This window comes from Ignavibacteria bacterium (assembly GCA_015709655.1).
Taxonomy (GTDB): Bacteria; Bacteroidota; Ignavibacteria; order Kapaibacteriales; family Kapaibacteriaceae; genus OLB6.
This window is the reverse complement of record CP054181.1, coordinates 2,595,219-2,652,889: the sequence shown is the minus strand read 5'-3', so window position 1 is coordinate 2,652,889 and position 57,671 is coordinate 2,595,219. Positions and strand designations below refer to the sequence as shown.

55 protein-coding genes (2 of these 55 cut by a window edge) are annotated in these 57,671 nt (G+C 46.9%); 21 read left to right on the top strand and 34 right to left on the bottom strand.

The window, feature by feature from the left end:
* From HRU79_10730 to HRU79_10685, 10 genes are all read right to left on the bottom strand, one after another.
* Positions 1–492: the beginning of a hypothetical protein gene (locus tag HRU79_10730; protein ID QOJ27093.1), read on the bottom strand. The gene continues 906 nt to the left of window position 1, outside the view; 492 of the gene's 1,398 nt are visible here — the first part of the coding sequence; it begins with the start codon at positions 490–492; its stop codon lies beyond the left edge, outside the window.
* Between the two features lie 965 nt (positions 493–1,457).
* Positions 1,458–1,769 (bottom strand): hypothetical protein, encoded by a 312-nt coding sequence (locus tag HRU79_10725; protein QOJ27092.1) that lies wholly within the window; start codon positions 1,767–1,769, stop codon positions 1,458–1,460.
* Positions 1,770–2,088: 319 nt separating this feature from the next.
* The gene (locus tag HRU79_10720) at positions 2,089–2,856 is read right to left on the bottom strand and encodes a dienelactone hydrolase family protein (GenBank protein QOJ27091.1); all 768 of its coding nucleotides are present in this window, start codon (positions 2,854–2,856) and stop codon (positions 2,089–2,091) included.
* Positions 2,844–4,448, bottom strand: a complete 1,605-nt coding sequence (locus HRU79_10715) for a dehydrogenase (GenBank protein ID QOJ27090.1) — start codon at positions 4,446–4,448, stop codon at positions 2,844–2,846. The genes HRU79_10720 and HRU79_10715 overlap by 13 nt, the downstream gene beginning before the upstream one ends.
* 272 nt (positions 4,449–4,720) lie before the next feature.
* A complete protein-coding gene (locus tag HRU79_10710) occupies positions 4,721–4,885 on the bottom strand; it encodes a hypothetical protein (GenBank protein QOJ27089.1) in 165 nt (54 codons plus the stop codon).
* Between the two features lie 428 nt (positions 4,886–5,313).
* On the bottom strand, positions 5,314–5,739 hold the full coding sequence (locus tag HRU79_10705) for a hypothetical protein (GenBank protein QOJ27088.1): 426 nt from the start codon (positions 5,737–5,739) through the stop codon (positions 5,314–5,316).
* A 540-nt stretch (positions 5,740–6,279) separates the two neighbouring features.
* On the bottom strand, positions 6,280–6,642 hold the full coding sequence (locus HRU79_10700; GenBank protein QOJ27087.1) for a hypothetical protein: 363 nt from the start codon (positions 6,640–6,642) through the stop codon (positions 6,280–6,282).
* Between the two features lie 235 nt (positions 6,643–6,877).
* Positions 6,878–7,078 (bottom strand): hypothetical protein, encoded by a 201-nt coding sequence (locus tag HRU79_10695; GenBank protein QOJ27086.1) that lies wholly within the window; start codon positions 7,076–7,078, stop codon positions 6,878–6,880.
* A gap of 160 nt (positions 7,079–7,238) precedes the next feature.
* Positions 7,239–8,144 (bottom strand): IS3 family transposase, encoded by a 906-nt coding sequence (locus HRU79_10690; GenBank protein ID QOJ27085.1) that lies wholly within the window; start codon positions 8,142–8,144, stop codon positions 7,239–7,241.
* The gene (locus HRU79_10685) at positions 8,141–8,437 is read right to left on the bottom strand and encodes a transposase (GenBank protein QOJ27084.1); all 297 of its coding nucleotides are present in this window, start codon (positions 8,435–8,437) and stop codon (positions 8,141–8,143) included. Before HRU79_10685 ends, HRU79_10690 begins: the two co-directional genes overlap by 4 nt.
* Before the next feature lie 397 nt (positions 8,438–8,834).
* On the opposite strand from HRU79_10685, the gene HRU79_10680 reads away from it, so the two are divergent.
* The 3 genes from HRU79_10680 to HRU79_10670 all read left to right on the top strand — a co-directional run bounded on the left by HRU79_10680 (position 8,835) and on the right by HRU79_10670 (position 10,067).
* On the top strand, positions 8,835–9,107 hold the full coding sequence (locus HRU79_10680; protein QOJ27083.1) for a hypothetical protein: 273 nt from the start codon (positions 8,835–8,837) through the stop codon (positions 9,105–9,107).
* Between the two features lie 387 nt (positions 9,108–9,494).
* Positions 9,495–9,803, top strand: a complete 309-nt coding sequence (locus HRU79_10675) for a hypothetical protein (GenBank protein ID QOJ27082.1) — start codon at positions 9,495–9,497, stop codon at positions 9,801–9,803.
* 36 nt (positions 9,804–9,839) lie between these two features.
* On the top strand, positions 9,840–10,067 hold the full coding sequence (locus HRU79_10670; protein QOJ27081.1) for a hypothetical protein: 228 nt from the start codon (positions 9,840–9,842) through the stop codon (positions 10,065–10,067).
* Between the two features lie 123 nt (positions 10,068–10,190).
* On the opposite strand, the gene HRU79_10665 is transcribed toward HRU79_10670, so the two are convergent.
* From HRU79_10665 to HRU79_10655, 3 genes are all read right to left on the bottom strand, one after another.
* Positions 10,191–11,699: a hypothetical protein gene (locus HRU79_10665; GenBank protein ID QOJ27080.1), complete on the bottom strand. Its 1,509-nt coding sequence runs from the start codon at positions 11,697–11,699 to the stop codon at positions 10,191–10,193.
* Positions 11,700–11,780: 81 nt separating this feature from the next.
* Positions 11,781–12,254 (bottom strand): hypothetical protein, encoded by a 474-nt coding sequence (locus HRU79_10660; protein QOJ27079.1) that lies wholly within the window; start codon positions 12,252–12,254, stop codon positions 11,781–11,783.
* A gap of 14 nt (positions 12,255–12,268) precedes the next feature.
* Positions 12,269–12,721, bottom strand: a complete 453-nt coding sequence (locus HRU79_10655; GenBank protein ID QOJ27078.1) for a hypothetical protein — start codon at positions 12,719–12,721, stop codon at positions 12,269–12,271.
* 238 nt (positions 12,722–12,959) lie between these two features.
* Between HRU79_10655 and HRU79_10650 the strand changes: the two genes are divergently transcribed.
* Positions 12,960–13,241, top strand: a complete 282-nt coding sequence (locus HRU79_10650) for a hypothetical protein (protein QOJ27077.1) — start codon at positions 12,960–12,962, stop codon at positions 13,239–13,241.
* A gap of 5 nt (positions 13,242–13,246) precedes the next feature.
* On the opposite strand, the gene HRU79_10645 is transcribed toward HRU79_10650, so the two are convergent.
* Genes HRU79_10645 through HRU79_10630 form a run of 4 tightly spaced genes read right to left on the bottom strand, consistent with a single transcriptional unit; the run spans position 13,247 to position 16,393 of the window.
* Positions 13,247–13,636, bottom strand: a complete 390-nt coding sequence (locus tag HRU79_10645; GenBank protein ID QOJ27076.1) for a hypothetical protein — start codon at positions 13,634–13,636, stop codon at positions 13,247–13,249.
* Positions 13,629–14,330, bottom strand: a complete 702-nt coding sequence (locus tag HRU79_10640) for a DnaJ domain-containing protein (protein ID QOJ27075.1) — start codon at positions 14,328–14,330, stop codon at positions 13,629–13,631. The genes HRU79_10645 and HRU79_10640 overlap by 8 nt, the downstream gene beginning before the upstream one ends.
* A 48-nt stretch (positions 14,331–14,378) precedes the next feature.
* On the bottom strand, positions 14,379–15,065 hold the full coding sequence (locus HRU79_10635) for a hypothetical protein (GenBank protein ID QOJ27074.1): 687 nt from the start codon (positions 15,063–15,065) through the stop codon (positions 14,379–14,381).
* Complete coding sequence (locus tag HRU79_10630; GenBank protein QOJ27073.1) at positions 15,059–16,393, bottom strand: hypothetical protein; 1,335 nt, start codon at positions 16,391–16,393, stop codon at positions 15,059–15,061. The genes HRU79_10635 and HRU79_10630 overlap by 7 nt, the downstream gene beginning before the upstream one ends.
* Positions 16,394–16,625: 232 nt before the next feature.
* Here HRU79_10630 and HRU79_10625 point away from each other — a divergent pair, with 232 nt between their 5' ends.
* The 8 genes from HRU79_10625 to HRU79_10590 all read left to right on the top strand — a co-directional run bounded on the left by HRU79_10625 (position 16,626) and on the right by HRU79_10590 (position 25,506).
* Entirely contained in the window at positions 16,626–18,428 is a 1,803-nt protein-coding gene (locus HRU79_10625; GenBank protein ID QOJ27072.1) for a VWA domain-containing protein, read from the top strand.
* Positions 18,429–18,448: 20 nt separating this feature from the next.
* Positions 18,449–20,350 (top strand): hypothetical protein, encoded by a 1,902-nt coding sequence (locus tag HRU79_10620; protein ID QOJ27071.1) that lies wholly within the window; start codon positions 18,449–18,451, stop codon positions 20,348–20,350.
* A 47-nt stretch (positions 20,351–20,397) separates the two neighbouring features.
* A complete protein-coding gene (locus tag HRU79_10615) occupies positions 20,398–20,553 on the top strand; it encodes a hypothetical protein (GenBank protein QOJ27070.1) in 156 nt (51 codons plus the stop codon).
* Between the two features lie 72 nt (positions 20,554–20,625).
* The gene (locus tag HRU79_10610) at positions 20,626–21,036 is read left to right on the top strand and encodes a ComF family protein (protein ID QOJ27069.1); all 411 of its coding nucleotides are present in this window, start codon (positions 20,626–20,628) and stop codon (positions 21,034–21,036) included.
* The gene (locus HRU79_10605; GenBank protein ID QOJ27068.1) at positions 21,033–21,899 is read left to right on the top strand and encodes a DNA-processing protein DprA; all 867 of its coding nucleotides are present in this window, start codon (positions 21,033–21,035) and stop codon (positions 21,897–21,899) included. The genes HRU79_10610 and HRU79_10605 overlap by 4 nt, the downstream gene beginning before the upstream one ends.
* A gap of 80 nt (positions 21,900–21,979) precedes the next feature.
* A complete protein-coding gene (locus HRU79_10600) occupies positions 21,980–22,264 on the top strand; it encodes a hypothetical protein (protein ID QOJ27067.1) in 285 nt (94 codons plus the stop codon).
* 708 nt (positions 22,265–22,972) lie between these two features.
* Complete coding sequence (locus HRU79_10595; protein ID QOJ27066.1) at positions 22,973–24,802, top strand: hypothetical protein; 1,830 nt, start codon at positions 22,973–22,975, stop codon at positions 24,800–24,802.
* A gap of 5 nt (positions 24,803–24,807) precedes the next feature.
* Positions 24,808–25,506 (top strand): response regulator transcription factor, encoded by a 699-nt coding sequence (locus HRU79_10590; protein ID QOJ27065.1) that lies wholly within the window; start codon positions 24,808–24,810, stop codon positions 25,504–25,506.
* Positions 25,507–25,544: 38 nt separating this feature from the next.
* Here the strand turns inward: HRU79_10590 and HRU79_10585 are convergent, their stop codons facing one another.
* The 8 genes from HRU79_10585 to HRU79_10550 form a co-directional block, all read right to left on the bottom strand.
* Positions 25,545–27,557 (bottom strand): tetratricopeptide repeat protein, encoded by a 2,013-nt coding sequence (locus HRU79_10585; protein ID QOJ27064.1) that lies wholly within the window; start codon positions 27,555–27,557, stop codon positions 25,545–25,547.
* Positions 27,558–27,574: 17 nt separating this feature from the next.
* Positions 27,575–28,087, bottom strand: a complete 513-nt coding sequence (locus HRU79_10580) for a hypothetical protein (protein ID QOJ27063.1) — start codon at positions 28,085–28,087, stop codon at positions 27,575–27,577.
* Positions 28,084–29,607 (bottom strand): tetratricopeptide repeat protein, encoded by a 1,524-nt coding sequence (locus HRU79_10575; protein QOJ27062.1) that lies wholly within the window; start codon positions 29,605–29,607, stop codon positions 28,084–28,086. Before HRU79_10575 ends, HRU79_10580 begins: the two co-directional genes overlap by 4 nt.
* A complete protein-coding gene (locus tag HRU79_10570; protein QOJ27061.1) occupies positions 29,604–30,824 on the bottom strand; it encodes an adenylate/guanylate cyclase domain-containing protein in 1,221 nt (406 codons plus the stop codon). Before HRU79_10570 ends, HRU79_10575 begins: the two co-directional genes overlap by 4 nt.
* A gap of 126 nt (positions 30,825–30,950) precedes the next feature.
* Positions 30,951–31,262, bottom strand: a complete 312-nt coding sequence (locus HRU79_10565; protein ID QOJ27060.1) for a hypothetical protein — start codon at positions 31,260–31,262, stop codon at positions 30,951–30,953.
* 212 nt (positions 31,263–31,474) lie between these two features.
* A complete protein-coding gene (locus HRU79_10560; protein ID QOJ27059.1) occupies positions 31,475–32,314 on the bottom strand; it encodes an adenylate/guanylate cyclase domain-containing protein in 840 nt (279 codons plus the stop codon).
* Between the two features lie 106 nt (positions 32,315–32,420).
* The gene (locus HRU79_10555) at positions 32,421–33,647 is read right to left on the bottom strand and encodes a tetratricopeptide repeat protein (GenBank protein ID QOJ27058.1); all 1,227 of its coding nucleotides are present in this window, start codon (positions 33,645–33,647) and stop codon (positions 32,421–32,423) included.
* 239 nt (positions 33,648–33,886) lie between these two features.
* Entirely contained in the window at positions 33,887–35,827 is a 1,941-nt protein-coding gene (locus tag HRU79_10550; protein ID QOJ27057.1) for a tetratricopeptide repeat protein, read from the bottom strand.
* Positions 35,828–36,081: 254 nt separating this feature from the next.
* Between HRU79_10550 and nadA the strand changes: the two genes are divergently transcribed.
* Both nadA and nadB read left to right on the top strand, forming a co-directional pair.
* Positions 36,082–37,071: a quinolinate synthase NadA gene (gene nadA, locus HRU79_10545; protein ID QOJ27056.1), complete on the top strand. Its 990-nt coding sequence runs from the start codon at positions 36,082–36,084 to the stop codon at positions 37,069–37,071.
* Positions 37,068–38,624, top strand: coding sequence for an L-aspartate oxidase (gene nadB / locus HRU79_10540; protein ID QOJ27055.1), 1,557 nt, complete (start codon positions 37,068–37,070; stop codon positions 38,622–38,624). The genes nadA and nadB overlap by 4 nt, the downstream gene beginning before the upstream one ends.
* A 30-nt stretch (positions 38,625–38,654) precedes the next feature.
* Here the strand turns inward: nadB and HRU79_10535 are convergent, their stop codons facing one another.
* From HRU79_10535 to HRU79_10495, 9 genes are all read right to left on the bottom strand, one after another.
* Positions 38,655–39,380 carry a Crp/Fnr family transcriptional regulator gene (locus HRU79_10535; GenBank protein QOJ27054.1) on the bottom strand — a complete coding sequence of 242 codons (726 nt, stop codon included), beginning with the start codon at positions 39,378–39,380 and terminating at the stop codon, positions 38,655–38,657.
* A 158-nt stretch (positions 39,381–39,538) separates the two neighbouring features.
* A complete protein-coding gene (locus tag HRU79_10530) occupies positions 39,539–40,093 on the bottom strand; it encodes a hemerythrin domain-containing protein (GenBank protein QOJ27053.1) in 555 nt (184 codons plus the stop codon).
* A 44-nt stretch (positions 40,094–40,137) separates the two neighbouring features.
* Positions 40,138–41,178 (bottom strand): 2-oxoacid:ferredoxin oxidoreductase subunit beta, encoded by a 1,041-nt coding sequence (locus tag HRU79_10525; GenBank protein ID QOJ27052.1) that lies wholly within the window; start codon positions 41,176–41,178, stop codon positions 40,138–40,140.
* Complete coding sequence (locus HRU79_10520) at positions 41,171–43,078, bottom strand: 2-oxoacid:acceptor oxidoreductase subunit alpha (protein ID QOJ27051.1); 1,908 nt, start codon at positions 43,076–43,078, stop codon at positions 41,171–41,173. The genes HRU79_10525 and HRU79_10520 overlap by 8 nt, the downstream gene beginning before the upstream one ends.
* A gap of 373 nt (positions 43,079–43,451) precedes the next feature.
* A complete protein-coding gene (locus tag HRU79_10515) occupies positions 43,452–44,384 on the bottom strand; it encodes an FAD binding domain-containing protein (protein ID QOJ27050.1) in 933 nt (310 codons plus the stop codon).
* Positions 44,385–44,390: 6 nt separating this feature from the next.
* Positions 44,391–47,180: a molybdopterin-dependent oxidoreductase gene (locus HRU79_10510; GenBank protein QOJ27049.1), complete on the bottom strand. Its 2,790-nt coding sequence runs from the start codon at positions 47,178–47,180 to the stop codon at positions 44,391–44,393.
* Positions 47,181–47,283: 103 nt separating this feature from the next.
* Complete coding sequence (locus HRU79_10505) at positions 47,284–48,021, bottom strand: SDR family oxidoreductase (protein QOJ27048.1); 738 nt, start codon at positions 48,019–48,021, stop codon at positions 47,284–47,286.
* A gap of 38 nt (positions 48,022–48,059) precedes the next feature.
* Positions 48,060–48,854, bottom strand: a complete 795-nt coding sequence (locus tag HRU79_10500) for an XdhC family protein (protein QOJ27047.1) — start codon at positions 48,852–48,854, stop codon at positions 48,060–48,062.
* A gap of 26 nt (positions 48,855–48,880) precedes the next feature.
* Positions 48,881–49,480 carry an NTP transferase domain-containing protein gene (locus tag HRU79_10495; GenBank protein ID QOJ27046.1) on the bottom strand — a complete coding sequence of 200 codons (600 nt, stop codon included), beginning with the start codon at positions 49,478–49,480 and terminating at the stop codon, positions 48,881–48,883.
* Between the two features lie 72 nt (positions 49,481–49,552).
* Here HRU79_10495 and bcrC point away from each other — a divergent pair, with 72 nt between their 5' ends.
* From bcrC to HRU79_10460, 7 genes are all read left to right on the top strand, one after another.
* Complete coding sequence (gene bcrC / locus HRU79_10490) at positions 49,553–50,761, top strand: benzoyl-CoA reductase subunit C (GenBank protein QOJ27045.1); 1,209 nt, start codon at positions 49,553–49,555, stop codon at positions 50,759–50,761.
* Positions 50,762–50,792: 31 nt separating this feature from the next.
* A complete protein-coding gene (gene bcrB, locus HRU79_10485; GenBank protein ID QOJ27044.1) occupies positions 50,793–52,094 on the top strand; it encodes a benzoyl-CoA reductase subunit B in 1,302 nt (433 codons plus the stop codon).
* Positions 52,095–52,124: 30 nt separating this feature from the next.
* On the top strand, positions 52,125–53,546 hold the full coding sequence (locus HRU79_10480) for a benzoyl-CoA reductase subunit A (GenBank protein QOJ27043.1): 1,422 nt from the start codon (positions 52,125–52,127) through the stop codon (positions 53,544–53,546).
* Positions 53,547–53,801: 255 nt separating this feature from the next.
* Positions 53,802–54,923, top strand: a complete 1,122-nt coding sequence (locus HRU79_10475; GenBank protein QOJ27042.1) for a saccharopine dehydrogenase NADP-binding domain-containing protein — start codon at positions 53,802–53,804, stop codon at positions 54,921–54,923.
* An 18-nt stretch (positions 54,924–54,941) separates the two neighbouring features.
* On the top strand, positions 54,942–55,781 hold the full coding sequence (bcrD, locus tag HRU79_10470; protein ID QOJ27041.1) for a benzoyl-CoA reductase subunit D: 840 nt from the start codon (positions 54,942–54,944) through the stop codon (positions 55,779–55,781).
* Complete coding sequence (locus HRU79_10465; protein ID QOJ27040.1) at positions 55,781–57,523, top strand: AMP-binding protein; 1,743 nt, start codon at positions 55,781–55,783, stop codon at positions 57,521–57,523. The genes bcrD and HRU79_10465 overlap by 1 nt, the downstream gene beginning before the upstream one ends.
* Before the next feature lie 6 nt (positions 57,524–57,529).
* Positions 57,530–57,671, top strand: partial view of a 2-hydroxyacyl-CoA dehydratase gene (locus HRU79_10460; protein QOJ27039.1) — the start only. The gene runs 1,076 nt beyond the window's last position; 142 of the gene's 1,218 nt are visible here — the first part of the coding sequence; it begins with the start codon at positions 57,530–57,532; its stop codon lies off the right edge, out of view.

Sequence of the window (57,671 nt, the reverse complement as noted above, 5' to 3'; positions counted from 1 at the left end):
TATACTCCCAATTCTTAGATGGGCTGGTTTAGGCAGTTGCAATAACGAAGAATCACTTGTTCTTCCGTTTTTAAAGGTATATCTGTACAAATCGCTGGCATGCTCAAGATCTGCTACAAGGCACTCTCCAACGCCCTCGCCAGTCATTCGGACTCCCGCAATCGCGGCAAATCTGATTTTCGAATCTTGTGGCGCCCATGACCAGTTTGTTGTATATGACGACTCATCGATTCCACACAAACTCATATTAAAGTAATCGATCATCAGCACAATTTCACGTCCCACTTTTGTTTGGAAGGTTGAATGCTTGTTTGGGGGAATTGAGTCCAGCACTCTCATTATTGTTGGTTCTACCCGCACCGACTCATCTATAGCCGCTCGTACAGCAGCCATCTGAAACAACAGCAAAACCAGGATGGTTACTGCACGTGCCGGGGGCTTCGTGGCACAGCACCTAATACAGCGCCTAATATTAACAACGTGAAAGCTCATAATTCTGATGAGTATTTATGAATCTGTACTTATTATTCTTGAGGGCACATTGGTTGACATGTTGTTGAGAGAACGATTCCGGATTGAGGCGGACTGATTAATGAACCATGATCGCATTGGAGTGGTAGTACCGGGCCAGAATGAGTAAGAACTCGTGTTTGAACTGTATTTGTTTCGGTGTCGAAGCAATGTTCAAGAGTTGTTGTGCAACAGAAATGGGTGCAAAATGCCAGTTTGAAGAATGGGTCGAGAAGAATGACTGGTTGGGTGGAGGTGTAAGAACTCTGTACAAGTTTGACACAAGATCCTTGTACAAACTCCTGAGTTACAAAGGTTGCAGGGCACGGATACATGCTTGGGGGCTTACCCGGACGGTTTACAAAATAATACTCACTAACAACAGGTATTAGGCTGTTGAACATTCCAAGAATAAAATCTTGATTCACCGGGCCTGGATATCCTGATGGATACATCTCTGATTTTAAACCTGCGCAACCTGGGTCATTGATATCAATCGGAGCCCAGCCAGTTATGCTGAGCCGATGAATTACTTCCCATCCCACCACGCAGAACCACGCTCTATAAGTAACCAGTAACTGGCAATTCGGGTAATTCGGATGAGTCAGAATAACCTGTCCAGGCCCTACATTGCCAGGTAGCTCCTCACCTAGCTCTTCCATGCACTCCGGTGCCCCGATGCAAAACCAATTCTCCTGGCTTGCTACAAATTGAGCACAGAGTGGAAAAATCAGCACTAAAAAAATGCAACTCTTCATTCGACATCTCCTAGAACAATCTATGGTGCACATCGATACACAGACAATATAGGAAAAAAAAATAATAAAACAACTATTGGTCTAATTCTTTTTTTTTACATGCGTTCGTCAACTATTTGGGATTGAAAAATCCGTTGTCTGCTTTGCCAAAACTATATTACGGGGTAACAGTACACTGTTATTGGTTTGCTAGTCAGAGAGTACTGCAGAAAGCAATTTCCTAATCTGGATACTATCACTTTCGATGTCAGCATGCAGGGGCTCTAGTACAGCTCGCATCGTCGCTACCGGGTTTCTCTTGAAGTCCTTCACAGGAATAACCACCGTCAGAAACATCGGGTCATTCACCATCACCACTACATGCTGCTTCTCAACGATGGCGTAGGTTGCATACCTTGCAGCAAGCAGACCATCCTCGTGGGCCTGGCCTTCAACAAGTACCGTGGTATCCCACTTCCTTGCCCTTTCCAGCAATTTTTTTGTCGCATAAATCAGCGCCATCAACAACACTCCATGTTTGAATGGGTTCAAACTACGGTGGCACGAATCTAAAGTGGCCACGCACTGTGAAGTACGCGTCTGGCAAAGCCCCCTGCCTATCTCTCGGATGCCAGTAGTACTGGGGCTTTATCAATATCGCCTTCTGGTAATGATTAAGGTGAGCGTTGGATTTCAGCTTTATAGTCTCAGCAGGTCTTCATGGGTATACGTTTGCTTCATTCGTACCATGTTACCCAGCTTTGATGGTAGGCAGCGGTTTTTGATTTCTGGCCAGGCGACTAAGGGGCTAATACATAACTCACTCATCCGCATGGGGAGTTCAATTTTTATAAGCCACGTATAAGCTGCTTTTGTTGATATCAACATCTCTGTTAACTATTCTGTCTTCGTCTTTTAGAGAGTGTTTAAACAACCATTCATACGTTGCCGGTAGATAGAACAAACGGGCCAGGATAGAGTGATTTACACCCTTCCATCTTTCATAAATCAATCGGTTTGTTTCTCCACATGATTTCATTGCCTCAACCACGCGGTCAGATTGCTCAATTCCAACTGCTCTATCGGCTGTTCCATGAATAATCCATAGAGGAACTTCATTTAAGCCACAAAAATCTTTTAATGTCCCACCACCACAGAATGCCATTGCAGCAGCGACTTTCTCAGGATAAGTTCCAACGAAGTTAATCGTCCCATATCCTCCCATGCTCATTCCTAAAACGTACACCCGATTGGTATCAACATCATAATTTTCGATGGTCCAATTCATAATATTTAGAATACGTTCAGGATTCCATCCGTTATTGGTTTGTGGACTCAGAACATAGGCATCAATTTGTCGCCCCATCTCAATTGCATTGATAGTTCCGTATTTCTTTACTTGATATAAATTGTTGCCAAATAAACTTTTTCCATGAAGGAAAATGATTAATGGTTTCTTCTCCGGTTCATCTGCCAAAGTATCATCCTTTGGTTCATATAACCAGAAGTTATATCCATTTTCAACTGTGTTCCTAAAGGCGGTTAGTTTGGCTTGAGCCTTTACCACAAACGGTAAAACAAATAACGCTAAAACAACTAGTTTTTGCATTCTATACGTAACTTAAAAATACCTGTACCTCGCGAACCAATGATAACTTTATTGTCTATGATGATTGGCGAAGCTTCAAAATTAAGGCCTATTTTTCGGTTTATCAAAATTTCGCCTGTTTTTCCGTCAAACACATAGGCACGACCCTGAGTGTCACCGGTGAAAATAAACATTTCGCCTCTTTCATTGTACAGTGCCACAGGTGACGACCAAGCGTACCATTTTAAGGGGATACGGTAAATTACTTGCCCTGTTGATTTACTTATTGCCACAAAATCTCCAGTGCCGAATGGTCTGTTCGTCACAATATTTGTAAAAATCATCTCACTACAATTTCCTCCTCCGAGTAAAGGGGTAGAATACATCCCGCCATCGAATGATTTCTCTCCAAGTACACTCTTAGTGCAGGCGAATTCTTGCTTCCAGATGAGCTCACCAGTAAGTGCATTCAGTTTAATGAATCGGGAATATCCCGGCGAAGGCATTTTGTCTACTTCGCAGCCGCTGTATAGATAGGCATTTCCTTCCTCGTCTTCTTCGAGCAATATTGTACCATCAGTATCATCCTGGTTTTGATATAACCAAACAGGTTGCATATTGTTCAAATTAAAGCAAAGAATATTTCCATGATTGTCTGCCGTGTAGCCATAATTTCTATAGACAACCGTAGAAGATTCAATGCCCGGAGCACTCTGAGCGCCAACTTTATACTGGAGTTTTGAATGAAGTTTCAAACCAACAGTATCCCGGGAGAATTTATAAATCGTTCCATTTTCACCTGCCCAAAATACAAATTTACCAGTAGCTATCGGAGATGAATCAAAGGCATTCCAACCTCTCCAAATATCCGGTTCCCTCTGTAAATGTTGAATAACTCTATTTTGAAACACATTAATTACAACAGGATTGAAAGGTGTTGTTCGAGGAATTCCCTGGCCTACATAAAGATTTCCATTCATCGTTGGGTCCAACATGGCTGTTCCTTTAACCGGGTTATTGACAAGTACTTTCATTCGCTTTTGTTTCCCTGTCTCATAATCCAGGAAATAGACATATCCACAAAGTGAAGAAATAATAATTTCCTTACCTTTAAAAGTAGAATCGGGTTGGCGTTTCAACCGACGTTTTACTTCCGGGTCATCCCAGTTGATATAGAGTGGCTGGCCAGTCCATCCGTTCCCTCCTCCCCAAACGCCTGACTTCGTTTGTACGGTGTCATAATCAGTTTTAAATGACCAATCAACTTTAATTTCCGAAGGCCGCCCTTTAATCGCTCCAGTGAAATGAGGAATGCGATTAGGCATTCCACGGAAGGTTAGAATTCCATCAATTCCTTCGTATAAATTGTCATAGGAATGAATGGTACCATCCATAGTACTATCAGTGATTGTGATTTTAAACATCATCATTTTGACAGATTGGAACACAGTATCGGGTAATGGCTGATCATGTTTGGGTCCATGTGCTTCAGAGATTGTGTCATTCTCATTGTGTACCGAATGTGTATTGATCTCTTGTTGTTGTAGATTACAAGAAAGAATACATCCGACAAAGCAGATACAAAGAACTAACTTCGATAGTATATTTTCCATCGTGCATTGTGCGGTCCAACCTTCTCTTATTCATAGTCGGACTCGCAATTATTAGTTGATTGAAAAGATTGTTTCTTATGTTGTTAAAGACGTAGTGCGCGGTAACTGTACACCGTTATTGGTTTAACATTCTGCGAATACTGCAGAAAGCAACTCCCATTTTGGTTACTATCTATTTCTATGTCAGCCAGCAGAGGTTCAATTGCAGCGTGCATCGTCCCCGCCGGGTTCCGTCTGAAGTCCTTTACCGGGATAATAACCGTCAGAAACGTCTAATTATTCACCAACACCACTACATGCTGCGTCTCAACAATGGCATAGGTATCATACCATGAAGCAAGAAGACCGCCCTCGCGAGCCACGCCATCTGCAAGTACCGTGGTATCCCACTTGCCGGCTCTCTCAAGCAGTTTCCTGGTCGCATAAATCAGTGCCATGGAAAACATCCCAGGCTTGAAATGGCTCATACCAGCATAGCAAAAACAGAAGGTGTACGCATTGCTTTACGTCCAGCCACCTCCCATAGCAATCAATTGCGTGGCGGTAGTATAGCGTGTGTGGAATAGTTAACGAAGTCATTGTGGGCTTTTAGACAAGGATCCCCTCACTCCTACACACCACACTTTGAACACCATCGCAGCGAATATGTTTGAACTCCATTGCCATTGTTAACGTAATCACTCTACCTAAATAATAACCGGGTATAAATACTACGTTTATACTCACCGGACTGGATACTGTCTCCAAGAATTTCTTTACGCTGTGTCGCCAAGCCTTCCATTTTCTTTATATTTAGGAAGTGTGATATCTCGGCTGATACTTCAAGTGCAATAACAGCTTTGTTTAAGTGCGGTTCAAACGCTCATTACCCTTGTGGCTGCTCCTGCTGATTCCCCTTTAATACAAAGGCTACGACTGGAATCGCGATTCCGGCTGCAATTACAAGGTACAGCCCAATACCTGCTGAAATACTGGAGTTCACCGCTGCCGTAAACAGATTATCTCCGCCACCCGAAAATCTGGACGAAATGTTTATGAAATCATACAGTCCTATAATGGCTGCAAGAATTCCCGGTGCTATAACTCCGTACATCAGCCCACCGGTTACTGGTGCTGACTTGTCCTTTAGTAAACCAATCACTAACGCAGCAATAAACAGAATCAGAGTAAACCATCCATCTCCGTTGGTTCCGGTTACCGACCCTAAAAACGCAATATTCACCCATGGCAAGAATGTGGCGACTATTCCGAGTGCTGCCGCAATAACGATTGCTAACCGTTGTTTGTGCATGATAAACCTCCCTGAAATATGTCCTACTCGTTTGGCTTTTCGGTTTGGCCCCGTTTTTTTATGTGGTATCCGGACTCCATCGTTGCTTCGTTGATTCAATATCGCGACTGATACGTAAATATTCAGTCATACTCACCGAAACAAATTTCGCAATTATGTGTACTTTTTAGAGATGTGATTTTAGTAGTAAATCTATCATTTGATGTACGCATTCACCCCTAACCGTGTACGATAGCTTATCTCGGATGACCAAATGATAATTCATTAGTTAGTAATTTCGTTTTTATTCCCCTACCTAATAGATTATACCAATATATTGTCAAAGATTTGTAATAGGTTTCGGTTATTCTCTTCTTTATTCGAGCAGCGGTCAGTTTATGAAGCGGTCTCGGCGTTAGTGCTTCCGATCAACTGTTCCGGTGCTTGGATTCTGTCGGACCGAGCATAACGGCTTTTTGGTTACAGACCATGCCCGCTCTGTACAGGACGGATTACGCACAGCCTGCTACTGGTTCCCTCCCCAGCCCCCTACCTCTCCCTCTACCTCTCATCCAAATACCTTTTATACGCAACCGTAAAGAAGATTCCTGATATCATGGCTGCTGTAACCAAATACACTGCCATGCCTGCTCCAAGCTTGAGATATTTGCTCTCATCGGGATACAATGCGTCAGCAAACGCGGTGAGTGATATAGTGCCAAGGATGAATCCGATTATATAGAATGTGACTTTACGGCGACGGGTAATTTTGTACAGTATGTATTCTTCGGGCGTAAATGTTTCCTTGGGTGGAATTACTCTCTCTCCTCGAATACGTTGGATTTTCTGATATGCTGTAAGCTGCGCGCAAAGTATCTTATTGATTCTTGACCTATAATGGAATCGGTATGCTACCAGCAGCATTATAATCTGATTTATGATTTAATACACGATTTTCCCCGTTGAGTCTTTCTCTGTAGATATGATTGCCGGGCTACATTCCATGCGTCGAATGTACGCCTGTGCGAACATACACGAAAGACAACGTTACATTGATGATAAAGGGGGCTTAGGTTTCGCAGCCTATGTTAGTGGCAGCCCCGGTCCGGTAGTTCTGAAACGCAAACTCTCCTCACTAGCTTCCCAGGGTGAGGAGTCATTATCTCAGCGGCGCCCATGTTTCATGCTTGTTGCACCCGGCTGTTGCCTGACGCTGCTGGTTCTTCCATGGACCATCGGGCGAAAGACATTTGCCGCGGTCGGATGCGTTGAAGTAAACGGTTTTAACCTTAAAATCACGCGGACCCGCCCAGTGGGTGCATGTTGCGCAAATGCGCTGTCCTTTGGTTGCTTGGTACATCGTGTGCTCCTCGTTCCTACTCTCCAAAACTACAGTTCTGTACGTGTGGGTGTGAGGGTGATTAAAGTGGTATTATTTCTCGGAAGCAGGTGCAGTATCGGTATTCTGTCGAGTTTGTAACCTGGCTCTTTGAACCCGGCCTAATTCGAGGTACGAAAGTTTAAGTACAACATACTGATCGATTGCGTTGATACCAATCGGCTTCGAATTGCACGGGCGAGAGTCCACCGATTGACGTGTGTCTGCGGCGTTGGTTGTAGAACAGATGTGTCCATCGATAGATGGCACCTGCGGCATGTTCGACGTTACGAAATGGGAAGTGATGCATCAACTCGGTCTTCATCGTGGCCCAAAACGATTCCATCGGAGCATTGTCATAGCAGTCGCCTGATGAGCCCATGCTACTAACGAGGCCGTACTTCTTGAGCTCATCTTTGAATGCATATGAGTTGTACTGCCCTCCTTGGTCGGAGTGGAAGATGATGGGCACCTCTAATGTCCTGTGCTTCAGCCGACGCGCGATCACGGCTTGATGGAATGCTTTGAACAACGCTCCAACATGCAAATCATGCGAAACGTGGATACCAAGAATGCGGTGCGATGCTTGATCCTTGATCGCCACGGCGTAGATCTTTGGACCGATCGCCGGAAGCTCAGAATAGTCGCTCAGCCACAGTTCGTCCAGTTCAGTCCTGTGGAACGCGCGCTGCACGAGATCCGATGAGGGGTGATACGTCTCCGATGAATTCGTCGTTGCCATGCATTTCCATGTGTTCTTGCATTGAACAGGCATACCGTTTTGCTTCATGAGCCGACGAACCCGAGTCTTTCCGACACGTCTCCCGCCTTTCCTGATATCATGAGCGATCCACTCGGCACCATAGCTCCTCTCCGTTGCCTGATAGATCTCATTGATCTGAGCAAGCAGTTCGCGATCTTCTTGCTTGCGCTTCCCCTCAACACCCTTGCGCCACTGATAGTAGCCATCACGGGAAGCTTGCAAGACTCGACACATCACGTCTAACGGCCATTTCGAGCGATGACGCTCAATGAAGTCGTATCTCATCTCGGCCGTTGAGAGAAGATACCGATGGCATTTTTTAGGATGTCGCGCTCCTGAGTCACCACCTTCAATTCACGACGCAGTCGGGCGTTTTCCTCGGCGCTCGCTTCCAAAGCATCTGGCTGTGATGATTTGCTCTTCTTATCTGCCTGTATCCAAGCATACAGCGTTTTAGCATCGATGCCAAGGTCACGGGCGATACTGGACTTCTGACGCTCGGGATGGTCCCTTACTAGACGCAGCGCTTCAGCTCTAAACTGAGCCTCTATTGGCTGCCGTGTACGTTTACCTGCCATTGCGGTTCTCCTTTCTTGAATTGAAAAATTCAGTTTATCTTTCTGTACCTCAATTCAGGCCGGGTTCACTGATGTTGTCAAGTGATATTCGAACTGACTAGCCAGAATGTCATTTCAAGCGCTGACAGCATTCATTATAGTCGAATACATTTTCACCTGTACTTCTGCTGTCTAACCCGATTCTGTATGATTCTTAGCCTTTCTTAAATCATAAAATCGAACACACTGTGAATTCATTAAAATACTACTTTTATCACCCGATAATAACATAGTGTTGTTCATAGCTTGCATGATATGTATTTGCCTGTGATTAGAACTAATTATTGAGTCCAGAAACAAGAAAAAACGGGGCGAATTCCGAAAAGCCATACGAGTAGGACATAGTAAAAGGAGTGTTATGGAAAATCAAAAAGAAGCTACGTTTCCAATTCCGCTTGCCGTAGGCTGGGCGATAAACATTGCAGCATGGATGCTGTTTCTTGTGACGTCCAACCATCTTATTGAACTGGTAATGGCATTAGTGTGCGTAGGCTGTGTGTATGTTGGGTATAAGCACAAGCAAATCGGAACAGAACCATTTATTGGGTTCCTAAGTTCAACGTACCTGATTTTTATATCATTTCTTGATGCGGTTTGGATGCTGATGTGGGGTTTAAGCTTTATGGACTAATAGGGTACTCTTCTCGTATACTATTCTGCTGTCCTTTGTACTTGTTCGATATCCCACCCTTGGTGGGATTTTTTATGATTATAGTTGATGTACGAGTATCTCGCAGTTTCTAATTGTTTTTGTCGACCTTGGTCATGTAAATAAGTTAATATAGCCGATAGAAACAAACGTAATGAAGAGCAAACAAGGTTTCAATCCGATCCTACTGGTTACTTATTTTCGTTGAGGATTAATTGCTCTACCATCATGCCAAAACCTAAAAATCGTGTCTTCGAAGCACTGAGTTACAACAAGTTGAAGCAACGGTATCAAAGAGTACGCACGTATCATCCGACACATCGTACGATACGAGCCCATAGGGCGCTGAGCTGACTTAACCGTATCGGGATGGCTGAAAATGATGGCAGCAGGTTTATCTTTCTGTGGATTGCATTCAACGCTGCGTACGCGAAGGAGTATGAGGATAATGAGAAGCACTCCGACCATAAAACGTTTCTATCGTTCCTCGACAAGCTGTGCGCGATAGATTCAAACAAACTCATTGATAATCTTGTATGGAATGAGTTCTCAATTAGTATCAGGGCCCTGCTCAACAACAAACATGTTTCGACGTATATTGGGGAACTTCACCGTGGCAAGATTGACGAAGAGAATATGAATGTTCTCTTAGACAGGGAAAGAGAGTGGTCTTTTTGAGAGTTGTTAAACGGAAATACTCCTAATCTTCTGACGATGGTATTTGACCGTCTGTACAGTCTTCGCAATCAGCTTATCCATGGCGGGGCTACGTGGAATGGCAAGGAGAAAGAGGTTGTTGAACAACGACAGGTTTTGCTAGTTCAGGAATACTCAACTCATCCGGAGAGATTTGTTATCGGCATGCCGCAGCATCAACATGCGCCGGATTCAGTATGGATCAACAAGTCGATTGAAAATTCAAATAGTATCGTAATCTCATGATCAAGAGTGCCCGTTTTTTAATGGCAGGTTTAACCACTGGTCCACATACGCAGTCTATCCACTGGTTACAGTTAAGCGAAGCTGGAGCGATTCTTCCCCCGATGACTTATCGCGTGCAGTTTCTTACTTTGAAGTAGCAGGCCTGGGTACAACAAAGGCAAGGATACTTAACTTTCCGGCGTTACTATACGTACCTCGAAGCATTCCATCGCTTAGTTGGAAAGGAGAAAAATTAATCGGGTATTGAATCGTAGCGTATTGGGTGCGAGTTTGCTTATCGATATACACAACAAGTGACTGAAAGTCTTCTTTGCTATATGGTTGAGATGCTCCCACAAGTTGACTTGCTCGGAATACTAGTGAAACAGCAACAATGCCATGTGATTCATCAACCGCAATGGTGTTAAGCAAAAGCTTGTATCCTAACGATTCATTCGCACTTTGTGCATTTGCCAAGTCGGTTAATCGCTGCGAGGCAACATTCAACTGTGCCAGCACCGTGTCTGGTATGGTAATAGTGAATGAGGATGTGTCCTTAGACACTGCATCAAGGATATTCACTCTATTGCTAAAGTTCTGTGCAACATACAAGGTCGGCCAGCAACAAGAAACAGATGTCCAGCTAAAATTACATAGTGTAGGGGCGTAATATTTTTCGTTACGTACGCCTACCTCGCTCCATTTGCCCTTCGAGGATACAAACAGAAGACTCCTATCTTCCACATAGGGTGTCTTGCCATCGTCTATACGTTTGGGAATTATAAGTACATCATTAGAATCGTCATATTCGTTTCGTCTGTAAATACGATTCCATTCGCTAGGTAATGTTCGTTCGTAAAATGATGTGTCGGACGGATTCAGAACTACTACATGAGGTTTTGCCGTTGCCATATCAGTGTCCCACAGTAGTATTTCATTGCTGGCGTTACGCAGTCCGAACACAATCGGGGTCGAGCTTACAAATGGCAAGTTGTAGTCCTCGAGGTTTGGAAGCTTACGCACCATGCCATTATTCAGGATTTGATACATTAACTTCGACTCGTGACTTAATAGAACTGTAGATTGATCTTTCGGATTATACCGTATGGATGTTGCCAACGATGTTCGACTCGAGATACTATCAGGTAGATGTATTTCCGTTGTCGGCAAAGATGTTTGCACACCTGTAAGTCCGAATTGATATGCCACATAGGGTTGCAAATCAACAGTTTTCAAGTTGTTTAGGTAGGACTCCAGGTCGAACGTACTTTTACCTGGTGCATCGCTAAAAAGTAACTTCCCATATTTGTCAAGGATCAACAGGGCGGGAAGCTCACGAACATCGAACACTTTGTCATATACATAGAACTCATCAATGACATACTCTTTGACATTTGGGAAATCACGAGCAAGCCGATTTCTTGCTCGGTTCTCGCTGGCTCCAAGAACGAATACAATAAAGGGTACGTTTGATTGTTCAGCCGCACGTGCAAGCGCCTGTATCGACTTACTGGCGGTGAAACAGACAGATTCGTCCACTAACGCATACACAGCCCCACGTCCAACATCTTTGCTGCGAAGTGGATAAAACTTGCCAAGCTCCTGCGACACGGAAGACTGGCACAGTGTGACCACCATTAATCCAACGATCATTTTAAATGTCATACTATTGGGCGATCTATATGCATGGATCAATCAAATAATGCACGACGTTTTGCTGTCACAACGCTGGTGTTATTGCGGAATTAGAATTGTGATAGTGTTCTCTGCACTCACTATAACACCATCAAGGCACAATTCAACGCCTTCGTATTCCGGATGCTCAGGCCATGAAACAATTCGCAAACTATACTCATTAACTCCAAAAATAAAACCTGATAGGTTATTCATTTGAGCGAAACCAATGCCATCCATTTTCTCAAACTCACAGCCCTCAATTGGTACTGTTGCCAACCATCCTGCACCCGGCATGAACCTAGGATTTATGCCGGATTTTACGGGATTCGTTATCGTCACCTTGCAATTACAGCCCGAAAAATGACACGGACATTCCGGACTTCCAGGCATCCAGTCATCATTCCACCTTTTTCCATAACAATCACCCGGTTTGGGTTCCATTCTCCGGTACTCAACAGTAAGCGCACTTACGTTCGCTGTAATGGCTATAAACAAGGTTAAGAGCAGAAGGGGTGTATTGATTGATTTCATGATACCTCCTTGTGTTACGGATGTGGGACAAATACATGTATCCATCCATTGTTGTCAGCTGTAATGCCGTCCAAATCAACCGTGATTCCAATGTACTCTTGAAGTTGGCACTGATTCACCCGTAAACGGTATTCATTCTTCATAAAGGTCATACCAGCAAAGCTGCTGGTACTAGTTCTTGAGCCACCTACCTCGTGCCAGTGCACAACGCCCACCGGTACGTTAACAACTATTCCTGGTGGGTTTACTATAATGTCTATACTGCCATCGGCATTCTCATTTGCAATTACCATGTCACACGTTGTTCCGCAGTCTGGGCATATATAATGTCCGTAAAAGTCCTCGGTAAAATTGCGCATGCCATTTCCAACTTTGTAAAAGGCAACAGAAATAACTCCTGCCTTAGTCTCAAGACTGGAGAACATTGTAATGCCAAGGAGCAGGATAATTCCAATGAATTTCTTCATAATTCTACCTCGTTTTTGCTGAAATAATATTATGAGCTACCATCACTTGAATTTCAAAGCGAATCGTGGTACCTACAATTCACTTGATAGGTTAACGGTAGCAACCCGTGTCTCAACATTAAAAAAAAAAAAAAAAAATATACCAAATTAATTTTTTGTCATTATTGCTAACGTAAACGTTTCCGACCTTGAAGCGCATTTTTGGGAATATCACCGTGATAAAATTGACGAAGAGCCGATGAATGTTTTTTTGGCCAGGGAAAGTGAGAGGTCTTTTTCAGAGTTGTTAAACGGAAATACTCCTAATCTTCTGTCGATGATATTTAGTCGCCTATACATTCTTCGCAATCAGCTTGTCCATGGCGGGGCTACGTGGAATGGTAAGGAGAACAGAGCTCAGATCAGGGATTGCTCGCGCTTTCTTGGCAAGCTGGTGCCGGTAATAGTATCGCTAATGATGGATAACCCGGATGTTGACTGGGGCGACATTGTCTATCCAGTGATCGGGAAAACCTCCTGAGGCTGCTAGTTGCCGAAATAGTATCCGATTAAGTACAGTATCGCCAAAACAATCAGCCATATTAGACATCCTTTTGAGCAGCCGCCTGAACAGCCACTACGGATGCCCGGCGGATGCGGAATATCACGTGATGTTTGATGCGACTCCTGATCGTACCACTCCGAGTGCACCGATCGGTTCCACATTACTGTACTGCCTGCTCCGACCTCCTCACGAAACCGTGCAACACGTTTCATTGCCAGGTACGCTTCGTCATAGCCCCTTCTCCTTGCTTCGTTAAGCAGGATTGACGATGCCTTGCGCCGAAGCTCGGGATCAGCACGTACTAACGCAGTTGCGATCTCTTCTCTACTCGCTGTAGGCGATACTCCTAACCGTTTGTAGAAGTCAACCATATTCCTCCAGCAGTCGCTCGTAAGCTTCTTTAAGTTCTATAAATTCTTCGTGACGTGCCTGCCGAGTCGCCGGATCGTCGTCAGGAAATCTGTCAGGATGTTTAAGCATTGCCTCGCGACGGTAGGCTGACTTAATCTCGTCCAGTGTGCAGCCGCGCTTCAGTCCCAGGAGCATCAAGTCGGCACCTTCAGTACTGGTATAGGTGGTGGATTTACGCTGGCGCGACTTCCCTGCCTCCCGCCGTTCATACGTTTCCGGGTCGCTGAAGTCTTCGATTTCAGGAAAATCCTGACCGAGTGTTTTGCGATACAGCAACCTGAATCCAAGATAATTAAATCCGAGCGCTTCAGCAAGTGCAACTAGAAGTATCTGTTCGGCATACACAAAACGTTCGTCGTACTTGGCCGCCAGTATGCACATCGTAAGGATCTTCTCCTTGTCGTCCCTGCTCAGATTCGCACGAGTAACAAGTACGACTTTCGCAAGTATGTCTTCAGCCGGATATTCCAACAATGGCCTGAGTGCTGCGAAACTGACATTCCACGACTCACACAGACGCTCGAGAAACTGCCGCTCACGATCAACAACGTTATCATCGAACTTACTAACGGCAGCAACTGCCAGCACACACAGGTACTGTCGCTGCAATCCCGGGTAACGGTTGATAACGTTAAGCAGTTCCTGTTCTGTCATACAACTGAGATTTTGAAGGTGGCTTTGTAATACACAACTTGTTCAACTTTATCGTTGGCGTTGCCTTTGTGGACTTGCGTTAATAATCGCAATTGTTTCGGGCATCTCTCTTGTTGTACTCTGTAGTTTTTTGCTTTTGCTTTGACTTGGCTTGGCAGAACTTCCTGCACCCTGATTTACCGCCTGCCATCTGGAAAGCTGCGGTGAATTACAGTTCGAGATCTTGGTGTCGCCAAGTCGTATCTCGTAACCAACCACAAACTCATCAGAAAAAAGAATTGGTGTTGCAACGATCTGCTCAAGCATGCCACCCTTGATGTGCACTCGCGGTATGCTGTAGGGGTTATACCAGTTAACAATCTGACATTTGTCTTTCAGCACGATGTATGGTGTGCATGCATCTTCAAGCGTGATCATAAAGTCAGGGGTGCTGTACGAGCCTGTTGATACTGTTTCAAGCTTTATCACCTTTAACGACTTTGCTCCTAAATCAATAGCGTCGGGCACTTCAAGTACGAAGGCCTTGTCAGTCCATGCATAGCCGGTATCCCTGTCACTGCAAAGAACCACCCGTTCAAGATTTTGCTGCCTGCGTCCGGGTGTTTGAATAAATGTACCACTGCTGTCAAGCGTGGTTACTACCTCACCACGCACGTACAGCGATGGTCCCTGAATGCACGGAATGCATCCAAAAAACAGGCATAGCGCTACGAAAGCTACTGCAATTCTTACCATGACCCTACCTCAATGACCTTGGCCGGAAATCCTTCATCAGTGAATGACAATCTGATACTTGAATTCAGCCACGACTGTTTGTACGGATAAATATACAGTGGCTGTTCAAAAAGACTGTGTTCGCGCAGTTTTGACCACGTTGCTCTAAACCCTATCGGTGTATGCACCCAGCGCTCGGCGCTGTAGTCCGAAACAAACTGACTATCAAAGTCAGCACCTGCCGACCCTAAGGATGCCAGCAAAACATTATCGTTGTTCTTAAGTGCGATCTTCATTTCCGAAAACACAGTTGTGTACAGGTCATTGGCACGCCGCGGCGTTGACAAACCGGACATTTCTCCAAGAAACTCCTGCAACTCTATCCTCGACAGCCCACCGAGAGAATCCGACCGTACTTCCCCTTTGTATAGCCCCCTTTCAGTAACAGCCCTTATGATAAAAGGTCCCGTGGCAAAGTGCTTACGAGTTACGATAAAATTGTACAGCGAATCAATCGCAGCCGGAGGCAGCGTCTGCTGCACCAAAACATACACCAGGTTCTGCGGCTTGTGAACAGGTACCGGAGGAGCAGGATCTCTGAAAGCAAAGTACAGCACAAGTGCAACCACAGGAAGAGCTAATAACAAATACCGCCATTGGAAGGGGGCTTTGGCAGGCGCTGGAGGCGTCAGAACCTCGGATGGTATTTGAATGATTATGGGTGTAGGCTCAACAGGTTCAGGTGGAGGTGGAGGTTGCGGTTGTTCTGGTTTATTATTCTTTTTTAACAACTCTTCAATATTTTCATAATAGTCAACCACCTCAGCTTTTGTTTCTTCTCTAAAAACAACAGGCTGCGTCTCTACTACTTTCTTTAGCTCCTTAAACAGATCACGAAGTTTATGCAAATCACCAATACAATCCAGAACTTCAGTTTCATCTTTTACTGAGGAGTGGGCAAATGCATTCCGTACGGTTCGAGCATTTGCTATCAGTCTCCGATACTGATTACAGGTGTCATAAGTGTTTTGGTTACTGTTCAATACGTGACAAAACTGTTCTTGCCACGTCGTTTCTTCTTTATTTGGATAATCAGTCTTGGGGTTTGTAATACACCTATCAAATACAGTAAATAATGTTCCAAGATCTAAGTTTTCAATAGTCTTACCATCATAGCGATTATGACCTTCATAACCTTGCTTTCTTTTTAGTATGTTCTCAAGAGTCATCTGATATTCACTCTTAAGGACATACTTCATCGCATCTTCAAGGAAGTGCGCCAATGGTAAACCAGCTTTCTGTACCATTTTGTTACGATCTTGTTCTGCATTTTCTCTATCGTCACTCATAAGTCTTCGATCTTATTCACTGTGCAAATTTAACAGTGCACGAGCATCTCAAAGGTATCAGCACTGTGGCTTGCTGACGCCTCTCAACGCATAATTCTCTCCACCAAAATTTCCACTTGATTTCCATTCTGTTACCGCAAGAATGCCGACGTCATAAGCGGTGTTTTCAACGTGAATTTTGAATCAATTCAAGTACACAACAATTTTTTTCACCTTCTTTAAGGAGTTTGTCATGAAATCATTTTTCCACTTTCAAGTTGTGTTGCTCTTCGGCCTGCTTGGTTCGCTTTCGGCTCTGGGTCAGTTTCCGGTTACACTGACTGTTGACTCCCGCTCGGGCGACGTTGTTCTCTCACCGCCTACACAACGCAACGCACGGTACCGCATAACGGTAGAAGGCACGTATTCGCAATGGCCCGGCTTTCCCGACTGTCATGGCGTTGATGCCGTCTGGGTGTACGATGTTCCCGTACAGGAGGTCGACGCCTTACGCTGGCCACCCAGAACTATTAATGGTAAGCCGTTTACGGAGATTCCGCACTGGGTTGGTGATACAACCACCTACTCCTTCCCCCCTGCCGCACTCGGCCAAAGCCCCCTTTTTGAAATCAGTTTCCGGAAGAATCTAGGTTTCCGGATTAACGGCGAACCGCTTCAGGCTACACAGCTTGACACCGTGCTTCACAGATATCAGCATGAACGCGCTGGAACCGGTGAGCCTTTCAGGTTCCAGATACTGGACTCAACATACAGCATCGCTGAAAACAGAGTGATACCGAGGTATGAAGACAACTGCGGTGTGCTGACGGTAACGATCGAGGAGATTAAGGACGTAGATGTTAATATCTGTGATGTTCAGCCGGTTGTTGTTAACGGACAGACGGTTGGGATCCGGGTAGATGCAGGAATCTTTGAGTCGGACAGCACCAGGGTTGATGGCAGACGCAACGTGCTGGTTTCTCAGGACCAGATTGGCATCGTTGACAATGGCAGGTTTATCTGTCCGGACTCACTGGTCTGCGATCCTCAGCGCACCACTCCCCTGTCGATTGGTCTTGTTGTTGATGTATCAGGCAGCATGGTTGAAGACATCGAGTACAACGGCAAAGCCACAACCCGTATTGATGCTCTAAAGGCAACACTGCACAAGTTCATGCAGTCACTTCAACCCAGCGACAGTTTGTTCCTGATCACGTTCTCGACCGAGGTGGTATTAACCCACGACTGGACAACAGATACAGCAGCGATCGGAACAGCAATTAACAGCATGAGGCCTGATGAATACACAGCTCTGAATCAAGCTATAATCGACGGATTACAAAAACTCTCGGTAACGCCTGGCTGCGGCAAGGTACTCATAACATTTACTGATGGGCTAAACAACAGAAATCCGCTTGATACTATGCCGGTCATTGAAGCAATTCAGTCAGCCAATATCCCCTTGTACATCGTGGCTTTCGGATTTCAGAAGACACCTGATGACTCGATTGGCTTACAAATCATGAGTGACTACGTGAAAGCTGCGCCAAGAGGTAAGCTCTACGAAGTTCACACGGGCAACGAACTCGATGCAGCATATACCGAAATGGCTTCTCAGTTTGAAACTGAAGACTGCTGCAAGCTCTACTTCAAACTGCTACCATGTGACAAAGGGCAGACAAAGCGAGTAATACGACTTGTGTACCCCGACGGCGACATCGTGCTGAGCAAGACAATCACCATTGATTGCGACTTCAAGGTCTCGTCAGTTGCTGCAGATACCCGCAGAGAGTTAGTCACCGGTTACATCCCTGCACGCCCAACACCAAGCTTCAACACGGCAGAGGTGGATGTACTTGTTCCGACACCTGGTGAAATCACTGCACAGATATTCGACAATAACGGTAAACTCATCGCTGAAAAACATGCCGCTTTTGCTGACATCGGCAAGACAACTGTAAGCTTTGATACCACTTCCTGGGCAACGGGTCTGTACCACTGCCGGATCTGGAACGGCCGGTCCTATACCTTCACACGAGTTGTTGTTCAACACTAATTGAGAAAGGAAATAATATCATGAAAAATATCATTTTCAACTGCATGGCAATCGTAATCATCCTGACTTCATCAAACCTGTTTGGTCAGTGTGAAATGCCAACCTACACGTTCAACATTCAGGCACCGGCTCTTGCAGAAAGCAATCAGTCTGTCACCATAACTGCCGTCCCTGAGTCCGACTGGCCCAATGCAGCGTTACAGCGGTTTCACGTGTACCTTAATGGCGTTGAAGCAACAGTTCTCTCGAAAACAAACCATGGCCTTACAGTGCTGTTACCAGGAGTTACAGCAGGTATTCCGGCAACTCTTGCAGTGTGTGTTACCGACGGGCCGTATGCCGAAACAACACTTCAACTTATAGACCATCGCGACACACTGGATCAGGGCGTCAACAAGGCAGATCCGGATCCGCGTACACAGGACGGCCCGCGGCAAGATCTGCACAAAGCCGACAGAAGACCGTATTCATACACTCCGAAGACGCATCCCAATGGTGGCAGCGTTGGCACGCTTCCCTGTGAAGAGCGTCATGTAATCGACGGATCGTTTACAACACTAAAGAACAACGAACGCGAATGGAGTAGTATCGCACCGCTTATTGGACGCTTCTCACACATGTATCTGGACTACTGTCCGCAAACCCAGACCATGTACCTGATGAACGACTGGCTGATCGGTACAGGGACCTACCAGCAGAATTGCTACAACCTCTTCGGCTTTAGCACTGGCAATAGTCAGGAAGCATGGCTGATAAAGGTCACTCACGACACAGCACGCCCGGTTATCGTGATGCTAAATGGCAATGATGTAACCGACGATACCACGATCGTGCGTGGCGGAGCCTTCGGTTTTGGTACATCGCCTTCCGATACTACGCCACACACCATGTATGAGTTTGGCGTCCGGGCAAGCGTAGGACTATTCTTCCTGCCGATAAATTCCGACCCAGTCGAGACAGCCCCCTCGACAACCGTTGGTCTGGAGTGCGACAAGGATGGTATCGATGGTTATGGTCTGGTACGTGAGCCACACATACGCCTTGCCTATTTTTCTAACGATGGAGTCACAACCCGTCAGTCAGAGCGCTACATCCCCAATAGTGGCGTGGTAGGGCTCGAAACCGAGCCTAACACTCTCACCCGTGAACTTTCGGGCAACACCGCCACGTACCGTCTTGGCAGCATGGAACAGCATATAAGCACATGCACAGGTGTCGGCACCGTTGACGGCGCGTTTACCGAAGGCGAATTGGATGGCATCCTGCCTGCCAACGGGAAATATTCCGACCTGTACGCACAGTACTGCAACGGCAAGCTGCACATCGTAAACGACTGGGTGTACTGCAACGAAGAAGCCGACAACGCAACCTGTTACAACCTGTTTGAACTGTTCACCGGCAACGGTGCCGAGCACTGGGGAATCTGGGTTTGGCACGATTACACGCGCAGGCCAACGGTGTATCGAAACGGTATCGACGTCAGCAACGACACCTCCATCGTCACCAACGGAGTTACGGGTTGGGACAGCAGCATACGTGAGTCCAAGCCCCATGCCATATACGAATTTATCATCAATACAATGGAAGGGGGCTTTGCCATGAACTATGCCGACCCGGGTCTGAGCAGCTACTGCAGTCTTGAGCCGTCAAGCACACAGCAAACCGACAAGAACATCAACGTCAAAGCCGCTATCTATCCCAATCCCGCGCAACCGGCGGGAGGCGTAACAGTCAGCAACCTTGAAGCTGGCGACATCGTAATCATGTACGACCTGGAAGGTCGCAGGGCAATGCAACAGTTTGAAGCCGCTTCGGACACAGCAACATTTGTCATTCCGCAAACCATGGCTGCCGGACGCTACAGCGTCCGCATCATACGGAAAAGCAGCGTTATTGAACTCCCGCTAATGATTGAACGATAATTACCATTTCTTATATTATTCAGTAACACCACACCAAGTAGGTTATTATGAGCAACCACAACACTGATTCGAATTCTGAGGAACCCATCAGAATAGGCAAGGAATATAATTCCAAATTCAGAACCATAAACAGTTTTGATACAGGCTGGGCAATGGGAAAGTACTCGTACCACAATCCCGAAGATGACAAGTATTTGCGTTGAGTTATTGGAGAGCTAATCTATCAGATGAAGTACTGCTTCAATCGTAGTGCGCTTCTCACTCTTGCAGAATTGATGGTTAATCAAATCAACAGCAGACTCAAAGAGCTGGACAAGGACAAATCATGCTTCGATGCAGTAATCCCGGTACCGCCATCAAAGCTGGATCGTCCCTTTCAGCCGGCACTGGAACTTGCCCGGCAGATAGCGGTGGGAATCCATGTACCATACGATGATACCATACTCCGAAAAACATTGAAAACGGACGTTATAAAGGGGTTGCCCAACTACGAGATTCGGGTCAAGATGTTAGAGAACGTCTTCTCAGTTACCGACCGGCGGTATGAAGGAAAATCTGTTTTAGTGGTTGACGACGTGGTGGAAACCGGTGCGACGCTTGACTCTGTTGCCAAGGTGCTAAAAGAGAAAGGCGGTATCAGTCATGTGTACGTAATTTGCGGTGCAAAGGTGGGAGCATATTCATGACTATCCAATCATCAAGAGAGCGTCAGTTCTTTTACTACACCATGCTGCTGGCAAAAGGCATCGGTCCGGTGAAGATTCGGGAAATTGTCACTGCGATTAACGGGAAGAGTTCTTCTGATGAGCAAGTCGGTTCCGACTTTATCAACTGTATTCAGCGAAACTGGCAACTTTCTCAAACAGATCTTCCCCTGGTGTACCAGGATTCGATTCAGAAAGTGCTTACACAGGAAACACTTAACAGGTTTGAGGAACTTCACGACCTGAACAGATGGATTATTTGCCCGGGTGACACCTCGCTTCCCCAGCATTACTGGGAAATCAGCGCTCGTGAAAAGCTCCAGCAAATGTTTATCGCAACCGGAGAGCCTCCGCCTGAAGATCTTGACTGGACGGCCGTAATCGGTCCGCGGGACACCCCCGAAGCCGGGTTAGCATCAGCCAGGGCAGCAGCTCTCAACAACGTCCGCACCAACACCGTAACTGTTAGCGGTGGCGCCAAGGGAGTTGACAATACAGCAACCATGGCAGCACAGAACGAAGGAGGGTGGACAGTAGTCATCCCGGTAGTAAATGCCAATACTATCCAGGCAGCCAGGAAGCAACTCATCGTGTTTCCCTACCCGCCAGGTCAAGGCTTCCGTGGAGGCCTTGCAATGGCACGAAATAAAATTATCGTAGCACTCTCTAATAAGATTATCGTTGCCTATCCACCGGTGACGACCGAAGGAAAACAGAGCGGAACTCAGGACGCAATTGATTATGCAACGAAGTCAGGGTTTACTGCAATCACACATGGTACTGCTCCGGACACATCGATTACTCTTACAAAGCCCCCTACCCTTGCACAGGGTCAACTCTTTTAACTAACAATCCAACTTAGAAGTGGCTGTGCGTATCCAATTGGCCACGTATAAAAATACACATCAGTGGAGGATGAGATATCATGAGCTCTCAAGATGAAGAACTGCTAGAGCGTTTTTTTAACCGTATCGAATCATTTCCGGAAATAGTCAAGTTTATTGTCTTTATACCGGCACTATATATATTGGGTTTTGTGACTGCTATGAAAATGTTGTGGGGCGGGCTGGAATTCTCACAAAAAGTATTTATTACAACTTGTTTTGTTCTCTGGATCGCCGGAACTACTTATCTATACGTATACACTCTGGAGGAGGAAATTGCAAATCTCCGCGAGCAGATTCAGCAGTTGGAGCAAACAGCTCAATAGACTGAGCCAGACGTATCTGAGTACGGTTACACCGTCGATGAACTGCAGGAGCAGGTGAATACCTTTGAAGCGGACAACGATAGTAAAAGCAACGAAATCAGTGATTTGGAGTCACAGATCCGAGATATGGAATTCGAGATTAATGACCTGCAAAACCATCTGGATGACTGCGAAAATTCAAGATAAAGATACAATACCCTTCGTGCAACGGACGAAGGCAGAGAAACACCCATACTATTTTCCCTGGCTCACACTCTGATCTGCTTTCAGTGATCGGCTATATAAACGGCTGTACGTACCCATCGTGCTGACAATAGGCTCTTCCAATAGCTTACACCAGCAAGGGCTGTATGTACTGTGCGAAATACACAGCAGGGACTGCTTCAGTGTGTATCAACGAAAACATACCGTGGTAGAAGCGAAACAATCTCAAGTGTTAATGCAGTCAGGGGCGAATCATTGTTCATAGAATGCTGCTGATCCTGCTGACACAATACGGTGCAGACACATTAACCATTCCCGGTACATCGTCAGCCTCATAATACCGCAACACCACCTAATGCTAACTTCGCTCGGTTCTACCAACAGCGATATTCGTTAACTCGCACATCCGAATCCACTGTACCGGGATTGATAGACTACGCCATCATGTATCTTGCATATAATTGTAGTGCACTATCCCTGAATTCAGTTATTTCGTACGATTTCATGCTTTCAACGTTTCTTACAGACATAAACTCACTTCAGCCTACATCCACTCTTTCGGGAGTGTGGGGCACACTTTTCGAAGCAAACCAGGCAGTTTTATCTCGTGACTTTGAACATGGGGCAACACTTCTCGAGCAAATTAACCCGACTGAGTCTGTAGAGCTGGGTGTTGCACATGCATTTGTTGCCTCCCGACTGTACTGTCTGAAGAATAACTCCGAACAGGCTCTGTCAGTGCTTGCCGAAATTGCTGAGACTGTTAGGGGGCTTGGGGATGACGTTCAGGCAGCATGGCACCACAGAATAGGAGTGGCAGAGCGTTTGGTTTTCAAATTCGAATCTGCCCTTACGCATCAGATTAAAGCACGTACTATTTTTCAGGATCTTCAGCGTCCCCTAGATGAGGCCTTATGTACGGGCGAAATTGCATCGCTCATGCTTGCAAGTGGCGATGTTGGAACTGCAACAACAGAATATATCGCTGCCTTGGATGCTGTACAGAAATATGGTACGATCTATCAGGTAGCCGGCTTCAAGGTGAACCTTGCAACAACAATGCAACATGCTGGTGATCGTGATGGTGCAACAGCACTGTATTACCAGTTGTTGGATAGTCCACCCTACAACAAGCCGGGTCCGGAGCGTGCTATTGTTCTCCACAACCTGGCAATAAATGCAACGTTTAAAGACGATAATCAGGAATCGGAAGCACTCTATCGTGAAGCGCTTCAATGCTTAACTGATTCTGATGATGTAAACTACATTATACGGTTGCAAATAGGATTATGCTACCTTGACCTTGCTAATGGCAAAATTCAGGAAGCACGCCAACAGATACAATACTTTGAGAGCATCGGAGCCGAGAACAATAGTCCTCAAATTTCGCTGGATCTGGGATACGTCCAGTTACGACTGGCAGACTTAGATGGTAACATTGAGCGTGGGCTACAGATTCTGGCTCGTGTAAAATCTTCTACCGAACAGGTGGCACTAACAGAGGAATATGCTCTGTTTTTACAAGTACTTATGGATGATCTTTCGGAGCAGTCGCTGATTCAGGCAGTTGTTAAAGAATTGGCTAACGTGCAGACAAAGCGATTAGAATCGGCACATGAATCCGCTTTAACAACAATAGAGCTGCGCCTTAAATACGAACGAGAACTTGCTGCAAAGGAACTTGAACGTCATAAAGAGCAAACCAGTGTCATTGTAGAAACTCAGGAACAAATGCTCAAAGAAATCGGCATCACCATCCATGACTCAATCGGTCAGGACCTGCTGGTGGCATTACGGGGTATTGAACGGCTTTCTCCTTTAATAAAAAGTGATACAAAGAATGACGTCGTAAACGTGATACGTACAGCTCTGATCAAGGCAACAGAAAGCACGCGTCGGCTCTCACATACTCTGACCGCACACCACATTAGTGCGAGCACTCTCAAACCGGCGATTCACGATCTGGTTGAATCAATACAGATAACCGTGCCATCCCTCATGTTTAATAAGCAGATGCGTGGTAACGCTTTACTACTTACTGATGCAATTGCCCGTACCATCTATCGTATTCTCCAAACCCTCCTGCAGAATATTGTAGTTCATGCCCATGCAACCCATGTTAATATCCAGATTACTGTGCATGCGAACGAAGTATGCTGCATCGTTGACGATGACGGTTGTGGCTTTCATTATCATCCAAATCAGGTAAAGGGGCTTGGGCTACGTTCTGTTCAGGCTCGTACCAGTGCACACAGCGGAAACGTAGTAATCGACAGCTCTCCGGGGCGTGGTACATCTGTTTCGATTGAAATTCCATTCAAAAACCGATATTAGCTATTATGACTATCACTGATGTAAATCCAAAGCAACCAATAAGAGTGTATTGTATAGACGATCACCCGGTTATTCTTGACGGCTTACGTCATGATCTTTCACTGTCGCCTCGTATTAAGGTCATCGGTACAGCAACCGATCCTGAAAAGGGGCTCATCGAGATACAAGCACTGCTCAACGACGTTGACGTAGTAGTTACTGATTTCGAAATGCCCGGAATGAACGGGTTGCAGGTATGTAAGGCCGTGAAGGCATTGCGCTCGTCAATCAAGGTTGTGTTCTATACGATGCACAATACCGAGTTAGTGAACACAAAAGCACATCAGGCTGGAGCGAATGCCCTACTCTACAAAAACAGCGGTAGCGAAGAAATTCACACTCTTATTACCAACGTCATGAATGGTCTTGCTGTAATTCCTACTCCTGTTGCTTCGGCACCCAAGACTGGCTTCCCGCGAGTAGATCTTACTCCTACTGAACGGCTGATTGTAAAGCTCGTTGGCTGTGATTGCATGACCACTCGCCAAATTGCCGATCACTTACACCGAAGTACCCACACCATCGAAGCACATCGAAAAAACATTATGACGGCACTTGACATTCATACCGTCCAGGAGCTTGTACACTATGCTCTCCTTAACGGAATGTGTAATGACTCTGATTCAGTGAATATTAATAGCCGGGATGCTACGCAAACTGAGTGATAAGCTGACACGAGTAAGGCAGGACACCATAAGATTCTTCAGTCACCCACCTCTAACCACCAGGTTGGTACAGCCCCCTTCCCTTTTACTTCAACGTCGCCACGGGAGATGAAGGTGTAAGGGGCTTTGGCGAGCACTTCAACAATTGTTTCATGTACCTGGATGCGTCCGGGCTCGCCTGTGCTTTCCATGCGGGAAGCAACGTTTACGGTGTCACCCCATACATCGTACTGGAGTCTGTCGGTGCCGATAACGCCGGCTGTGGCAGGACCTATGGCGATGCCTACGCGAAGCTGCACCGAATCCGGTATTGAATTTTCGGCTCGATCAGGACTTGGCCACGTGAAGCTGGCATCGGTTATTCCAAGTGCCACCTTGGCAATAGCATCTGCATTTTCCTCTGCTTCACCATCGCCTTTGAAGCACATGTATGAGTCGCCAATGGTTTTAACCTTGGTTACTGAGTGCTGCTCGCAGAGTTTATCGAATGCGGTGAAGATACTTGCAAGAAACTCGGTTACCTGCGTTGCAGACAAATTACTACTATGCCTGGTAAAGCCGGTGATATCTGCAAAGAGTACTGCTGCTTCGTGATACTCGTCACCGCTAACTTTCTGGCCTTGCACCATCCTATCCGCAACGCTCCTTGGGAGAGTTGAGTATAAGATTGCCCTTTCACGTTCTCTCTCTTCTCGCTCTGCACGCATCTCTTGTTCCTTCGCCTGTATGGCAAGTTTCGCTGCGGTTTCCTTGCCGTTAATTTCTTCGGTGAGTCGGGTATATTCATTGTTATGCTCGATATAGGCGGCAAGGTCATTGTTCTCCTGGGCGAGGTCTCGAAGGAGCTTTTGTGTGTCTGCTTCTTCTGGTTTCAAGCCATGTTTTTGAGCTATCTCCAGCGCTCTTCGCAGGCTTTCTGCCGCACCTACGTTATCCCCTTTGCAAATGCGGACGGCATAGCGTGCGTGTTCAACACGAACGGCAACATCCGGTTCTGCGATTACGGTATCTTTAAGCGTGGCAATTGTTTCTTCTGCTTGTTCAACATCACCAGCCTCCACATATGCGTGCGTGACTATGCTCACGAAACGAGAAGTACTATTTGAAATACCTAGTTCTTTACTGATGGATAGGGCCCGCTGTGCACTTGAAAGGGCTGCTTCGTAGTTACCCATTGCCAGTTGTATTTCCGCAATACTTCCCAAATCACGTGCTATTTCTCTGCTCACGCCCCATTCTTCATGCATCTCCAAAGCCCGCTCATAGTATTCTAGAGCCTTTGGATAGCTGCCTATTGAACTATATACAAAGCCAATGGTCCCGATTACATGTGCAATCGAACTTTTCATGTCCAATTCTTGACATAGGTCCAGAGCGCGTTCGTAGTGTTCTAAGGCCTGTGGATAGTTGCCTGTTCTTCCATATACGTTACCAACGGATGCAGTAACATTTGCAATCGTACTTTTCATACCCAATTCTTTACACAGTGCTAGAGCTCGCTCAAAGTATTCCAAGGCCTGAGGATAGTTACCGGTTTGACCGTGTACAATGCCAATGTTCCCGGCTATTTTTACTTCTCCACGTTTATCGCCCAATCGTTCATACAATGGTAAAGTTTGCTCGTAGTATTCTAAAGCCTGAGGATAGTTGCCCATCGAAAGATACACGTTGCCAATGTTCCCGGTTACTGCCGCTATTCCATGTTTGTCACCTAATTCTTCATACAATTCAAGGGCAACTTCAAAGTATTCTAAAGCTTGAGGATAGTTGCTTAAAATGAACTTGCATACACTAACCCCATTGTTCGAGTATGCCATACCTCGTGTATTGTTTACCTTAGCAAACATGCTAAGTGCTTGTAGATAGAGCTCAGTGCTTTCGGCATATCTGCGTTCAACCAACTCAATACTTGCTTTGGCATACACTATCAATGCTTCAGCTTTTGGCGAGGTAAGGCTTTCTAATTCCGTTATGCATTGTTTAAGCTCAGAATCGTTTTCATTATTAGTAGCTTCGTAGGTATTCGTTTCTAGTTCTTCAAGTGTTCGCATTGTATTCATGGATAACCTTAATCTTGTGTAAGTACCTCTAACCACCACGTATCTACAGCCCCCTTCCCTTTAATCACTACCTCGCCACACGTGGCAATCTGATACCGTGCAACCTGGCCGGCTTTAAGTGCCGAGATGAAGGTCTCATTCGCGTGAACCCGTCCGGGCATCCCGGTATGTTCCATGTGTGACGCAACAGATACTGTCTCTCCCCATACATCGTACTGCAGACGTTTACGGCCAATCACTCCGGCGGTCGCCGGGCCACTGGCAACGCCGATTCGGAAGCGTACGGGATCCGGATCAGTACTACCGCTACCTACAGCACAAGGCCAGGTAAATTTAGCGCTTGCCATGGCTAAGGCAACATTGGCGATTGAAATGGCATTCTCTGTATGACTGCCGTCACCACGAAAACACATATAAGAATCACCAATTGTTTTCACTTTAATTACTTTATTCTGCAAACAAAACGAATCAAACTCGGTAAAGATTTGCGTTAGGAGTTCTATGATCTGGTGGGCCTTCAACTGACTGCTGTGACTGGTAATCCTACAACATCCATGAATAGAATTGCAGCATTGTCATAGTCGTCAGCAATCATGGACGTCCCGCGAATCAGCCTGTCAGCAACGCTTTTCGGCAGAGCTGAGTAGAGTACCATTCGTTCCTTTTCACGTTCATCCCTCTCTTTGCGCAGTTCACGATCTTTTGACTGAATTGCAAGTTTTATCGCAGCATCCTTGCCGCTGATCTCCTTTGCCAACGTATCATACTGCTTATGGTTTTCAATGTATTCGTCAATATCATTTATGCCTTCTGCAAGCCTGCACATCAGGCCATAGCATTCAGCCTGCTTACTCCTATACTCGTGTAAACCTGCCAATTCAATAGCTGACTGGATTATGGATTTTGCCTCATCAAAACGACCTTTGTACAGCAGCAGTTCGGCACGCATACGCTCTACATCGATAATGGTAAACGGCCGGGTATATTCAAGGGAGCTAAGCTCCTTCATTATACGTTCCGCTGCATCAATATCCTTGTTAACAACAAATAACGATGCAAGTGCACATACCGCTGATGCACAGTCATCGAGTAAGCCAATCTCCTTAAACAGGTTGAATGCCTGACGGAAATAGTGCTGGCTGCTCTGATAATCTCCCATGGTTTGGTAAACCCGACCTAAGCCGAGCGATACATGGGCGATACCTTTTTTGTTTTCATTTACTTCTTGTAATGCTATTGACTTTTTATAGTACTCAATCGCAAGCTCAGTCTTTCGGATGGCTGTATAAGCATTACCCAGGTTTCCAGCTACGATGGCAATACTACGCGTATCACCCCGAGCTTCGCCGATGTCAAAGGCTATATGGAAATGCTCGAGTGCCTCCGGATAATTACCAGATTCATAATAGACAATGCCGATATTCCCGGTTACGATTGCTATTCCATCCTTACTGTCAATCTCCTTATATAATTCCAATGACTGCTGGTAATATTCGAACGCCTCAACTCGATTACCGAGGCTTACGGAGAGTTGCCCCAAACAACTGGTTGTAATTGCAGCATAGCGTTTATCGCCTATCCGCTCATTAAAAGCAAGCGCTCGCTGATAACATTCCATCGCTTCCAGGTGCTTGCCAGTGTGGGTGTAAAGCAGCCCCATGTTGCCGGTTACTGACGCAACTCCACGGATCTGATCAAGTTCTGAAAATATCAACATCGCACTTCGGTAGCATTCGAGTGCCTGATTGTAATCATCGGTCATGTGTAGTACTATTCCCAACTGCGAAGCTGCATGAGCTTTGCCAAGGTTATAGCCGATACTCCCAAAAACATCACGTGCATTCTGGTACTCTGCTATTGCCGACTTAAATTCTCGTGCATTGAGTGCCAAACCACCCCGGATAAAGTGGCGTACTCCATCAGCAGTGCTTCCGGGTACATCGGAAAGCTCTTCCAGAAACTTCTGCAGTTCGTCCGAGCTCCTGGTCTGAACTGCTTTGTTCAACGTATGTTCGCACAATTCAAATACAGAACTGGTCATATTCTGCTCTCCAACCACCACGTGTGTATAGCCCCCTTACCCTTTACCTCAATCGTACCTCTGGGAATAAGTTGGAAGGGGGCTTCGGCCAGTGCATGTACAAACGATTCATTCACCTGGATGCGTCCGGCCTCACCGGTACTCTCCAAGCGCGAAGCCGTATTAACGGTATCACCCCAGACATCATACTGGAGTCTGTCGGTACCAATTACACCGGCAACCAGGGGCCCGATTGCCACGCCGACGCGGAACTGTACCCGTGACTGCTGCTGTTCGCTTCTATCGGAGCCACCTGGCCACGTGAAGTTGGAATCAACGATATGAGCAGCCACATTCGCTACCGCTGTTGCGTTTACCAGTGCATTCCCTTCCGCACAAAAACACATGTAGGAGTCACCGATTGTTTTAACCTTTGTTACGGCATAGCGCTCGCAGGCTTCATCAAAGTCTTCAAAGATTTGTGCCAACAATGCGGTTACCTGGGATGCCCCCGTGCCGGCACTATTGTGTGAGAACCCAACAACATCAGCAAATAACACAGCGGCTTCATCAAAATGGTCACCCGTTACCAACTCACCGGAAATGATTCTATCGGCAACTGTTTTTGGCAGCGTAGAGTACAGTACCGCTCTCTCCCGCTCGCGCTCTTCGCGCTCTGCCAGAATTTCTTTTTCTTTCGATGACAATGCAAGCTGTATGGCTGACTCCCTGCTACTTATTTCCTCGCCTACTCGCTGGCACTCGTCATTATGCAGAATGTAGGCAGCCAGGTCGCGATCTACACGGGCAAAATCACGCAGTTCGCTGTGAACAGCCATTTCCTGCCGTTTCAGACCGTATTCGCGTGAGAGCGCCAAACATCGTTCAAGCGAGGCCGTTGCCGCAGAGCGCTGCCCCCCAGCATTGAGCAGTAGTGCGTGTGCAATCTCTACCGGGATTCTTTCATTCGGGTCGGAGATTTCCGCAGTGTCTATCTTGCTAAATGTTTCTGCTGCTCGCTCGATATCTCCTTGTTTAATCAATACTGTTACTACCATGCATGTGTATCGTCGAACCAGCTCTGTTTCATCTTCTCTTTGAAGCAATCTGATTGCCTGATGAAACTGATCCAGGGCTGCAGACCGATCCTGCATACTAAGGCTGATTTCACCGAGCATACCGGTTATGATTGCAATTCCTCGTTTGTCGTCCAAAGAATTGTACAAGCTTTGCGCCATTTGCAGTGCTTCCGTAGCCTTGCTGTAATCCTCCATACTGCAATAAATTCTGCCAATACTGTACAGTCCATCGGCAATCAGTTTATTGTTATCATTTTCCTTACCAAGCGCAAGTGATTCCTGAATTTAGTCAAGTGCCGGCGAATAGTCATTCATTGTAGTATAAATGTCGCCAATATTCTTAAGCGAATATGCCACACCAAGGCCGTGGCCATGTTCTTTAAACAGCGACAGAGCCCGCTGCATATCATCAAGTGCCTGTGGAAAGTGCATGGTGGTTGCAGCCTCGTAACCACGTACCATATTGAGCAATGCTTCTGCTTTCCATTCGGCTCTGCTACCGAGCTCCGTTATTATCTGTTGTAGCAGCTCAGCCCTGCTGCCTTCCATCGTTGGTAAGACTGCATTTAACAGCTCATCAAGATCAGTGGTATTCATTGTATAATCGTGGCAAGACAATTGAATTACATATACAGCAGATTACAATACTCTACTCTTACCCCAAAGCCGGAACCCAACATTTCGTGAATTTGTAAATATACCCAGATTGTGCTTTTCCCCAATTGTAGTCCAGTCTGGACAGCGCATCTCACAAACTCACCTGACTCGGCCCCGCACCGTGCGCTACTCCGTTACCTTCCTGATGTAAATCAAGCGCTGCACCACGGCAAAACCGAAACCCTTAGTTTGCTAATACATAAGGCGTACATGGACGAAACCTGTCTTCCAGTACCACGAGCAACTCCAAGCGTTGAAGGCAGTATGCTCTCTCTATACTGATCGGTAACCTCACCCCCCTCTAACCACCACGTTTGTACAGTCCCAATCCCTTTGACGTCTACAGTGCCTCGGGGAACAAGGGTGTAAAGGACAGAGGACGGGATGCGCAAGGCAAGGGCTTGTGCACATGTTTCATTCACCTGGATGCGTCCGGGCTCTCCGGTACTCTCCATTCGAGAGGCAAGGTTCACGGTATCGCTCCAGACGTCGTACTGGAACCTGTCGGTGCCGATAACGCCGGCGGTGGCAGGCCCCATTGCAATACCGATTCTGAACTGTACCGGGTCCGGTGCTGTGGTTTCGCCTCCGCCGGGAACCGGCCACTTGAAGTTTGAGTTTATTATGGACAATGCTACCCGGGCTACTGAGTTTGCGTTTTCCTCTGCTTCACCATCGCCTTTAAAACACATGTATGAGTCGCCAATAGTTTTAACTTTAGTGACAGAGTATTTCTCACATAGCTTGTCAAACTCTGTGTAAATCTGAGCAAGAAATTCTGTTATCTGCTGTGGATGTAAAATGCTGCTATGAGAGGTAAAGCCGACAATATCGGCGAAGAGTATAGCAGCATTGTCAAAATGGTCGCCGTCAACTGTTTCACCTTTTACCATCCTGTCGGCAACACTCTTTGGAAGGGTTGAGTATAAGATCGCTCTTTCTCGTTCACACTCATCACGCTCTGCACGTATCTCGCGCTCTTTAGCCTGCATGGCCAGCCTGGTCGCCGTCTCTTTACCATTGATTTCTTCAGTAATACGGGTGTATTCGTTGTTGTGTTCGATATAACCCGCAAAATCATTTTGTTTTTGAGCAAGGTCACGCAGGAGCTTGTGAGTTTCTGCTTCCTGGATTTTTTAACCCGTGATTTTTGGCCAGCTCCAAGGTAGAGGTTAGTATGTCAGCCACGCCCGTCAAATTGCCTCGAGCTATCTTAACTCCACAGCGTGCGTGCGCAACCGCTATTGCGCTTCTTGGTTGAAGTGCCGTTATGTTATCAAGAGCGCTAATTACCTGCTCTGCTTGAGCCAAATCTTCCATCGCAAGATAAATTTCTATAATTGTACTAAGGGCATCTACTGATTTTTGATTCATACCTAGCTTATTACTCAGCTCAAGCGACTTTTGAGCATTGCTCAGAGCCAGGTCATAATGATGAAGCCTGCGATATATTTCAGCAATGTTACCTGTTAGCCCTGCGATTTCGGCCATTTCTCCCAGCTCTTCATATGTTAAGAGTGAGCGCGTTATATACTCCAAGCCAAGCGATAGGTTACCAGTTTCGGTGTATTCTGCACCCATATTCCCAATCGTTCGTGCAACTTCGATTTTATCTCCCAGTTCTTCGTGCATGGTTAGTGCACGTTCGAAATACTCTATAGCCAGCGGATAATTCCCTGTAGTAACATGTACGCCGCCAATATTCATATTAACAGATGCAATACCATATTTTGAACCTATTTCAGTAAACAGGTTCAACGCACGCTCGTAATATTCAAAAGCCCCTGGATAATCACCTGAATAATAATTCACGATTCCAATATTCGTTATCGCGCGTGCCAGGCCAAGTTTATCGTTTCGCTCTTCGTATTTCGCAGCTGCTTGCTCAGAATACTCCACAGCTAAAGCATAGTTTTCCGTAAGGAAATACATCCTACTCAGGTTACTGAATATTATTGGCAAATTCTCTTTGTCGTCAAGCTCTGTAAACAGCGTAAGGGCTCTATTGAGGCTCTCTAGCGCCTGTGGGTACATTTCCATAGCACCGTAGCATAACCCTAACCCAGTGCATGAGTGAGCAGTACCAATTTTATCACTTTCGATTACAAACTTGTCGATACATTGTTTGTAGAGTTCTGAACTTATTTTGCTATTTGATTGAGCATGCTGAATACGTGCCTTTGCATACAACACTAATGTAGCTGCTCTTGGTGATTTAATCATCTCGAGCTCATTGATACACTGCTGGATCAGCTCAACATTATGGCTGTACGGGTTCGCGTATAATATTAGTTCAATTTCTGCAATTGTTTTTTGTTGATTCATGACCGAGTATAGTTAAATGGATGTCCGGCCACAACGTTGTCACAGCCCCCTTTCCTTTGATGTCATACAGTTATTGTTTTAGATGTTAGACCATCATGTACCCTACGTGCAATTCCCTAAGGGACATTATTGTTTCGTGGCAAACTCATGAATGTCTTTTATTTCCAAATTCAGCACCACACTGTTTGCCGGTTTCATCGTGGATATCGGTTGCGTGTCATGTTTTTTTAATATATGTATCAATTGAACCGTTTTCTCTCTAGAAAATACGTTTCCATCAGCCCCTTCCCTTTAATCTCCATTGTACCGCGTTGAACAAAGCAATATGCATCCGACTGCGTAAATGGGTTTACTGCAAAAGCTTTGGAAACGTGAATCTTACCCGTCTGACCATGTGATTCAAGGCGTGCGGCCGTATTTACGGTATCGCCCCACATATCATAGAAAAACTTACTATTACCAACAACACCAGCGGCAACCGAGCCACAGTGAACACCGATACGGACCTGAATTCCGTCTGGCAAACCTTTCAGTTGATCAGGGCTTGAGCTATAATCACGCAGGCTAAGCGAACCGATGGCATCCCGTAGTGCTAAGGCTGCCTGTGCCGTGTAGTGTGCATGATCCTCACGGTACACGGGAGCGCCCGACACCGCCATATAGGCGTCGCCAATTGTTTTAATCTTTTCCAGACCATATTCTTTCATGATACCGTCTGTAATGGTAAACACCGTATTTAGCAGGAATAGTATTTGTGAAACTCCGGCTGTCGAGGCTATTCCGGTGAATCCAACAATATCCATAAACAGTATCGAAACGGAGTCAAAATAGTCTGCAATCGGATTCTCTCCATTAATCAGCCGCGTTGTTATTGACTCGGGTAAAATGTTGTTTAGTATTTGTTCTCTCTCCTTTGATCGTGTTCGTTCGATCTCGATTTCTTTTTGACGGGCATTTTCAATGCGTTCGGCATCCAGACGTTCGGCAGCACGCCGGGCCTCTTCACTTTGAACTTCTTTCTCAACCTGAATATACTTCACATAATACTCTAAGGCTGGTTTCCATTGCTCCATATCCTGATACAACCTGGCCAGTTCCTTTAGGTACTCGTAGAGTTCTCGCTTACTGCCAATTGCTTCAAGCTCATGCACAGCCTGGAGGAGATATGCTTCTGCCTTAGAGACGTCAAATTCATCAAAGTCCTTCTGTGCATACAACATACCCAGATTACCCTTCAGCCGGGCCAACGAGTGTGGTTGGTTTGTCTGCCTGTGTCCTTCCAGTGCTTTTGTGAAATACTCCTTAACCTTGGTGTATTCATTCGTGGCAAAGTACACCAGTCCTAGGTTTTCCAAAATCGTAGGCCTCAGATATTCATATCCCGAGGCATCACAGTGCTCAAGGCTGATCTGGTAGTTCTCAATTGCCTCATCATGTCGGCCCAAACTCCATAAACACAATCCAATGTTATTATAATCGCGTGACAATATGTACGAATTACCCATCCGTACATGTATCGCAAGGGCATTAGAGTAATATGAAAGAGCCCGATTAAACTCTCCCATCATATAATAGACCATCCCGATATTGTTGTTTACTAATCCAAGCTTCTCATCCGAATTCAGTTCGGTAGCTGTTTCAAGAGCTTCGCTATAGTAGGATAGCGCCTCAGGGTAATTACCCAGATGAAAATTGATTAGACCGAGATTTATCGTGTTATTGATGACAGAGTGTTTATCATTAACTTCACGATGTAAGCGAAGAGCTTCAGTAAAGGCCGGCAGTGCTTCAGCGAACTTATTCTGCTGGTAGTAAACAAAGCCTTGTGAGGTTAGTATTTCGGCCAACAGGAATGTGTTCGGGCTGCTTTGGATTGTCTCCAACGCCTTCTGAACAAAAGCTGCCGACGTTTCGATATCTCCAACACCCTGATGTACGGCGGCAACGTTATGATATGTACCTGCAAGAATCTCAGGATCATTTATCGTCTCCGCTAACCTGACAGCAGTTGCACAGTATTGAAGCAAAATTGAAGGGTCGGTTTTTTGTGGCCGAACTCGCGACTTAATCGCGATTACACGACTGTAAAGGTCCGGGCAGGTCCCATCGTGCAGATCCTCCAGCAGGCGGTCAACCTCGTCCAAGACTTCATCGGAGTATGAGGAAAAAACCGTTATCATCTTATCCAGACGATCTATTGCGTGCGAAACTGCTGCCCGGTCAATATGCCCCATGCGTGTTGTAGGTATGCTAATTACGAAAACAGATACTGTTTACACCTGACCTTCAATACTTCCTAACTCATTCGAGTATTTGCAATCCGAGTTTTTTCGGCCTCGTCACTGTTCCTGCACCTGAATGTCTGCGGACACCATCAGTCAAACAGCGGGAAAGTGGTAATTTTGCACATACACCAGACGGAGAAAGGACAGTTGTGAATAGCACTAATTTAAATACTGAACAGCTAAAGACGCTGATATCAAATTTGCGCGAATCAAAGAATGCCGTCATTCTTGCCCATTACTATCAGGTACCGGAAATTCAGGAGATAGCTGACTACGTTGGTGATAGTCTTGGTCTTTCACAGCAGGCTGCGAAAACCGATGCAGACATGATTGTTTTCTCCGGCGTCCACTTTATGGCCGAAACAGCCAAGATCCTCAATCCCGGTAAAAAAGTTGTTCTGCCCGATCTGGCAGCAGGGTGCTCTCTCGCCGATTCGTGTCCGCCCGATGCATTTAAACGGTTTATTGATGAAAAGAATGCTTCCGGCCGGCGCCACACGGTGGTTACCTATATCAACTGCAGCGCAGAAGTCAAAGCACTCAGCGATATCATCTGTACATCGTCAAATGCTATAGATATTGTCAACTCAATCCCTCAGGATCAGCCAATAATTTTTGCACCCGATAAGAATCTTGGCAGGTATGTTGCCAATCAGACGGGTAGGGATCTTGTGTTATGGGAAGGGGCTTGTATTGTACACGAAGCATTTTCAATTGATAAGTTAATCCGGCTGAGCAACCAGTTTCCTGAGGCAAAAATCATTGCCCATCCGGAATCGGAAACACATATTCTACAGGTTGCCCGCTTTGTCGGATCAACATCTTCAATGATCAACTTTGTGAAAAATGACAGTGCCCGGCAGTTTATTGTAGCTACTGAAGCCGGTATTCTTCACAAGATGCGCGAAGAAGCACCGGAGAAAGAGCTCATACCGGCACCAGCGAACGAAGACAATACCTGCGCTTGCAGCGAGTGTGCATTTATGAAGGTAAACACGTTAGAGAAGTTGTATCTCTGTATGCGTGACGAATTACCGGCCATCGAGATTCCCGAAGATATTCGTATAAAAGCACTAACGCCAATTGCACGAATGCTTGAATTATCTGCAAGCAAACAGCATGTACCCGTACCTGCATGATCAGCACTGACTATCTGGTTATTGGATCGGGAATAGCCGGCCTGACGTTTGCGCTCAAAACTGCCCGGCATGATCCCAATGCTTCTGTCCTGATTATCACAAAGTCAGATGAAAGCGAATCAAATACAAAGTATGCACAGGGTGGAGTGGCCGTTGCACTGGACAACAAGTTTGATTCATTTGAAAAACATATTCACGATACCCTTGTTGCTGGCGACGGTCTGTGTGACAGAGACGTCGTTGAGCTTGTAGTACGCGAGGGCGTAAGCCGACTCAATGAGCTCGTTGAATGGGGAGCTTCGTTTGACAAGCTAAACCAGGAATACCATCTGGGCAAGGAAGGCGGTCATACAGCCAATCGTATCGTTCATCACCGCGATTCTACCGGTCTGGAAATCGAAAAGACGCTTCTGATGCAGATTCATCGCACTCCGAATATCACAGTGCTCTCGCATTACTTTGCTATCGACATCATCACCGAGCATCATACGGATGCGGGCCTTCAGCCCCCTACCCAAACCCCAACCTGTTTCGGAGCCTACGTCTTAAATTTACATAGTAAAAAAATTGACAAAGTGCTGTCGCGCATTACCCTGCTTGCCACCGGAGGAGTGGGTCAGGTGTACAAAAACACAACCAACCCGATAATTGCCACCGGCGATGGTATTGCCATGGCATACCGGGCCGGTGCAGATATCAGGAACATGGAGTTCGTTCAGTTCCATCCAACCGCACTGTACGTTCCCAATGAAAGTCCATCGTTCCTGATTTCGGAAGCTGTAAGGGGCTTTGGCGCAATTCTGCGTACGCAGGATGGGTGCGAGTTCATGCATACGTATGATCAGCGCAAGGAACTTGCCTCACGCGATATTGTAGCTCGTGCAATTGACCACGAACTGAAGAAAAGGGGTGAGGAGTTTGTGTATTTGGACTGCCGGCACCTGGATATCAATGATTTTATTAGTCAGTTCCCCAATATTTATCTGAAGTGCAAAGACATTGGTATCGATGTTGCAACTGACCTGATTCCGGTAGTCCCGGCTGCACACTATTTGTGTGGTGGAATCAGCGTGGATACAAACGGCCGGACCTCGATAAACAACCTTTATGCATGCGGTGAATGCTCATACACCGGACTGCATGGAGCAAACAGACTTGCCTCCAACTCACTGCTCGAAGCCGTTGTTTTCGCACATCGATGCTATGAATCTGCAACGAACCGCATCTCCCAGACAACCGTACAGACTGCAATTCCCGACTGGAATGCCGAAGGAACACTGGACCCAAGTGAGCAGATACTGATTACGCAAACACGAAAGGAACTTCAGGAACTGATGGGCAGCTACGTTGGGATCGTTCGCACCAGCGAACGTTTGAAGCGCGCCATGGAGCGAATACGCATAATTCAGAAAGAAACAAAAAATCTTTATGACAGGAGTATTCTCTCGCCTCAACTGTGCGAGCTCCGCAATCTTGTAGCCGTTGCCTATCTGATCGTAAAGCAGTCCATGCAACGAAAAACCAATAAGGGTGTTTTTTACCGGGCTGAGTAACAAAAACACTCCCGGAGCATGAAGTGTGTACTAATCGCCAAGATTAGCAATTTTTACCAGTTCTTTCTGGTTGGCAACTTTAATTTTTTTTCCAACCAGCTCAACGACGTTCTTTTTGTGAAAATCAGATAAAATTCTGATTGCGGTTTCGGTGGTTGTTCCAGCAATACTCCCAATACTCTCCCGCGTTAGCACCGTTGCAATGGTTGCCCCATCATCCTCGGTACCAAAGAAATCTTTTAACATTAGCAAAGCCTCGGCAATACGCTCGCGTACCTGCTTCTGCACCATGTTAACTGTTTTTTCTTCTGCCGACCGCAAATCTGTGGTAAGCAACCGTATGATTTGCATCGACAATGCCGGATTCCCGGCAATCATTTCCTGATAAACGTTGCGGGGGAAATAGCAAATCAACGAATCCTCGATTGCGGTAGCAGACACATGGTACTTCTCGTCACTAAGGAGTGCGCGATAGCCAATAACATTGCCTTTTTTTGCAAACCGAAGAATCTGCTCCTTTCCATCGTAACCGTGTTTATGGATTTTTACTTTACCGGAGTAGATACAGTAGAGCCCCTGCGGATAGTTGCCCTCATAAAAAACCATTTGACCTTTTTTATACAGAACAAATGACTTGTTTTCGGACAGTGTCTCTTTTTCATGAATATTTAAGACACAAAAGATCGACTCATGAACCGATCCGCACTTTGCGCATGAGGTTACTTCGTTCGAAAGATGTCCGCCGGTGTGTTGCATGTACAGCGCGCTTGTAGTTTGGTATCTCTAAACTATGTCTTTTCTATCATACATCACTATGATATCAGTCATAGAATTTTGGACACCGCACTATGCCAAACCACGCTATCCTATTACAATACAACGGGTTACGCTACGGCCTTGAAGTATGTAGTCGCCTATGCAAGACGACCTTTTATTTCTCTCATCATTGAAACCAGTTGCTGTTTCGTGTGGCGGTTATCTCCGGAGAGCTTATCATCAGTTTCGCGATCCGCATCGCAAAACTGAAAATAAATGCGTTCAAGTTCACCCGGATCAAGCAGGGCTTCAGCCACCTGGAACACCTCATCATTTTCGACAGCAATATGGTCTTGCAGCGCGTCAGTGTATGCCATTAGCTTTTGCTGCACCTTCGCATAATTCTTTTGCTCCAGAAAATTCTCGATTCCTTGGAGCATATCTCTGAAATCCTGATGGTTTTCGAGCATCTCCTTTATCACACCATCTCCAAGCAGGTCGTTTTTCTTGCTCATCTCCGGAAACAGAATCTCTTCTTCTTTATGATGATGAAATCCATCGGCATAAACACGAAAAAACTCAAGGAGAGACCGAACAACTTCTTCGTACCTATCGGCATCAGTTGCAATAAGTTGTTCTGCGTGTACGGCAACATCCACAGCTTCCGAAATAACATCGTGTTCATCAAACAATGACTGAATGGCATCGGTCATGAATTACCTCATCATAGTGTGTTAAGAAAACTATTAGCCCTGAGTTAAAAAATCTGCCATGTTTTTGATCCGGAGAGCACAGAATTAAGTGGTACGTTGCCTTTGGCTTGTTGAATGCTCTCGATTTGGGCAGCCATGTCAGCTTCATATACAGAACGCTCTTCAGCAAACACTACCCCAAACGGTCTGGGAAACTGCGAAGTAGTTATATCCGGGAAACGTGCTATGATGGTTGCCTTTGTACGATCAGTTTCGTCATGTATCCAGAGATCGTCGGCCGATACCCCGGAGTCACCACCAATAGTGACCACGACCGGTGTGGTACCGTCTAATCGTATTCCCAGCTCATTCGAATTTCCAAATACAAGTGGTTTACCGTGTTCAAGAATAATCGCTGCTTCCTTCTTGGTTTCTTTATCGGAATATGCAAAGAAGGTACCATCATTAAACACCGGACAGTTCTGATAGATCTCTACGAAGGTGCCTCCAGTGTGTTTATGAGCGCGTCTGAGAACCTCCTGCATGTGCTTGGGATCGCGGTCTAACGTTCGGGCTACAAACGAGGCTTTCGCCCCAAGAGCCAGCTCAAGGGGATTAAACGGCTGATCCAGAGAGCCGTATGGCGTGGTCTTGGTTGTTTTACCTTTTTCTGACGTCGGCGAATACTGTCCCTTTGTTAACCCATAAATCTGGTTATTAAACAACAGCAGCTTGATATTAAAATTCTTACGCAGAAAATGGATAAAGTGATTACCCCCTATCGAGAGAGCATCACCATCGCCGGAGATCACCCAGACATCCAAATCAGGGTTACCCATCTTTACACCCGAAGCAATGGCTGCAGCCCGACCGTGAATACCATGCATGCCATAGGTATCCATATAGTAGGTAAATCGTGAAGAACAACCAATACCCGAAATAAATACATAGTTCTCCTTAGGAGTATTGGATTCCGGCAAAACTGTTTGTACCTGCTTCAATATTGAATAATCACCGCAGCCCGGACACCACTTAACCTCCTGATCCGATACAAAGTCTTGCGGCGTGAGTTTTACCGGCTCTGCCAATTCACTGTCATTAAGCATGTAACACCTTGATAAATTCTTCTTTTAATTCAGTTACTGAGAAGGGTACACCTTGGATTTTGTTCATGCCAATGGCGGGGACAAGGAACTGAGCGCGGAGCAACTGTAATAATTGTCCGGTATTCATCTCAGGAACAATAATTTTATCAAACGTTTTTAGCATTTCACCCAGATTTTTCTGAAACGGATTGATATACCGCAGGTGAATATGTGCTACCGGATATCCCTCCGATAAAAGCTCCTGCACAGCGGTTTTTACAGCACCGTAGGTAGAGCCCCAGCTTACGGCAAGAAGTTTAGCATTCATTTCTCCACTGTCCAACTGTACCGGCGGGATAAAATCGGCGATGCGTTGGACCTTGGCCTGGCGGAGCCGAACCATTTTTTCATGGTTCTTTGGCTCGTGCGAAACGCTGCCGGTTTCATCCATTTTTTCCAGTCCGCCTATTCTGTGCTCCAGCCCCTTGGTACCCGGTTTAATCCATGGTCGTGCAAGCTTGTCATTACGCTTATACGGGAGTAAGGAACCGTCGGCACCGTTTGTTGCATCCAGAAACTCTACAGTGATTGGCTGTAGCTGATCCTGAGTGGGAAACCGCCACGGTTCAGAACCGTTGGCAATGGCACCATCGGTAAGAACAATCACCGGCGTCATGTGTTCTACCGTGAGTTTGCATGCCGTATAGACGGTGTCGAAGCAGTCAGCCGGCGATGCTGCGGCAAGAACCGGCAATGGTGCTTCGCCGTGACGACCGTACATGGCCATCAGCAGATCAGCTTGTTCAGTTTTTGTTGGCAGGCCAGTGGAGGGTCCACCTCGCTGTACGTTTACCAGTACCAGCGGGATTTCGAGCATAGTTGCCAGCCCAAGCGCTTCGGTTTTGAGCGAAAATCCGGGACCTGATGTTGTGGTTACGGCCAGGGTGCCGGCATAGGATGCACCGATAGCTGAGCAGATTCCTGCAATTTCATCTTCAGCCTGGAACGTTTTTACTCCGCTTGCTTTGTATTTGGAAAGCTCGTGAAGGATATCTGATGCAGGGGTAATTGGATACGATCCCAGAAACAGCGGCAGACCACTCATTTCGGCGGCTGCAATGAGTCCGATGGCCGTAGCGTGATTACCCGTGATATTTCTGTACGTACCAGGTGGCAGCTTTGCGGGAGAAACCTTGAACTGAGTACCGAAAATCTCGGTGTTCTCGCCATAATTCCAGCCGGCATTGAGTACTGCCAGATTCGCGTCAATAATGGAGGGTGTCTTTGCAAATTTCTCACGGATAAACTGCTTGGTGTAATCCATGGACTTATCGAACATCCAGAACAGCAACCCCAGAACAAACATGTTCTTTGACCTATCGGTCTCCTTGGTGGTTAGCCCCATTCCCGCCAGGGCATCCTTTGTGTGCTTTGATATGTCGATTTTATACACGATGTAGTTATCGAGCGTGTTGTCGTCAAGCGGGTTAACGCCTTCGGGGTATTTGGCAAGTCGGAGGTTTCGTGCGTCGAACCCCGACGTATTTACGATGATAATACCACCTTTTTTTACTTTCGGCAGGTCTACCTTAAGAGCGGCAGAATTCATTGCTACCAGAACATCATACTGATCACCGGGTGTAAAAATCTCCTTACTGCCAAAGTGGACCTGGAAGCCTGAAACACCGGCAACAGTACCAGCCGGAGCACGGATTTCAGCGGGGAAATCGGGAAACGTGTTTAAATCTTGTCCAAGGAATGCGGTTGTATCCGTAAACTGCATTCCTGTTAACTGCATGCCATCGCCGGAATCTCCCGCAAACCGAATCACGGCACTTGCAATTTCTCGTGTTTCAATATTTCGGTGCACAGCACCGTTAGAAGATTCTCTCTCCGGACTTTCTGCTATGTCTTGTATCATGGATTGTTGGTGTTACTGGTTTCGGTACAATCAGTTGTGCTTAGCCGTTCGTCCGCACGGTGTGCAGACCCCTCAAATAGCAGTTACAAACCACTGAAAAACGGCGGTTCAAGTGTACTGTGGTAACGGTAGGATTTAAGCTGGCTTGTCAGAGGTACAAAACAATCAACAACGTGGATAGCGTACAACATAGTAATTAAACAAAATGATCGCTGAATACTGCAATACCAAAGGAATTCTCGTACTAACAGCGAAATATATGGCTTTTAGTGGCTCGTTGTTCTTACAGACGTTTAAGGCACCGTACTGGTGTTCCTTCTGCTGCAGAATATCTGCCGGACCGGACAATGAGTACAGGTTCATGAAGAGATAATTACAGGCCCAGCTCTAAAAAACTATTTTTCACGTACACTGCTATCATTTCTTTGCGATATTTCCGAGTGTAAACGTCATTATCGATCACTCGCGGCTTTTTTACGGCCCGCTGAAGCAGTTCATCGAGGGTGTCTGCAACACTGCCCTCAATCAGTATGGGCATTGGATCCACGCCTCCCAGCACGATCCTGATTCGGCCGGTATCGTCTACCGTTATTGTTGTGGTGAGCGAGCTGAATTCAACACTTTCTCTGGACCGGAGTTTCTTAAATACCGACCGCATCCCGGGGCGCACTGGTATTTTGATGGCGGTGATGAGTGAGGTTTTCGAAAACGTGTGCGAGTTTACCCCGTCTCCGGAATACAGGTCTTCCAGCATGATTTCCTCAATGCCATCCGGACCCAGGATCTCAATGCGGGCATGTAAACCGATCAAGGTCACTGCCATGTCAGAAACAAATTTTGAAAAACAGGCCTTCTTCCCGCCAGTGGCAATACAGATGTCTCCGTCGCACTTCAAACAATACCCAACAGCTTTCCGCCACCACTCGCTCTGGTTATAGAATACACATCGGTTCTCACACAGCAGATTCCCGCCAACAGTAGCGGACTTCCGGATGACGGGTGAGGCAATCGAAGCTGCTGCTTCAGCCAATACCGGCATGCGGTGCCTGAGTTCCTGGTGGTGCTCAATCTCTTCAAGGGTAGCCGTGGCACCAATCAGAACTTCCTCGTCATCCAGGTGAATCCGACGAAGTTCATCAATACCATTGATGTCGATGAAGCACTTTGAATTGTCATTGCCCTGAAACGTATTCACAATCACATCGGTCCCGCCGGCAAGAAACCGAAAGTTGTCGTCACAACGACGTGCAAATTCAAGTGCCTGGGCAACAGAGTCAGGCTTCAAATACGTAGGAATTTTGTTCATAGAGTATTAAACCGGTTCGTTACTGGTTTGCCGTTCCTTCATCTTTCGTAATACATCTTCTGCACTGATTGGCAGTCGCGTTATTCGAACACCTACCGCACTGTAAATCGCATTCGCAATGGCGGGTATCACAGGATGCAGAGCCCCTTCACCACACTCTTTGGCACCAAACGGACCCTCCGGGTCATTTGACTCGATGATGTTGGTGTGTAACTCTGGTGTGTCGAGGGTAGTAGGGATTCGATAATCCAAAAAGTTATTATTAAGCAGAAGGCCATTGTAGTATTTCATTTGTTCCCACATGGCCTGACCAATACCCATGTGCCATGAACCTTCCAGCTGGCCTTCCACAGCCAGCGGGTTAATTGCCTTGCCACAGTCGTGAGCACCCCATACATTCAGAATTTTCACGTGTCCGGTCTCCAGGTTAACCTTCACTTCCGCAACACATGCTCCAAAACTGTACGAAGGGCTGAGACCTGCACCGGCCCCTTTAAAGTCACCGCCAAGTTTCGGAGAGATATACTTACCACTAACGCTTACGGCGCCTCGCTTGGCCGTTAGCATTTCGATCGCTTCCAGCCACGACAAATCAACAGATTTATCATTGCTGGTTACACGGTTTCCGGAAAAAATCAGCTCTGCTGCAGCGGTGTGAGTGCGTTGTTCAATCGCAGTGGCAATTTCGCTACGCAGATTTTCCGCTGCCATCTTGGCGGCATTCCCGGCCATAAACGTAACTCTGCTTGAGTAACTGCCCATGTCCACCGGTGTCAGCAACGTATCGGCCGCTACCACAAACACCGTGTCCATACTCACGCCAAGCACTTCACACACGACCATGGCCAGCATGGTATCGCTTCCCTGGCCAATATCACTTGCACCCGATAATATCAACACCCGGCCGTCAAAATCAACTTTAAGGTGGACAACGGACTGTGGCAGTTCATTCCAGATAATTGGCAGCGCACTACCACTAATGAAGAAGCCGCAACCAACACCAAGGCCGTGTCCGTGTTCTAACTTCCCATATCGTTCTGACCACTTCGACTGCTCCATCACCGCCTGAAGTGATTCTCTGCTGCCATTCGATGTAATGCGGTACTGCCCAACAGTCAGCGTATTCGAGTCAAGAAAGTTCTTCATCCTCAGCTCACACGGATCCATGCTAATCTTGTGGGCCAGGTCATCAATCAGGGTTTCAACGGCAAAGCGGGAATTCACTGCGCCGTGCCCGCGCATCGCACCACACTGCGGCTTGTTGGTGTACACCCGATATGTTGAAAATCCGAAATTATCAAGCTTATACGGCGCCTGTAGCAACACACCGTTATAGTACGACGTTACCACACCAAAACTGCCGTATGCACCGCCATCAATGGCAATATCGGCGTCGAGTGCCGTAAACGTCCCGTCGTGCGAAACCCCCATCTCTACCGTCATTTTCGATGGGTGGCGTCCGTGATTTGTTATAAACACTTCTTCCCTGCTGAAACGCACGCGTACGGGACGCCTTGTTTTCCGAGCAATGTAGGAAATGATAATTTCATGCGGGAAGGGGTCGCTCTTGCCACCAAACCCGCCACCAACTTGCGGTTTAATAACGCGCACTCTGCTCAGTGGCACTTCCATAACCTTTGCAAGTGCCCGGTGCAGGTAATGCGGCACCTGAGTAGCCGTTACAATCGTTAATCCATTCTCGTCCCACCAGGCAGTTGCAGCATGTGGCTCGGTAAAACCGTGGCTGACGCCTTCGAATGTGAACGACATTTTTGACGTTACGTCTGACGCATGGAGTCCCTGCTGCTGGTCACCAAACCGCAACTCTGCTTTTTTATGAACATTGTTATTAAACTTGCAATGTTCATGAATCTTTTCGTTATCGCCGATATCGTTTAGCGACGCATCGATTTCGGTAAAGGCTGTAAGGGGCTTATACTGTACCACAATTCGCTTACAGGCTTCAGCAGCAGCCTGCTCTGTTTCGGCCGCAACTGCGGCAACGATTTCGCCCATGTATCGGACTTTATGTATTGCCATTGCCGTTTCATCCTGCGAGATTGGCAACACACCAAAAGGGATTGGGAGCTCGGTGCCAACGGCTACATAGCGAACGCCGGGTACCTTGTACGCTTCCGATGTATCGATTGATTCGATGCGCGCATGAGCATGAATGCTGCGCAACATTTTCACATACAATGGATTCTTACTGACAACATCATCAGCATACTCTGCCGTGCCGCGTACTTTCTTTTCGGACTCGATGTAGGGTGTGCGTTTCCCTATAACATGGCCCCCCTGATTGTGCGCAGCCCGGCCGTTTGAATACCCTTCCTTGGTTTCAGCAGCATATTCTGCTACAGCCTGAATAATCTTCTTGTAGCCGGTGCATCTGCACACGTTTCCCGACAGTGCTTCCTTGATCGTGTCAACAGTTGGTTTGGGAACACTCTCTACATGGTGAAGTGCCGTCATCAGCATACCCGGCGTACAGAATCCGCATTGCACAGCCCCTTTTTCAATGAATTTGGATTGCAGCTTATGCAGATGTTCGCCACTGGCCAGTCCTTCAACGGTTGTGATGCTGGCCCCTTCGCAGCGCATCACCGGTGTGATGCAGCTTAGAACCGGTTTTCCATTTACCCACACCGTACACGTCCCGCAGCTTCCCTGCTCGCATCCGATTTTGGTACCGGTAAGCCCCGCCTTCTCGCGTATTACTCCTGCCAGCATATCGTGCTCGCCAACCAGCAAGTTGGTGGTGGCACCGTTAATCGTAAGTGTTATCGTTTTCATCGTTTTGTTGTGTAAGTTAATTATTCTCACGACATAACAAAATGACAAAACGCAGGGTTTTAAGAATCTGCCTAAAGTCTGTGTTCGATTACGGGGTCAGGTTTCAGATGCCTGCCCCAATACTTTTACCGCCATCCACGTACAGGGTTTGTCCGGTAATGAACCCTGTTGAATCACAGGCAAGGAAGAAGACAGCATTGGCTACGTCGTCCGGACTCCCCATTGATTTTGTAGGTTGTGCCTGGATAAGTTTTTCGCGGACATCATCAGATAGTGCAGTTGTTAATGGGGTATCGATCAGGCCTGGAGCAACCGCATTTACCATCACGTTGTAGCGGCCCAACTCAAGAGCAAGCACGCGTGTCAGCGCCACAACACCCGCCTTTGAAGCAGAGTAATTACTTTGACCGGGGTTGCCCAGCCAGGCTCTTGACGAGATGTTTACAATACGTCCTGACTTCTGAGACCTCATCACGGTGGCAGCCTCGCGGCACATCAGCCACACACCTTTTAAGTTCACATCTATAACGGCATTGAAATCATCCAGTGTTTGCTTCCAGATCACCCCGTCGCGGATAATGCCGGCATTATTGACCACTACATCGATGACTCCGTACTTATCGAGGGTAGAAGTGAACAACTGGTGTACGTCGTCCTCCCTGGTGACATTTGCATTTACATACTGCACCCCATGGTCACCGAGCAGCGCAACAAGCCGTTCACCGGCTTCACCATCAACATCAACAGCAACAACCGTATACCCCTCTTTAACAAAGCGTTTTGTTATTGCCATTCCGATGCCCTTGGCAGCACCGGTGACGATTGCAACTTTTTTCGTCATACTGTTCCCGGATGTGTTATGTATGTGTGTTGAACAGTTCAGTTTTTCTTCCCATGCAGAGCTGCCGTTGCATTAACACCATTTTTAACGGCTATCAGCTTGGCAATAATACTCAACGCAATTTCCTCCGGACCCTCGGCGCCAATATAAAGGCCCATCGGCATATCAATGGCGTTTGCCAGCGTCTCGGACGCAATACCGGCATCGGCAAACATCTTCTTTGTGAGCTCTACCTTGCGCTGACTGCCAATCATACCCAGGTAGCCATGGGGCTTGGATATGCACGCAGCCAGGATATCGCGATCATACTCGTGGCTATGTGTCATGATGCATACATAGGTATCTGCATCAAATGGCAGCAGCTGCACGGCTTGCGCATACGGCAGACACATTTTACTCACGCCGTCTGTTGTACACTGCTCCAGATACTGCTTCCTTTCGTCAATCAGTACCGTAGAGAACGGGAACTGTTGTGCCAGAGCAGCCAGTGCCAACCCCGTATGGCCTGCACCAAAAATATACAGTTTGATAGGATTCATAATTGGCTCGATAAAAATGTCAACACTTCCACCACAGCACATATTGTGCTGATGCACCAGGTCGTGCCTGAAAAGTTTGGGCACCCGAACCTCAATCTGACGCAGCGCATTCTGGATAACAGCTTTTTCAAGCTCACCACCACCGATGGTACCTCGAATGCGTCCATCGGCATACACGATCATCTTTGCCCCTACCTTACGTGGTGTGCTGCCGCTGGTTTTAACTACAGTACAGAGCGCTGCCTTCCTTTGGCCAGTTTGTGCATCGTGTACGTACTTGTAAATCGAATCCACCTAAACTTCGTCCTCAGAAGCAATTGTTAAGGGTTGTAACTGTCCACCAGGTGCCGGTAATCATCGGCTGTATTGATATTCCGCAGGACATCAGCAGAATCAACGTTAACTGTGTTTTTGGCAAAGCCCCTTAACACATCACGCAGGTTACACTCCGTCTGCTTCATTTCAATAATACGGTGAATTACTGGTCTGGAAAGCAGGATCGGATGTCCGCCTCTTCCCTTGTGCCTACACTCTGTGTATCCGTTCATGGCTCGATTTTGCCACAACGTCTGAATTGTTGTTGTGCTGATCACCGGATTATCAACGTTATGAATAAAGCAAAAGTCAGCATCTGCAAAAGTGGTCAAACCTGACCGTACAGAGTAGAACCTCCCGGCATCAGTATCAAGGATATGCGCAAAGGCAAGTCTCGTCATGACTGTCTGAAAGTGCTGTTCCCACTCTCCTGACGTGTATTCTCTTCGAATAACAAGACCCACGGCCGGAAACCCGGCATCGGCATACGCTGTGGCAATGGCTTCGGCAAAGGTTTGCCCGCGAATTTGCAGATAGCACTTTGGATACTTCATGCGTTCTGACCTTCCTCCCGCCAGAATCACCACACCTGTTTGAGCTTTCATCGGTGTCGCCAACCATAAATGAAGATTATTTCCATGTTCAACCTCGAACTATGACAAGCATCATAGTTTACCATGATAGAACAAATTTATTTTGGTTCAAATCATAAAAAGTGCACCATGGAACACCTTGACAATATTCTTGACTACTGCGAGCGGACAGCATTCGACCTGAACTTCACCAGGGCAAAAGACTGGAAGAAGGCCGGTAAAGATAGGCTGCTGGTAGGGTATTTACCAATTTACGTACCACGTGAGATGATTCATGCTGCCAACGGTATGGCTGTTGGAATCATGGGTGCGGGCGACAGGAAGCAGATCATCAAGGGAGATGCTTACTACCAGTCCTACATCTGCCACATGCCCCGCGGAATTATCGAAATGGCATTGGATACCAACCTGCATGACATAGACGGGTTCTTGTTCCCTGCCATCTGCGACTGTATCCGAAACCTTTCAGGCATGTTTAAACTGTCGAAAAAAGGAAGTTTCCAGCGATACTTCGATTATCCGCAGAACTTTGATTCTCACATTGGGGGCATATTCTATCGTCAGGAAATGGAGAAGGTACTTGACGACATGAAGAGTGTGAACGGCGTTGAAGCATCCACCGAGAGTTTGAACGCTGCCATCGGTTTGTATAATACAAACCGCAGACTGATTGAAGAAATATATGCTGTCAGACAGCAGTACCCGTGGCGCTTGTCTGCTGTTGAGACCTACTATATCCTACGTGCCGGTATCGTGATGCCGGTAGAAGAACACAACGAAATCCTAAAACAGGTTCTTGAACATATCAGCAGCGAACGCGGTGAACCCATGGACAATATCCGCGTGGTGGTCACCGGATCGTTTTGCGAGCAGCCTCCAATCGGCCTCATTAAATCAATCGAAATGGCCGGCTGTTATATTGTTGACGACGATTTCATGCTTGGCTCACGATGGATACAAGGTGATATTGACGACACGACCGACGATCCGCTGACAGCTCTCACGGAAGCCTATATTCACCAGAGCACCTTCTCCTCAGCGTATTACGATGTTGGCAATCCCAAGGGCAAACGGCTTGTATCACTTGCCAGGCAGCGGAATGCCGATGGTGTGATCTTCTGTGCAGCAAGCTTCTGCGATCCCGCACTACTGGACAGACCTCAGATGCAGAAAGAATGCGATGACGCCGGGCTGCCGCACATCAACTTCCAGTTCCACGAGAATACCGGACAATTCAAAGTCATTAAAGAACAGGCCGGAACCTTCTCGGACTCTATTAAACTTTGGGTTTAGTTTATTTATTTACTATCACGAGCACTGCACTATGGCACCCCCTATTGAAGCCACTAAAGAAAAAAGCATGATTCTGCAGAAGGATATGCTTGCCAAACAATTTCAAGATCTTGCCACAGCCAAGGATGCCGGCAAGAAGGTCGTGTACACGTTTGTTCCGGGGAATCTTACCGAGCTAATCTTATCATTCGACATGTTGCCGGTGTACCCGGAAATCAATGCCTTGCAGTCAGGTATGCGAAAGAAGTCGGCCAACTACATTAAGGATGCCGAGAAAATTGGTTACTCCGAAGATGTGTGTACCTATGTGAAGTGTGACATCGGAATGATGCTCAACGGTAACATTGGCCCAACCGGAGAGAAACTCCCCAACCCCGACCTGCTTCTGCTGAGCTATACCGGCTGCTTTACATTCCTGAAGTGGTTTGAGAACCTTGAACGTCTGTATCCCGGCGTTCCGGTTGCAATGCTGCATACACCGTACCAGGAAGACGGTAAGATTAGTCAGGAACAAGTTGACTACATGGTGAAGCAGCTTAAGGAAGAAGTCATTCCTAAAATGGAACTGGTATCGGGAAAGAAATTTGATCAGGAGAGACTCTCAAAGATGCTTGAGTATTCGGCACAGTCCGAAGATCTCCTGGTAAACGTTCTGCAGAGCGCCAAAAATGTTCCTACTCCAATTGATGCCTACTTCGCAGGCGTGTACTATATCGGCCCGATCTTCACCGCATTCCGCGGAACTGAAGAAGCTGTCAGCTACTACCAAGTGCTTTGGGACGAGGTCCAGGAACGAATGAAACTCGGTCTGGGACCCGTTACCCCCGAGGGTGAACTGAAAGAACAACGTTTTCGCCTCGTCATGGAGGGCCCACCAAACTGGACGAACTTCCGCGAATTCTGGAAGATCTTCTACGATATGGGCGCCGTGATTGTAGCATCATCGTACACCAAGGTGGGTGGCGTGTATGACCTTGGATTCCGCCATGACCCCTCGGCTCCGCTGGAAAGTCTGTCGCGCTACTGCATGGGCTGCTATACCAACATGAACCTGCCCCAGCGCGTGGGTATGCTTGAACAGTACGTTACTGAGTACAAGGCCGACGGCTTCCTCATTAACTCGATAAAAAGTTGTAATTCGTTCTCGGCCGGACAGCTAATGATCATGCGCGAGATTGAACAGCGCACCGGTGTTCCCGTTGGTTTTATTGAGAGCGACCTGGTTGATCCACGGTATTTCTCGTACGCCAACATCAAGAACCGTCTTGAATCATACTTCCAGATGCTTGAGCAGCGTAAAGTGATCCTGCAGCAGGAACACGAAGTAGCATAACAGTTTGTTGAACCATTCGTAAAGTCTATCATGAACAAATATTACCTTGGCGTTGACCTGGGTTCAACAACCTCGAAGGCTGTGATTACCGATGAGAACGATGTAATCATTGGTCGGGGCATCACGAATACACGTGCCAACTATTCCGTTGCAGCCGATATTGCACGCGATGAAGCAGTGTATAATGCACGATTTTCGGTGTTGAAGAAAAAACTGGAAGCCGAAATCCTGGCCAAGCCGGAATATCGCAAGTATATCAATGACCTTGAGAGTATCTTTCAATACGAACAATTTAAAATTCGACTTGATAAACTTGGTGAGGAACTTCTGAAAACATGCAGGTCTTTTTTCAAAGACCCGGATACTCAGGAAACCATGCTGGAACATCTGCGCAATATCCGCAGGTCATTCAAACCAAAAATCAAACACGAGTACCTGTACAATGACCTTGGTTCCAAGAACCAGTTCTTCCGCGACATCGTGTCGGAACGCTACAACGAAGAGGTTGGCAAGCTGGATATGGCGCTGTTCGAGCCCCTGATGACGGTGTGGGACAAGAGCATAAGCCCGGCCGAAAACGAGCGTGTTCAGTTTAACTTCCGGGAGCTGGTTTCAAAGGCGATGCAGGAATTGGAAGAAAAGTACAAGAACCTGCCGGATACCTCGGCCGACGTGAGCGTAAACTTCGATGCAGAAATGAACCTGCTGAAGGGAAACTTCAAACAGGTGTCAGATACGCTCAGCAAACACATTGAAGAAATTGTTGATCTTGAATTCAACATTGCAAACATGACCGGAACAGGGTACGGACGCGCCCTGCTCCCCTTCCCACAGGATAGTATTCGGTCCGAAATCCTCTGTCATGCTTTCGGAGCTCATGCGGTGTTCCCAAACACTCGTACGGTGCTCGACATTGGAGGACAGGACACAAAGGCAATTCAGGTTGACAAGTACGGGCTTGTTACCAGTTTTCAGATGAATGACCGCTGCGCAGCAGGCTGCGGCCGGTACCTTGGCTATATCGCCGACGAAATGAGCATCTCATTAAACGAGCTGGGGCCAATGGCCATGAATGCCCAGAAGGATGTAACAATTTGCTCTACGTGTACGGTGTTCGCCGGTGCTGAGCTGCGGGAGCTGACAAATCTTGGCGAAAAGCGTGAAGATATTTTAGGGGGCTTACACAAGGCAATCATCATGCGCGCAATGTCACTGATTGCCCGCTCCGGCGGCGTATTCAACGAATTTACGTTTACCGGTGGTGTGGCTCGCAACCCCGCTGTGATCAAGTATCTAACCGAATTAGTGCACGAAAACTACGGCTCGGATATTACGATTAACATACACACGGACTCCATTTTCATGGGTGCCCTGGGTGGCGCAATGTTTGCACGTCGGAACATCAAGGCCGATCTTCCAACAGCAAAGAAACAACGGTTAGAAACGGCGTAAATAAGCGCGGCAGGCATTGTGGTGCTCGCCTGACTATTCTGCTGCACAATCACACAGCCAGCCGGGCTGCATTCAGGTACTTTGAATGAAATACTGTGGTTTTGCGGTAATAAATATTTTGTGTTGTTCACTGAAATGATGGAATGGCAGTAGAGGCTCGGTACGAAATCGGTGCCGGCACTTGCATTCATGACGTTTGTCATAGTTTATTTGCCACATTCATCATTTCTTTACACACCCTAGGATTGATTTATAATGGCACAAATCATGGTACTCGGAGCAGGATTAGTAGGCAAAACCATTGTCCGCGATTTAGCACAGCGGCACACGGTAACATGCGTCGATATAAGTGCTACTGCTCTCAACCCCCTTGCACACGAAAAAAACGTCAGCATTCAGCAGGCAGATGTGCGTAACCCAGGACTGCTAAAGCAGCTTGTTGCACCTTTCGATATTGTAGTTGGCGCAGTTCCCGGACACATGGGCTACGACGTCCTGAAAACCGTGATTGAGTCTGGTAAAAATGTAGTTGATATCTCGTTCTTCCCTGAGGACTCATTAACCCTGCATCAACTGGCTGTTGAGCACAACATTATGGCAATTGTTGACTGCGGACTTGCCCCGGGCATGAGTAATGTGTTTGCGGGCTACCACCATTCCGTTTCGCCCCTGCTTCGCTACGAGTGCCTTGTGGGCGGGCTTCCCGTACACCCTACTGAACCGTTCGGATACAAGGCCGTTTTCTCACCAATTGACGTTATCGAAGAATATACCCGACCCGCCCGACTTGTTGAGGACGGCGCCGTTGTGGTAAAAGATGCATTGTCTGACATCGAATCTGTCCATTTTGATAGTGTCGGTACGCTTGAAGCCTTTAACACTGACGGTCTGCGAACACTGGCTGATACCCTCCGTGGGGTTCCCGATATGAAGGAAAAAACACTCAGGTATCCCGGTCATGCAGCCCTGATGAAGGCGTTCCGAACCACAGGACTATTTGGTAAGGACCCTGTTGATATTCAGGGAACCAATGTTGTCCCATTACAACTCACGGCCAAGCTCCTCTTTAAGCAGTGGGAAATGCAACCCGGCGATGAGGACTGTACCGTAATGCGCGTTACCCTCGAAGATGCCACATCAATAATTACGTACAGTTTGTACGACCGGTTTGATTGTCAAACCAACACATCATCGATGGCACGCACAACCGGGTATGCCTGCACTGCAGCCGTCGAAATGGTTCTTAACAAGAAGTACCAAACATCTGGTGTCACACCGCCCGAACACCTGGGCAGCGCCTCCGGATGTCTGGATTTTATGCTTGATTATCTGAACGACCGCAATGTTGTTTATAAAAAGGAAGTAACTAAAAAATAACTGTATCAGGAATATGTGATGACAGAAAAACTCTACACCATGGGTATCGACGTTGGATCGAATTTTATTAAGCTCGTCCTGGTTGATTATTCCGACAACCCAACCATACTGGACAAGCAAACCGAAAAAATCCGGAAACGGAACCCGACCCAGGTTGCCGACGAGATGATTCAGACTATGCTGGGCAAGCATAATCTGCAGTACGATGATATTGCCTACCTGGCCTCGACTGGTGAGGGTGACCTTGTCCGCCGGAAACGTGGTCACTTTTACGGGATGACGACCCACTCGAAGGGCGGCAACTTTTTTGACAAGGAAGCAAAGACCATCGTCGATATGGGCGCCCTGTACGTTCGGGCAATCAAGGTAAACGAAGAGGCAAAGGTGCAGGACTACAAGATGACGGGGCAGTGCGCCAGCGGCTCCGGACAATTTGTCGAAAACATATCTCGGTACCTGGGTCTCTCCATCGAAGAAGTTGGCGACATCTCGCTCACGTCTGACAACCCCGAGGTCTCGTCTGGCATCTGCGCAGTACTGGCCGAAACCGACGTAATTAACATGGTTTCGCGTGGCGTGTCAACCCCGAACATCATTAAGGGAATCCATATCTCGATTGCCGGACGGATCATTAAGCTCCTCACGTCACTCAAGGCAGAATCTCCCGTCTTCCTAACCGGTGGGATGGCATTAAACAAGGGCATGGTCCAGGCCATCGAGGAGCAACTGGAGGAAACAGGCAAGAAGTTTGAAATCCGGACACATCCCGATGCAATCTATGCGGGCGCCCTTGGAGCTGCACTTTGGGGCGGTTACCGTCACCTTAAACTCATCGAAAAGCAGGCAGTAATGGCATAATGCAGATCGTTCAATCCGATATTGTCCTGGGTGAGGTTACACAGAATATTGCCATGATGCTTGAAGGCAATGCAGCCCGATATTCTAACCGAACCATGTACGGCGAAAAGCACAATGGCGAATACTGTCATACCACGTGGGCAGAATTCCTGCATAGCGTCAGGAACGTTGCATCGAACCTTGCTCGCTACGGATACCAGCCAGGCAGTAAGGTGATGGTGTACTCACCGAACCGGCTTGAAATGCTTATACTGGAAATGGCCGTGATGGCAAGCGGCGGTATCAGCGTACCCATCTTTGCCTACTTTCAGAAGGAAACCGTAGAAATACTTCTGAATCACTCAGACTGTTCATTTGTTGCCGTTGCCGGAGAACTTCAGCTGAGCAGATTGCCACAGCATGCTAATATTAAACATGTTTTTGTTTTCGACCATCTCGAAACACTTCCCTACCCAAACTGCGTGTTGTTCTCGGAACTGCTGGCTGACCACGGCAGTGAGCCGGGAGCTTTGCTAACCGATGCTCCTGCCGACGACATTTGTTTGAATATGTACACGTCTGGTACGATGGGCGTGCCCAAGTGCGTTCAGCTAACCCACCGGAACATCCTTTCACAGCAGGCCGCCCTGCAACACGTCTGGCACCTGAACGAAGATGATCGCTTGCTGGCCTACCTTCCATGGCACCACAGTTTCGGCGGAATTTTCGAGCGTTTTTCGGCGTTGTACAACGGTGCTGCCCTGATGCTTGAATCCAGCTACGGCAAGGACCCTGGACAGATTATGGAGAACTGGAAGCAGGTAAAACCAAGCTGCTTCTTTAGTGTTCCAAAGGTGTATCAAAGCCTCATCGAACTCACCAGGGGTGATAAGGAAGCTGAACAACTGTTCTTTCATTCGGGCCTGAAATTCGTGTTTACCGCTGCAGCATCACTCCCCGAAACCCTGTCGGTAGAATTCGAAAAGCGCAATATTCCTGTCCTTGAAGGCTGGGGTCTTACCGAAACATCACCATGCTGTACGATTACCGATCCTACCCTGAAGAGGGAGAAAGGCATCGTGGGAAAACCCATCCCCGGGGTGTCCATCGGCATCGCCGATGACGGTGAGATTTGCGTAAAGGGGCCTAATGTAATGGTCGGTTATTATAAAAATGATGATGCCAACGAAAAGGCGTTTACAGCCGACGGCTGGTATTGCACCGGCGATGTAGGTGAACTCACACCTGCTGGGCTAAAGCTGGTATCACGAAAGGACAGAATCTTTAAGCTGGCCAATGGCGAAAAGGTTATCCCGTCCGACCTTGAAATGCTGATCCAAAGTAAATGCTCTTACATTGCGTACGCGGTTATTGTTGGCGGCGGAAAGGAATACCCGGTAGCCCTACTCTTCCCAAATCGAAACGAACTATCACAGCCGACAGGTGCTGTTGCATCAACAGAGGGCTGCAAATGTCCACGAAGTATTAATGAGCTCGGCAATTGCCTTCACACCTGTCTGCGCCAGACAAACTACAGCCTGCTGCAGAAGTTCGCCAAGATCAAGTTTGCAATGGTCATTGACGACGAACTCAGTATTGAGCGGAATACTCTTACTCCGTCACTCAAGTTTGCACCGAACAAGATTCAGGAAGCCTACAAAGCCCATATCGAAAACTTGTACGGCTCCAAGAATTCGATCAGTGAAGAAGTGTACATCGTAAACCTAACTGCCGATAACCCTTTTGTTCCTGAAACCACCTGAGCCAGTATGTACCAGATATCCTCAACACAGCTACTTAAAAACACAATGAGGGACTATTTCCGGTCAATCGGCACCGAAGGAAGAAAAGTTGCCTGGTGCACGAGTGTCGGACCTGCCGAGCTCCTCCGGTCATTTGGCTTTGACGTGT

What these genes read in the sequence shown, in the direction of transcription:
- HRU79_10725 (QOJ27092.1), bottom strand. Translation starts at nt 1,769, where the DNA reads ATGGCGCTGATTTATGCGACAAAAAAATTGCTGGAAAGGGCAAGGAAG.
- HRU79_10720 (QOJ27091.1), bottom strand. Translation starts at nt 2,856, where the DNA reads ATGCAAAAACTAGTTGTTTTAGCGTTATTTGTTTTACCGTTTGTGGTA.
- HRU79_10715 (QOJ27090.1), bottom strand. Translation starts at nt 4,448, where the DNA reads ATGGAAAATATACTATCGAAGTTAGTTCTTTGTATCTGCTTTGTCGGA.
- HRU79_10710 (QOJ27089.1), bottom strand. Translation starts at nt 4,885, where the DNA reads ATGGCACTGATTTATGCGACCAGGAAACTGCTTGAGAGAGCCGGCAAG.
- HRU79_10705 (QOJ27088.1), bottom strand. Translation starts at nt 5,739, where the DNA reads ATGCACAAACAACGGTTAGCAATCGTTATTGCGGCAGCACTCGGAATA.
- HRU79_10700 (QOJ27087.1), bottom strand. Translation starts at nt 6,642, where the DNA reads ATGCTGCTGGTAGCATACCGATTCCATTATAGGTCAAGAATCAATAAG.
- HRU79_10695 (QOJ27086.1), bottom strand. Translation starts at nt 7,078, where the DNA reads ATGTACCAAGCAACCAAAGGACAGCGCATTTGCGCAACATGCACCCAC.
- HRU79_10690 (QOJ27085.1), bottom strand. Translation starts at nt 8,144, where the DNA reads ATGAGATACGACTTCATTGAGCGTCATCGCTCGAAATGGCCGTTAGAC.
- HRU79_10685 (QOJ27084.1), bottom strand. Translation starts at nt 8,437, where the DNA reads ATGGCAGGTAAACGTACACGGCAGCCAATAGAGGCTCAGTTTAGAGCT.
- HRU79_10680 (QOJ27083.1), top strand. Translation starts at nt 8,835, where the DNA reads ATGGAAAATCAAAAAGAAGCTACGTTTCCAATTCCGCTTGCCGTAGGC.
- HRU79_10675 (QOJ27082.1), top strand. Translation starts at nt 9,495, where the DNA reads ATGGCTGAAAATGATGGCAGCAGGTTTATCTTTCTGTGGATTGCATTC.
- HRU79_10670 (QOJ27081.1), top strand. Translation starts at nt 9,840, where the DNA reads ATGGTATTTGACCGTCTGTACAGTCTTCGCAATCAGCTTATCCATGGC.
- HRU79_10665 (QOJ27080.1), bottom strand. Translation starts at nt 11,699, where the DNA reads ATGATCGTTGGATTAATGGTGGTCACACTGTGCCAGTCTTCCGTGTCG.
- HRU79_10660 (QOJ27079.1), bottom strand. Translation starts at nt 12,254, where the DNA reads ATGAAATCAATCAATACACCCCTTCTGCTCTTAACCTTGTTTATAGCC.
- HRU79_10655 (QOJ27078.1), bottom strand. Translation starts at nt 12,721, where the DNA reads ATGAAGAAATTCATTGGAATTATCCTGCTCCTTGGCATTACAATGTTC.
- HRU79_10650 (QOJ27077.1), top strand. Translation starts at nt 12,960, where the DNA reads ATGAATGTTTTTTTGGCCAGGGAAAGTGAGAGGTCTTTTTCAGAGTTG.
- HRU79_10645 (QOJ27076.1), bottom strand. Translation starts at nt 13,636, where the DNA reads ATGGTTGACTTCTACAAACGGTTAGGAGTATCGCCTACAGCGAGTAGA.
- HRU79_10640 (QOJ27075.1), bottom strand. Translation starts at nt 14,330, where the DNA reads ATGACAGAACAGGAACTGCTTAACGTTATCAACCGTTACCCGGGATTG.
- HRU79_10635 (QOJ27074.1), bottom strand. Translation starts at nt 15,065, where the DNA reads ATGGTAAGAATTGCAGTAGCTTTCGTAGCGCTATGCCTGTTTTTTGGA.
- HRU79_10630 (QOJ27073.1), bottom strand. Translation starts at nt 16,393, where the DNA reads ATGAGTGACGATAGAGAAAATGCAGAACAAGATCGTAACAAAATGGTA.
- HRU79_10625 (QOJ27072.1), top strand. Translation starts at nt 16,626, where the DNA reads ATGAAATCATTTTTCCACTTTCAAGTTGTGTTGCTCTTCGGCCTGCTT.
- HRU79_10620 (QOJ27071.1), top strand. Translation starts at nt 18,449, where the DNA reads ATGAAAAATATCATTTTCAACTGCATGGCAATCGTAATCATCCTGACT.
- HRU79_10615 (QOJ27070.1), top strand. Translation starts at nt 20,398, where the DNA reads ATGAGCAACCACAACACTGATTCGAATTCTGAGGAACCCATCAGAATA.
- HRU79_10610 (QOJ27069.1), top strand. Translation starts at nt 20,626, where the DNA reads ATGGTTAATCAAATCAACAGCAGACTCAAAGAGCTGGACAAGGACAAA.
- HRU79_10605 (QOJ27068.1), top strand. Translation starts at nt 21,033, where the DNA reads ATGACTATCCAATCATCAAGAGAGCGTCAGTTCTTTTACTACACCATG.
- HRU79_10600 (QOJ27067.1), top strand. Translation starts at nt 21,980, where the DNA reads ATGAGCTCTCAAGATGAAGAACTGCTAGAGCGTTTTTTTAACCGTATC.
- HRU79_10595 (QOJ27066.1), top strand. Translation starts at nt 22,973, where the DNA reads ATGCTTTCAACGTTTCTTACAGACATAAACTCACTTCAGCCTACATCC.
- HRU79_10590 (QOJ27065.1), top strand. Translation starts at nt 24,808, where the DNA reads ATGACTATCACTGATGTAAATCCAAAGCAACCAATAAGAGTGTATTGT.
- HRU79_10585 (QOJ27064.1), bottom strand. Translation starts at nt 27,557, where the DNA reads ATGCGAACACTTGAAGAACTAGAAACGAATACCTACGAAGCTACTAAT.
- HRU79_10575 (QOJ27062.1), bottom strand. Translation starts at nt 29,607, where the DNA reads ATGACCAGTTCTGTATTTGAATTGTGCGAACATACGTTGAACAAAGCA.
- HRU79_10570 (QOJ27061.1), bottom strand. Translation starts at nt 30,824, where the DNA reads ATGGCGCAAAGCTTGTACAATTCTTTGGACGACAAACGAGGAATTGCA.
- HRU79_10565 (QOJ27060.1), bottom strand. Translation starts at nt 31,262, where the DNA reads ATGAATACCACTGATCTTGATGAGCTGTTAAATGCAGTCTTACCAACG.
- HRU79_10560 (QOJ27059.1), bottom strand. Translation starts at nt 32,314, where the DNA reads ATGCAGGCTAAAGAGCGCGAGATACGTGCAGAGCGTGATGAGTGTGAA.
- HRU79_10555 (QOJ27058.1), bottom strand. Translation starts at nt 33,647, where the DNA reads ATGAATCAACAAAAAACAATTGCAGAAATTGAACTAATATTATACGCG.
- HRU79_10550 (QOJ27057.1), bottom strand. Translation starts at nt 35,827, where the DNA reads ATGATAACGGTTTTTTCCTCATACTCCGATGAAGTCTTGGACGAGGTT.
- nadB (QOJ27055.1), top strand. Translation starts at nt 37,068, where the DNA reads ATGATCAGCACTGACTATCTGGTTATTGGATCGGGAATAGCCGGCCTG.
- HRU79_10535 (QOJ27054.1), bottom strand. Translation starts at nt 39,380, where the DNA reads ATGCAACACACCGGCGGACATCTTTCGAACGAAGTAACCTCATGCGCA.
- HRU79_10530 (QOJ27053.1), bottom strand. Translation starts at nt 40,093, where the DNA reads ATGACCGATGCCATTCAGTCATTGTTTGATGAACACGATGTTATTTCG.
- HRU79_10525 (QOJ27052.1), bottom strand. Translation starts at nt 41,178, where the DNA reads ATGCTTAATGACAGTGAATTGGCAGAGCCGGTAAAACTCACGCCGCAA.
- HRU79_10520 (QOJ27051.1), bottom strand. Translation starts at nt 43,078, where the DNA reads ATGATACAAGACATAGCAGAAAGTCCGGAGAGAGAATCTTCTAACGGT.
- HRU79_10515 (QOJ27050.1), bottom strand. Translation starts at nt 44,384, where the DNA reads ATGAACAAAATTCCTACGTATTTGAAGCCTGACTCTGTTGCCCAGGCA.
- HRU79_10510 (QOJ27049.1), bottom strand. Translation starts at nt 47,180, where the DNA reads ATGAAAACGATAACACTTACGATTAACGGTGCCACCACCAACTTGCTG.
- HRU79_10505 (QOJ27048.1), bottom strand. Translation starts at nt 48,021, where the DNA reads ATGACGAAAAAAGTTGCAATCGTCACCGGTGCTGCCAAGGGCATCGGA.
- HRU79_10495 (QOJ27046.1), bottom strand. Translation starts at nt 49,480, where the DNA reads ATGAAAGCTCAAACAGGTGTGGTGATTCTGGCGGGAGGAAGGTCAGAA.
- bcrC (QOJ27045.1), top strand. Translation starts at nt 49,553, where the DNA reads ATGATAGAACAAATTTATTTTGGTTCAAATCATAAAAAGTGCACCATG.
- bcrB (QOJ27044.1), top strand. Translation starts at nt 50,793, where the DNA reads ATGGCACCCCCTATTGAAGCCACTAAAGAAAAAAGCATGATTCTGCAG.
- HRU79_10480 (QOJ27043.1), top strand. Translation starts at nt 52,125, where the DNA reads ATGAACAAATATTACCTTGGCGTTGACCTGGGTTCAACAACCTCGAAG.
- HRU79_10475 (QOJ27042.1), top strand. Translation starts at nt 53,802, where the DNA reads ATGGCACAAATCATGGTACTCGGAGCAGGATTAGTAGGCAAAACCATT.
- bcrD (QOJ27041.1), top strand. Translation starts at nt 54,942, where the DNA reads ATGACAGAAAAACTCTACACCATGGGTATCGACGTTGGATCGAATTTT.
- HRU79_10465 (QOJ27040.1), top strand. Translation starts at nt 55,781, where the DNA reads ATGCAGATCGTTCAATCCGATATTGTCCTGGGTGAGGTTACACAGAAT.